The sequence below is a fragment of the Nocardia sp. NRRL WC-3656 genome, assembly GCF_000720265.1.
In the GTDB taxonomy this organism is placed as follows: domain Bacteria; phylum Actinomycetota; class Actinomycetes; order Mycobacteriales; family Mycobacteriaceae; genus Nocardia; species Nocardia nova.
The window spans coordinates 1-55039 of the sequence record NZ_JOJF01000029.1 but is presented as its reverse complement, the minus strand read 5'-3'; the positions used below and the strand labels follow the sequence as shown (position 1 = coordinate 55039).

Sequence of the window (55039 nt, the reverse complement as noted above, 5' to 3'; positions counted from 1 at the left end):
GATCTGCGCGCAATACTTCGAGGAGGATCCCGGCCGTGCGCGCATCCTGCTGCGCGAACCGCTCGCCGACGACACCTTGCGCCGGCACAGTGCCGACCGCGCTCCGACATTTCTGCGAATGCTCATTCCGGTTCTCGGCGCCGAAGCCGGTGCGATCGTCCCTGCCGACGAGGAAGCGATCGCGATCGCGGCCACGGCCCTGAGCGGCAGCCTCGTGTCGTTGTATCTCGAATGGGTCGACGGGCGGCTGCCGGTCAGTCGGGAACGGCTCGCCACCGCTGCGGTGGCAACGGTATTCGCCCAGCTCGAGGCGGTGCGGCAACACGACTGAGGCGATGGGGCTTGACAATGCGCGGCAGTAAGTTGAAACATGCGTTTCAAGATGAAGCGCGTGTTACCGCTTACTGCTTCCCGGAAGGGCTCCTCGACCATGACCGTCGTCCCCATTGCAACGCAGCACCGCGACAAGCGCACTCCGCCGGACCGGCATATCGTGATCGTCGGTGCCGGAATAGCCGGCATCGGAATGGCGATCACCCTGCGCCGCAATGGAATCGACAACTTCACCGTGCTCGAGCGGGCCGGTGATATCGGCGGTGTCTGGCGCGACAACGTCTATCCCGGAGTCGGTGCCGATGTGCCGTCCTTCAGCTACCAGTTCTCGTTCGAGAAGAACCCCGGCTGGTCGCGACTGTTTCCGAAGGGCGAGGAGATCAAGCGCTACCTCGACCGCTGCGTCGAGAAATACGACATCGCGCGGCACATCGAACTCGGCACAGAAGTGCTCGAACGTCGTTGGTCCGAAGGTGAGCGCGTCTGGTATGTGCACACCAACCACGGCGAGTTCACCAGCCGCTATGTCATCAGTGCTCTCGGTCCTTTCGTCAATCCTCGCACTCCCTCCATTCCGGGGCTCGAGGATTTCACCGGCATCGTCATGCGATCTCAGCAGTGGGATCACCGCCAGGACCTGACGGCTCGACGAGTCGCGGTCATCGGCACCGGCGCCAGCGCGGTACAACTGGTCCCGAAAGTCGCCGAAACTGCGGCACACCTCACCGTCTTCCAGCGTCGCCCCATCCACGTACTGCCCAAACTCGACATCCCCGTCCCCGGCCCGCTGCAGCGCGTGATCGCCGCCGTCCCCGGTAGCCAGGACGCACTGCGACTCGCCTTCACGGCCCAGGTCGAGGTGCTGCTCGTCGCGGTCGCGGCCTACGGAAAATCGGTCGCACCGCTGGCGCGTGGGCTCTCCGCCGCGAGCCGGGCGCTGCTGTTCGCTCAGGTCCGCGATCCCGGACTGAGGGAAAAGCTCACGCCCGACTACGATTTCGGCTGCAAACGCCCCAGTGTGTCCAACGCCTGGTACCGCACGTTCACCCGTGACAACGTCAGTCTCGTCACCGAGCCCATCGATCACGTAACCTCGACCGGCGTCCGCACCGTCGACGGCGCCGAGCACCCTGTCGACGTCCTCGTCCTGGCTACGGGCTTCCACTTCGCTCACGAACCGATCAACTACCGGATCTCCCCGGTGCAGACCAGCGATGGATTCGACCTCGCGGACTTCTTCGAAACCGAAGCCCTGCAGTCCTACGAAGGCGTCAGTCTCCCCCAACTGCCCAATGCCTTCTCGCTGTTCGGTCCCTATTCCTGGTCGGGCGGCTCGTATCACGTCATGGTCGAGACGCAGGCCAATCACATCATCCGGGTACTGCGCGAAGCCGAGCGCCGCGGCGCCGATCGGGTAGCCGTGCGGCCCGAGGCCAACGCCCGCTTCCTGGAGTTCGTTCGCGCGCGCGCCGACAATTCGCTGCTCGCGATCAGCAACTGCGCATCAGCCAACAGCTACTACTTCGACCATCACGGCGACTTCAGCTCCTTGCGTCCCACTAGTGGACTGCAAGCCTGGTGGACCAGCCGCACCTTCCCCCTCGACGATTACGCCTACAACTAGGAATCCCGCCTTGCGCAGGCTCGAAAGATACTCCCAGTGTCATGAGATCGAATTCGGCCATCCCGACGCGTGTTGATTCGGCGCCACAATTCGAGCGTTGCGGCCGCCGGCCGCACTAGCCGCCGACCGGAGTTTCCGACGGAACACCGGGCGTCACGGGTGCGCCGAACCAGAGCTGCAGTGCGGCGCGCAGGCCGGACTCCGCGGTGTCCGCGGGTTCACCGACGGTCGCGGCCCAGGCTATGTGCGCATCCGGGCGGATGAGGAGGGCGTCGGCGGTCCGATCGGCGGTCTCGGCGGTGCGAATCTCGATGCGGTGTCCCCATTCTCGTGCCGCCGCGCGCAGCTCCGGCCGTCCGGCGAGATCGAGCAGGACGGGCCGTGCGTCGTGCAGCAGCGCCGCGACGTCGGTGCTGCCCTCGCCGGTGCGCAGGGCCAGGTTGGGGGCGAAGGTGCCGGTCGCGGCGTGGCCGTTCGGGTTCGGCAGCTCATAGCGGATATCGGCGCCGGCGATGAGGGCGCCCATGCGCCGCAGGGGCTGATCGTCGGTGAGGAGCTCCTGAAAGACCGCCCGCAGCGCCTCGGCCGCCGGGTCGTGCCCACGCCGCAGCGCCACCTGCGCACGGGTGTGCAGCATGGTGCGCGCCGCCGCGAAATAGCGTTCGTCGTGGTAGCTGTCCAGCAGTCCGTCCGGCGCCCAGCCCTGGACTTCGGCGGCCAGCTTCCACGCCAGGTTGACCGCGTCCAGCATGCCGGCGTTGAGGGCCACGCCCGTGGCCGGGAACAGATGGGCCGCATCGCCGGCCAGCAGGATCCGGCCCTCGCGACAGCGTTCGGCCTGCCGGGCCTTGAAGGTGAAACGTGACAGCCGATGCGTCTGTGCCACAGGGAGTTCCGCGCCGAGCACGCGGCGGACGCTGTCCTGCAGTTCGGTGACGGTCAGCGGTACGTCGTCGTCGTATTCGATGGACTCGTCCTCGATCGTGTAGACCGACAACACCTCCGACGTGGGCGAGACGCCCATCCCGAACAGCCCGCGGTCGGTCCGCGTGAAACCCGCCCTGATGGTTCCGAAACCGTCGACGTCGAGGTCGCCGTTGTCGTGCCGGGTCACCGAATCGGGCACCGTGATCTGGGCCAGCCGGTTGACCTCCGGATAGACGGTGCCGGGGAACGGAATTGCGGCCAGGTCGCGAATCCGGCTGCGGGCGCCGTCGCAGCCCACGAGGTAGCGGGCGGTGACCCGATAGGTGCCGTCCGGGCCCCGCACGTGGGCGGTGACCGCGTCGGTGCCCTGCGTCACGTCCAGCACCTGATGTCCGCGGCGGATATCGACGCCGAGTTCATCGGCGCGTTCGCCGAGCACCCGCTCGAGCTGCTGTTGCGGCAGCGGCAAGGCGTGCATCGGCGACTCGGCGAGCCCGGTGAGGTCCACATGGACACCGCCGAACGGGAACCGCGGAGCCGGTATCGGATCGGTGCAGGCCGCTTCGAACCGGTCCAGCAGGCCCCGGTAGCGCAACAACTCGAGAATCTGCCCGCCGAGCCCACCGGCCTTCGGAGTGTCACGGGGTCGCGGTTGCCGTTCCAGCACCAGCGGCCGGACTCCGGCCGCCTGCAGTTCGGCGGCCAGCATCAGGCCGGTCGGGCCCGCGCCCACGATGATCACGTCGGTATGCATTCCACTCCTGTTCCGGCCGTTTCCGGCCGGTCGAACGATTCGGACATCCGGCACTGTCGCCCGTTACCGGGCCCCGTGCCTGCCGTGCCGGGGCCACCCGCCCTTGGAATTGGTGACTGTGCGCGGAGGCACGGGACGTGTGACAAAGCGCCGCTGGTCGGCCTGGGCAGGGAAGGTGGTGTGGTGCTTTCGCATATCGTTACCGCCTCAGGTGTAGTACTCTGAACGAAGTGTTTTGAACCGTAGTACTACGAATGGAGTGGTGTCAAGTGGTGCGCACGAATCCGGAACGCCGGCAGGCTCTGCTGGACGCGTCCATCGAGGTCCTGGCCCGGGAGGGGGCGCGCGGGCTGACCTTTCGGGCGGTGGATCAGGAGGCGGGAGTGCCGGCGGGAACGGCGTCCAACTACTTTCCCAACCGGGATGCGCTGCTGGTTCAGGTCGGCCATCGCTATTACGAGCGGCTGATCCCGAGCGAGGAAGCGATGGCGAAATCGCGTGGACCGCAGACCCGCGAGACCATGACCGAACTCATGACCGAGGTGGTCGAGCGGGTATTCCATTTCCGCACCGGATATCTCGCGATCCTAGAACTCCGGTTGGAGGCCACCCGTCGTCCCGAACTGCAGGCGCTGCTGACCGAGCGAGTGCGCGCGGATCTGGACTTCAACATCAGCAACTTCCGGGAGTCGCAGTTGCCCGGCGACGAGGACGCCGTGGTGCTGCTGTACCTCGCGCTGAACTGGCTCATCCTCGAAAGGCTCACGCTCCCGGGCATTTTCGACGAGCAGCGGGCCGCCGAACTGGTCCGCACGATCGTCGAGCGCGCCATCCCCGCCGCCGGTTGATCGGCGGTTTGTCGGGTGAACACCCGACGACAGGGACCCGCCTCGCGCCTAGCGTTCGAAGTACGAACCGATGCACGAATCGAGGTTTCGCGATGTCGAAAGCCGTGATCAGCCTGACTACGGGTCTGGAGGACCCGGAGAAGGTCACCGTTGCGTTCCTGGTGGCGGTCGGCGCCGCCGAAACCGGCCGGGAAACCCTGATGTTCCTGACCAAGGAAGCTGTCCGGCTCGCTCTCGCCGGCACCGCGGTCGGCGTCGCCTGCGATGGGTGTCCGCCGCTACCGGAGCTGTGCAAGCGCTACGAGGCGGCCGGCGGCCGCTATTTCGTCTGCCCGATCTGCTTCGACGCCAAGCAGCTCGACAGCGCGGCCCTGGTCGGCAACGCCGAGTTGCAGGGCACGATCCCGATGTGGCAGTGGATCGGCGACGACCCGGCCACCACCTTCAGCTACTGACGCGCTCCCCGCCGCGGGGGAAATCATCGGCCCGTCGGTGCTCCCGCCACCCGGCGCTCGCCGTTGTTGCGCTCCTGCCAGCGGCGGTAGACGTCGACCGCGTCGGCGCGGGATTCGTGGCGCATCGGCAGGCGGCGTTGATCCCACGGCTTGGCGAACTCGTCGTAGAAGGTGCCGAGCTCGAAGTACTTCCGGTCGTCGACGTAGTGCGGAGCGTAGGCCTCGCGGGTGGTGAGAAAGACGATTTCGTCGGGGGAGCAGTAGTACAGCGCGCCCAGGCACATCGGACAGGGCAGAGCGAGGATGTAGATCGTGGTACCGGTCAGATGTTCGGTGCCGAGGGTGGTGCAGGCCCGGCGGATCGCGAGGATTTCCGCGTGGGCGGTCGGGTCGGCGGTCTGGGCGACCAGGTTGGGGCTTTCGGCGAGAATTTCCCCGTCCTTCACGATGACCGTCGCGAACGGCCGGCCGCCCTCCTCGACGTTGCGGCGGGCCAGATCGATGGTGCGTTGTGCGAAATCCATTGCACTCCTTGCTGAGTCGATTTCGGAGCGTTGGTTGCTCAGAAGGGTTCGGTAGGCAGGTACTTGCCGTCCAGCGTGATCACGGCGCGTTCGCCGCCCTGCGGATCGGGCACCTTGCGCACGTCGAGCTTGAAGTTGATGGCGCTGATGATGCCGTCGCCGAACTGCTCGTGGACCAGCGCCTTGAGCGTGGTGCCGTACACCTGCAGCATTTCGTAGAAGCGGTAGATCGTCGGATCCGTCGGCACACCACCCGGAATCGACCCGCGGGTCGGGATGGTCTGCAGCAGCGCCGCCGCGTCGTCGCCCAGGCCGAGCAGCTCGGCCACGGCTTCCGCGGACTGTTTCGGCAGCGGATGCTGGCCGAGGATCGCCGCGGTCACGAAGGCCGTCGAATAGCCGGCGGTGTCGGCGATCTGCTGCCAGGTGAGATCTTTGGCGATCTTCGCCTCGACCGCCGTGACTGCCAGCGCCTGGCGGGCGGCCGGATCGAATTGCGCGTGCACCATAGTGATTTCCTTTCTTTCGACCGCCGGATCTGCCGGCGGCACAGGGGTTTCAGGCGGCGATGGTTCGGTCGTCACCGGCTGGATCGATCACCGTGACGGCGCCCGTGCCGATATCGAAGACCCAGCCCTCGACGGTGACGGCGCCGGTCGACAACGCTCGCGCCACCGCCGGGTGAGTGGCCAGATTCGCTTGCTGGGCAACGACATTCGCGCGAATCAGGGCCGCGGTCGTTTGCGAGCCCGGGCGGGCCGCCGCGGCATCGGCATGCCGCAGCCAGGCGGCGACGGTCGGCATCGCGCTGAGATCGTGGCGTTCGGCCAGCGCCGTCATCGCCCCGCAGCCCGAGTGCCCGCACACCACGATGCGTTCGACGCCCAGCACCGCGACGGCGTACTCGATACTGGCCGCCACGCCGTCGGCGCCCGGCCCGTAGGCGGGAACGAGATTGCCCGCGGTGCGAATCACGAACAGCTCACCGGGTTCACTGCTGGTGATCAGTTCGGGGACGACGCGTGCGTCCGAACAGCCGATGAACAGCGTGGCGGGCGTGTGAGTCGTCGTGAGCCGGGCGAACAACTGCGCCTTGGTGGGGAAGACGGCGTCGCGGAAGTGCGTGACGCCGGTGGTGAGGTCATGCATGGAGCGCTCCGTTCGGAGTGGCTGGGGGACTGAGACCAGCCTGCATGACCAGTGGCTATAGGGTCCAATACTTGTATCGGATGGTGACTATAGGTTGGGTCAATAGTCCTGCGCCGTCGTGTGGATCGCCCGGGTGAACGCGCGGGCGGCGGCGGAATGGTAGGCGGTGTGGCGGCGCAGTAATTCCACGGTGCGGATCGGCAGGGCCGGGTCCAGGGCGATGGGGTGCAGATCGGCATGTGCCCGCGTGATCGCGTCGGGCAGGACCGTGGCGAGCGAGCCGCGCCGGACGAATTCCAGCAGGGCGCTGATCGAATTCGCCTCCACCGCGATATCCGGAGCGACGCCGCACTCGTCGAAATATCGGTCGATGTGCAGCCGCGTCGCGAAGTCCGGGCTCAACAACCCGAGCGGCACGCCGGCGAGTTCCCCGGCCGAAAGCGGTTGCGCGGCAGCGGCGACCGGATGGTCCGAGCCGACGACCAGGCCGAGTTTCTCGGTGAACAGCGCGGTGTGCTCGACCCCCGCGGCGTGCGCGCCGGCGAAGGCGATCCCGAGATCGAGCCGATCGGCGAGCAGATCCGCCTCGATCGCATCCTGGGTCGTCTCGCGGAGGGTGAGGCTGATCCCCGGATGTTCGGAACGGAACCGGTGGACCAGCGGGCCGATCAGATAGGCGGTGAAGGTCGGCGTCGTCGCCACCCGCAGATGGCCGCGTGACAGGTCCTGGACGTCGTGCACCGCGCGTTCGCCGGCCTCCAGATCGCGCAGTGCGAGCCGGGCGTAGCGCGCGTACGCCTGCCCGGCATCGGTCAGCCGGACCGTGCGGCCGGAGCGGTCGAGTAGTACCACGCCGAGGACCCGTTCGAGCTGCTTGATCTGCTGCGACAGCGTCGGCTGCGAGATGTGCAGGGATTGCGCGGCGCGGGTGAAGTTGCCGTGGTCGGCGACGGCCAGCAGATACCGGATGTGGCGCAGCTCCATCAACCGACTATAGGTCGCACCAATGATGCTGATGGAGAAAGTGCCTTGGACGCTATCGCTGCTGTTCGGCGTCGGGGAGTAGGCGCTGGTCCCGTTCGGCGTTATGCCGAAACTGTCGGCCCGGCAACGTCGTTCACGTCACTGCCCACTCCACCCAGTGGCGATCCGCGGTGAACACCACCGACGTCGAGTGGTGGTAGTTCCGGGCGTTGAGCTGGGCGTCGATATCGGCGCGGATGGCGTCGAAGGATTCGACGGTGCGTTCCGGAGTCCGGGGACCGAGGACGAAGGCGAGTTCCAAATCGAGGCGGCTGCCGACGGTGGAGGCGCGAACGAAGGATTCGGCGAAGCCGTGGGTGGTGCGGACGCGGTCGCACAGTCGCTCGACGTCGGTGACCATCGAGCGCGGGGCGGCCATGGTGAGAATTTCGCGAAAAGCGGAGCGGAACAACCGGATCGGGATCCAGAGATAAGCCAGGGACACGATGATCACGAGCGTGGGGTCGACGTAGCGGGCGATGTCGTCGCGACCGGCTGACTCCAATGCCACCGCCGCGCCGAATCCGGCCAGGGTGACCAGGCTGAAGGCCGCATCGCCGCCCCATTCGGCGGCCTCGGCCCGCACCAGTCCCGGACCGGAGCGTGCGGCCCGCCACAGCACCAGCGCCACCAGCACACTGAGCAGTGACGCGGTGATCGCGTACGCCAGCGCGGAGACCGCCGACACGGCCCGGCCGCCGTGCAGGATCTCGCGCACCGCGTTCACCGATCCGTAGACACACAGCCCGCCCAGCGCGGTCGAGCGCACCACGATGACGACCGGCTCCCAGGTCTCGCGCCCCCACGGATACGACGCGTCGGCCCCCTTCGCGACGGTCCGCTGCGCCGCCACCGACACCGCCGAAAGCGCAATGCCCACAAGCGAATACAGTCCGTCGAACACGATCATCTGCGATCCCGCGGCCAGCCCCCACGCCAGCGAGACCACCACGAACACCACCGAGGCCCACATCGAGAACACGAGCGCGCGCATGCGCTCACGCTACGACCCGGCCGTCGCCGACGGACCGATTCCGCCCGTGAACCGGTGGGTGTCGCGGCCCGCGTTCGTTCGCCGAGGGCCGTGTTGACCGAGTGTTGTTAGCCGCCTAATGTTTGTCGATAGGCGGCTAACGATTAGGGGTAGGAATGATACTGGTGACCGGCGCGACCGGACATATCGGCCGAGAGCTCGTGGCGCGACTCGACAGCGCGGGTGCGGCGATGCGGCTGTTCGTGCGCGATCCGGCTCGCGCCGCCGATCTTCCGGCCTCCGCCGAACGTGTGGCCGGCGACCTGGCGGATCCGGCGGCGTTGCGAGCGGCGTGCGAGGGGATCGACTCGCTGTTCCTGCTCGTTCCGGGGCTGGCGGTGGAGCCCGCGCGGCATGCGGTGGCGGCGGCGCGGCGAGCGGGGGTGCGACATCTGGTCCTGGTCTCGTCGTACAACGTGCTGGGCGATCCGATGCCGGCCATGGGGCGCTGGCACCACGAACGCGAGGAAATCGTCGGTGCCTCGGGTATTTCCGCGACGATCCTGCGTCCCGGCGGATTCATGACCAATGCCCTCGAGTGGGCGCCGGATATCCGTGCCGGCCGGCCCGTGTTCGATCCGACCGGCCCCGGCCGCTACGCGCCGATCGACCCCGCCGATATCGCGGCGGTGGCGGCGATCGCACTCACCGAGCCGGGGCACGACACCACCTACTGTCTTACCGGCGAGCAGACCTTCACCATCGGCGAGCAGGTCGAGGTGCTGGCCCGCGCGATCGGCCGGCCGATCCCGGTCCATACCGCCACGACGGCCGAGGAGGCCGTCCGGTCCCGCTATCCCCAGGGCGCGCCTCCCGCGCTCGCGGCAGCGATTCTGGAGGGATTCACGGTGATGCGCGCCGACACCGTCGGCCTGCGGACCGATACGGTGCGGCGGCTGCTCGGCCGCGCACCACGCACCTTCGCCGAATGGTGCGAGCGTCACCGCGACCAATTCCGCTGATACGCAAATATTCTCGCCGCGACGGACTTGCGAGCGCTATGACTGCGAGTTCGTTCGCGACCCGGCGGCGATCGGGCGCAGCCGCCCCCGCATCTCATTCGTGAGGACTGCCGCGGCATCGCGCAACGCTTCGATGAACGCCCGCGTCGCCGCCGAGGTCGCGGCGTTGCGCGCCGAGTTGTGGACGACGCGGGTGGGGCGCACCGCCGCCGGGTGATCGATCCGGAGCAACGCGATATTCGCGGGTACCACCGGCACCGCGATACCGGGCACGACGGTGATGCCCGAACCCGCCGCGACCAGACCCCATTTCGCGACCCAATCCCGCGCGACGAAGGCGATATCGGGTTCGTGCCGCGAATCGCGCCACGCGCCGAGCAGGGTGCTGCCGTGCTCGGTGCTGCCCGCGATCCAGCGCTCGCCGCGAAATTCCGCCGGCGCCGCACTGGTCCGCCCGGCCAGCCGGTGGCTCGGCGCGACCGCGACCAGCAGCGGATCGTCGAGCAGCAATTCCCCCTCCACATCGTCGGGAAGCGTGCCGGTTTCGGTGACGACGGCCAGGTCCAGCCGGCCGCGCGCCACCGCGGTGAGTAGCCGAGGACTGGTGCCCTCTCGCAGCGGCACCCGCGCCGACGTCGCCGCCACCGCTCTCGGCACCAGCGCCGCCATCGCGGTCGAGAACGCGCCGACACGCACGGTCGCGGGCGGGCCCGCGGTCAGGCGATCCAGTTGCTCGCGGGTGCTGTCGAGTTCGGCCAGGACCGCTTCCGCCTGCCGGACCACGATCTGCCCGGCCGCGGTCGGCGCGGCGCCGCGCGCGTGCCGCTCGAACAGGGGATGCCCCGCCGCCTGCTCCATCAGCGAAATCTGCCGGGAGACCGCGGATTGGGTGTAGCCCAGCCGGTCCGCCGCGCCCGAGAACGAGCCGCAGCGGGCGGCTTCGCGGACGACACGCAAGCCGAGAACGGTGAACTCACCCATGCGAAATACTGATACCAGAGATGCAAGATCGTCGCTTGTCGCATAGGTTGGCCGCGTTTAGCGTCGGCTGAGTGAGTGTGAACGAGAACAGAGCGCTGCTGCGGAACATCTTCGACCGGATGGCCGCCGGCGAGACCCGGGCGCTGAGCGATGCGATGGCTCCGGAGTTTCGCTGGACCTTTCCCGGGCACTGGTCGTGGTCGGGCAGTTGGGAACCGAAAACGACTGCGGTACAGGATCTTCTGCGCCCCTTGATGGCGCAGTTCACCGATTACCGAATCAGCGCCGACGCCGTTCACGCCGACGGTGATCGGGTGATCGTGCAGGCCCACAGTGCGGCCACGACGATCCGCGGCGAGGCCTACGACCAGTACTACTGCTTCGTATTCCGGGTCGAAGCCGGGCAGTTGCTCGAGGTGACCGAATACTGTGACACCGCACTGGTGGAGCGAGTTCTCGAACCGCTGCGGTGAGTACGGGACATCCCCCGAGAAGCCGGGCGACTCGGGGCCGTGACCACCATCGGCTGTTCAGGATCCGATCAACGCGTATATCGACGCCGGTGATCCCGACCCACCCTCGGTGACGAATCCGCCCACGACGACGGTGAAGTCCCGATCCGGCAGATCCGCCAGGTGGGCGAGGATTTCGAGGCTGAGGCGGTGTTCGCGGTACAACAGCTTCGATACCTGGTAGCTGTCGTCGGTGCCGATATCGGGGCTGAAGGCGTCGGTACCGAGGGCGCCGCGACGGCCGAGTACGCCGTGCTCGAGCAGCCAGTGCACCGCCGCCACCGAAAAACCGGGGTGATGTATGCGGCCCTGCGCATCCGCCGACGCGAAAGCGTCGGTGCCCCAGTATCTTTCCCAGCCGGTGCGCAGGAGGACAGCGGCCTCGGCGGGGAAGGGGCCGTGCCGTTGCTGCCATTCGAGCAGATCGTCGACCGTCACCGCGTAATCGCGATCGCGTTCGGCCCGCGCGCTGATATCGATCCGGACGCCGGGCAGGACGAAATCCCCGGGATCGAGCCGATCGGCCGTCGCCGCACCGGCGGTGAAGTGGGCCGGTGCGCCCCAATGGGTTCCGGTGTGTTCGCCGACGGTGACCGCCTGCAGGTGGAAGCCGTGGTCGTCGAGGGTGGCGATGGTGTCGATCCGCGGCGCGGGATCGCCGGGGAACACCGATACGACCTCGGCGGACAGTGGATGCGACAGGTTCCGCACGTCCGAATACGCCATCGGTTCGCCTCCCGGTGTGGCACTGCCCTGTCCTACGCCGCCCGCACGAGATCCCACAGTAGGCGGTTCCGCGCCGACGAGCGCCGGCGCGGAACCGGCCGAACTATCGCAGGTATACCGGAACCGAGATGTGCCCGTTGGAGATGAAACTGCCCAGCGGCTTCAGCTCGGACGGATCGACCGCGAGCCGCAGATCCGGGAAGCGTTCGAAGAGCGCCGGCAGCGCGATCGCGGCCTCCATCCGTGCCAGGGGAGCACCCAGGCAGTGGTGCGCACCGTGGCCGAAGGCGAGGTGCTCCTTGTTCGCCCGATGGACGTCGAACTCGGCGGTGGTCTCGCCGTGCACCTTCGGATCGCGGCACGCCGCACCGTAGGAGGCGAGAATCGCCTCACCCTTCGGAATCCGGATCTCGCCGACCTCGATGTCCTCGACGGCATAGCGCAGCGGCAGATGCGCGACCGGCGCCTGGTAGCGCAGCGTCTCCTCCACCAGTTCCGCCCACGGCACCCGGCCCTCGACCACATCGGCGCGCTGCTCCGGGTGGGTGAGCAGTGCCACGATGGCCTGATCGATCAGGTTGAGCGTGGTCTCGTGGCCGGCGTTGATCACCAGCATCAGGGTGTCGACGAGTTCGGTCTCCGAGAGCTGGGCGCCGTCTTCGTTGCGGGTCGCGATCAGCACACTGGTGATGTCGTCGCCCGGGTTCTCCCGGCGGAACGCCACCAATTCACCGATCAGCCGGCCCATTTCGATGAAGTTCGCCTGCGCCTGCTCCGGTGTGAACGAGGTGTCGAAGAAGCCGTCGACACAGGCGTGGATGGCCGAGTCCAGATGATCGGGCACCCCCAGCAGTTCGCTGATCACCCGGATCGGCACCGGATAGGCGTAGTTCGGGCGCAGGTCCACGACCTCCCCGGGCGCGGTCGCGCTCAACCGCTCGAGCAGATCCGCCACGATCGCCTCGATCCGCGGGCGCATCGCGGTGGTGCGGCGGTGCGTGAACGCCGGCGCGACAAGTTTGCGCAGTCGCCGATGCTCGGTGCCGTAGGCGGTGAACATGTTCTGCGCCGCCACCCACGGTTGCAGCGGCCACGACTCGTTGATGTCACCGTTGATATAGGCCGACCAGTGCCGGCGGGGATCCTTGGACACGCGCGGATCCGACAGCAGATTCTTCAACACGACCGCATCGGTCACCGACCAGGCCGGCACCCCGCCCGGCAACTCCACCAGCGCCACGGGACCGCGCTCCCGGATGCGCTCGTTCTCGGCGTGGATATCGGCGCCGGTCAGATCGAGCACCAGTGGTTCCTGCTTCATCGGAAGCTCCTTACAGCAAATTCAACGGAGGAGATGCGGGGAAGGTGACCGGCAGCGCTGCCATCGCACGGTGGAACGGGCCGGGGCGCCAGGTGATTTCGCTCGGCTCGATCGCAAGGCGCATCTCCGGCAGCGCGTCGAGCAGCTGGTCGATCGCGTCCTGCACCACCAGGTAAGCCACCGAACGGGCCGGGCAGGCGTGCGGTCCGGCGCTCCAGGCCAGATGCGAGCGGTTGCCGGTGCGGTCGCCGCCGGCGATGACCGGATCGTTGTTGCACGCGGACAGGCTGATGACGACCGGCTGATGCGCGGGCAGCCAGGCGTTGTCGATCAGGATGGGCTGGCGCGGATAGCTGATCGAGAAGTTCGCCATCGGCGGATCCTTGAACAACACCTCGTCCAGCGCGTCGCGGGTGGAGAGGCTGCCGCCGAGCATGCCGCCGCCGAACCGGTCGTCGGTGATCATCAGCAGCAGGGTGTTGGCGATCAGGTTCTGCTGGGGCTCGATGCCGGCGCCGTAGAAGCTGATCAGGTTGTAGAGCATCTCCTCGTCGCTGAGGTTGGCCGGGTGGTGGGCCAGCCGCGAGGTGACGTCGTCGCCGGGTTCGGCGCGGCGCAGGTGGATCAGCTCCATCAGCGCCTGGCTCAGATGTTCCATACCCCAGGCCGCGTTCACGGTGTCGAACAGCGCCGCCATACCGGTGGCCACGCGCTGACCCAGCTCGGCCGAACATCCCACCATGCGATTCAGTGATTCGAAGACCAGCGGGAAGGCATACTGCGACACCAGATCCGCCGATCCGGCCTCACAGAAGCTGTTGATCAGCGGGATCGCGATCTTCTCCACCGTGCTGTGCAGCGCGTGCAGGTCGATGCCGTCGACGGCCGCCGTATAGGCCTGCCGGTAGCGCAGGTGGACGTTGCCCGCGTTGCGCAGCGCGTTCGGATACCACTGCATCATCGGCCGCACCGGGCAGTCCTCGGGAATCGTGTCCTGCCACGCCCGCGGGTCGGCGGGGAAGTGCTCGGGATCGTTGAGGATCCGCAACGCGGTGTGGTAGCCGATCACCAGCGTGGCCGGGACGCCGGGGGACAGCTCGATCGGGACCAGCGAACCGTAGCGCCGGCGCATCTCCCGATACTTGGCGTGCGGATCGGCGGCGAATTCCGGTGTGTCCAGCAGGATCCGGGGGCCGTCGGTGTCGACCGGGGAACCCATGTGCTGGACCGGGCAGCTGGCGGGACCGCCCGCGCCGGGCAGTGCGGACAGTGCAGAACGTGGTGTGGTCAAAAGATGTGACTCCAGAGAATGAACTGTCGAGCGCGACGAAGAATTCCGCTGTCGGTATGGTCCTACCTGTCGGTATGGTCCTACAGCGTCACCCCACATCTGTTGTAGGACAAGAGGCTTGGTTAGCCGCCCGGCCGGACATCCGTAACCGGACTGTCGACCAGGGTAGCAGGAACGTGCCGAACTCTCTGTCCGTCTTCCACTCTCGGTTCGCCGGGGCGGACCGGGCCGGTGAACCACGGTGAAACACCTTGTGAGCGGGCATATTCACACCGGTTCCATCGAACTGTCGGTGCGATGTGCTTGCATACCAGCATGACGAGCACCGATCTGCTGGTAGACGCCTTCGGGCGGATCAAGGAGAACGTGCACGGCGCGGTCGCCGGGCTCACCCAGGAGGAACTGGCCGCGCGGCTGGATCCGGGGGCCAATTCCATCGCCTGGCTGATCTGGCATCTGACCCGCGTGCAGGACGACCATGTCGCCGACGTGGCCGGCACCGAACAGGTGTGGACGGCGGCCGGCTGGGCTCGCCGCTTCGATCTGCCCTTCGACGAATCCGCGACCGGATACGGCGATGGTCCGGACGCGGTGGCGGCCCTCGACGGTGTCCCGGCCGAGTCGCTGCTGGGCTATCACGACGCCGTCCACGACCGCACCGTCGAGTACGTCCGCACCCTCACCGACGCCGACCTGCCGCGGATCGTCGACACCCGCTGGGATCCGCCGGTGACCCTCGGCGTGCGGCTGATCAGCGTGGTCGACGACGATATCCAGCATTCCGGGCAGGCGGCGTTCATCCGCGGGGTGCTGCTGCGCCGTCGCTAGCGCCGGTGCAGGGTCACCGGAATCGCGGAGGGTGAGAGGACGAAGTCGCGGTTCGAGGCCCGCACGACGTAGGCCGGATCCGGCTCGGGTCGCCACCGGGCCAGCAGCGCCGCCGAGGCGAGCGTGATCTCCAGCAGCGCGAAATGATCGCCCAGGCAGCGCCGGCGACCGACGCCGAAGGACAGGTTCGCCTGCTTGTCGATCTCGCCGGTGCGGTCCGGCGACCAGCGGTCGGGATCGAAGGCCTCGGGATTCGGGAAGTGGCGCGGGTCGTGCTGGACCAGATACGGGCTGAACATGATGGCGGTGCCGTCGGGAATGGTGAGCCCACCGACGGTCACCGGCCCCGACGCGTTGCCGGCGCTGATCCACGGCCCCCAGAATCGAAGAGTCTCCGAGACAACCTGTTTCAGGTAGGTGAGCTCGGCGATATGCTCCGCGCGCACCGGGCCGGCGCCCACCACCTCGTCGAGCTCGGCTCGTATCCGCTCGGCGATATCGGGGCGCCGCATCACCTCGTGCCACAGCCAGCCGGTGAGCGAGGCCATCGACCCCACCCCACCGGCCAGCATCAGGATGGCCTCGTCGATGATGTGCTCGTCCGACAGTCGCGCGCCGGTCTCGGGATCGGTATGGCGGATCAACGCCGACACCACGTCGTTGAAATCCTCGTCGCGGCGGCGGTACTCGGCGATCGCGGCGCCGATCGCGGCACGCAGATGGTGTGCCTTGCGTTGCCAGCGTCGATTCGCGATCACCCGGAGGCGGCGGATCTGCGGCGGCAGCGCGGTGCGCAGAATGACCTGGCTCAGCAGCCACGGCACGTTGTCGCGAATCCGGCGGCGGGCCGTCTCGCTGAATTCGGCGGTGAACAGCGTCGAGGACACCGTGTCGAGGATCAGTCCGTGCGCCTCGTCCATCAGGTCGACCCGGCCACCGGCGGGCAGTGCGGCCGACCAGGTATCGGCCAATCCGGCCGCGGTGACCGTATATTCGGCGAGCCGGCTCTGCCGCAGCGCGGGCGCGATCATGCGCCGGCGCAGTTTGTGTTCGGCGCCGCGCAGCACGTTCACCGAACCGCCCGCCACATCGGCGATCGCTTCCCGCAGGTCGTCGCGATTCAGTTCCGCGTCGCCGAGGCCGACCTCGCGTACGAGCTCCGGAGTGGTGAGCACATAGCCGGTTTTGCGGCCGAACCGGATGCGCACGATCGGGCCGAGGTCGGCGAGCGAGGTCACGAAACCCGGTGCGTCGCGCAGCGCGCGCAGGCTGTGGCCGATCAACGGCAGGGCGCCGGGCGCGGTGGGGACATCGGAGAGTCGTCGCGGCACCGGCGGCTGCGCGGCGGGCTCGGTATCGGCCCGTGCCTGCCGGTAGACCTCGACGATCGCGTCGATGCGGCCGGACTGTCGCACCGAATCCCGATGCCCGGCCATCTCGGCACGCATCGCGAGCAGTTCGGCGCGATCTGTCGCCAGCCGGGCGATCACATCCGCCAGGGCCGCGGGGGAGGCGTCGTCGGCGCGCAGGCCGCCGCCCGCCGGGATGGATTCGGCCAGGTCCGGATCGCAGTACAGCACGGGCAGCCCGGTGGCGATCGCCTCCAGCAGCACCATGCCTTGGGTGTCGAAACCCCACGACGGAAACAGCAGGGCGTCCGCGGCGGCCATGGCGTCGAGGCATTGCTTCTGAGAAACCCTGCCGTGCAAAGTGATTCGGTCCGCGAGGCCGTGTTCGGCGACAACCGCGGCGGCGCGATCGAACAGTTCGCCCTCGCCGTACACGTCGAGGGTGCAGTCCGGGAGGCGGCGCACCGCGTCGATCGATTCGAGCAGTCGCTTCTCCGCGGAGAGCCGGCCGCACCAGATCAACCGCAGCGGGCCGTCGGCGTCGCGCTCGACCGGGCGCCGGTTGTCGACCAGTGCGTCGTCGACGCCGTTGGACACGACCCGGATCGGCCGGGTGAGGCCGTGGTCGAGCAGCAGATCGGCGAAATGGCGGGTCGGTGCGATGACCCGGTCGGCGGCCTGCCCCTGACTCACGATGGTGTGCCACGCATGGCGGGCGGCCCGGCTTTGCGCGCGACGCGGCATCCGTGTGGGGTGGGTGACGAAGCGGCCGTGCAGGATTCGCAGCGCCAGCGCCGAGAGGTAGGGCGCCGGTGCGGTGTGCTCGATGAAGGCGTCGTCGCGGCTCTGCGCGGTGTGCACGAGCGGAATCCGGTGCCGCCGTGCGGCTTTCATTCCCGAGATCGCGACCCCGTAGGTGGTGTGGGTGTGGACCAGATCGACCGGGCCGCGGGCGGCGAAGGCGGCATCGATCAGTGCGGCGTTGCGTGCGGTGGGCAGCACCATCGGGAAGCCGTTCACCACCGCGCCCGCCAGCGGAGCCAGTTCGATCACCCCGTCGTCGGCTTCGGTAGCCGGGGACGGGGTGCCCGACAGCGGCGCCACGAACAGTGTCACCCGGTGCCCGGCGCGTTCGAGGCCGCGGCGCAGTGCCGCCACCGCGGTCTGCACCCCGCCCAGCGTCGCCGGGTGATAGTCCATGAACATGGCGATGTGCACGCCCGGCACGTTACCCACGCGCCCGGTGGTTCGATATCCCATAGTGTCCCCATCGGGTTTCTCGGCCGAAAGTGTTGCGCTCTCGGGAAAAGGGGAGATAACTCGACATGAGAATCGCCATTCCGCTGACCGGCACCCGCGGCGACGTGCAACCTGTGCTGGCCCTGGGGCTGGAATTGCGGCGCCGCGGCCACGACGTGGTGCTGGGCGCGCCGCCGAATCTGGTCGACTTCGCCACCGCGGCCGGGCTCGCCGCGCGCGCCTGCGGGCCCGATGTGCAGCAGCTCTACAGCTCGGAGGCAGGGCAGCGCGCCCTCGCCGCGGGCAATACGCTGCGGCTGATGCAGCTGGTCGCCCGGCAGATGGCCGACTATGCCGATCGGATGAACCGCGAGGTGGTCGAGGTGTGCGCGGGCGCCGACCTGATCGTGGCCAGCACCGTCACCGAGGACCGCGCCTGCTCGGTCGCCGAGGCGATGGATGTGCCGCTGGTGAGCCTGCACTACTACCCGGTCCGGGCGAACGGGGCCTACCCCTTTCCGGGTGCGCTGCCGGCGAGCTGGGCGCCGCCCGCTCCGGTGAATCGCGCGACGTGGGCGGTGGCGGAGAACCTGCGGCGCATCGTGTTCATGCGCTATCTGAACGATCTGCGCGGCATGCTCGGGCTGCCGAAATCGCGGGCGAGTATCGCGGCGGTGCTGGCGCGGCGGCGGGTCCCCGAGGTGCAGATCTACGATCCGGCGCTGGTGCCCGGGCTGCCCGCGCAGTGGGACGGCCGGCGCCCGTTCACCGGCTTCCTGACGCTGGATCAGCAGACCCGGCACGCGGTGGGCGAACTCGGCAACGACCACACCGACATCCTGTCCTGGGTGCGGGCAGGGGAGGCGCCGGTGTTCTTCGGATTCGGCAGTATGCCGATCAGCGATCCCGCCGCCGTCCTGGCCATGGTCGGTGAGGTGTCGCGGCGACTCGGGGTGCGAGCATTGGTGAGCGCGGGCTGGAGTGGTATGGAAACCGCTCGAACCCAGGATGATTCGAAGATGAAAGTGGTCGGCCCGTTCGCCTACGACCTCGTGTTCCCGCACTGCGCGGCCGCGGTGCATCACGGCGGGATAGGCACGTTGTTCGAAAGTCTGCGGGCCGGTCTGCCGACGCTGGTGTGTTCGGTGTCGTTCGAACAGCCGATGTGGGGCGGGCAGGTGGATCGGCTCGGGCTCGGCGCACACCTGCGTTTCACCGAACTCACCACCGAACGACTCGTTCGCGGCGTGACCACGCTGCTGGAACCCGAACGTCGTGCCCGCGCACGGCAATTCGCGGCTACTCTGCGCACCGAGGGCGCCGCCGCCCATGCCGCCGATATCGTCGAGGCGGCAGCGCGGTGAGGATGATCGCCGCGGATTCGGCGGTGATGTTCCGCCGGTGCGCCCGGCACACCCTCCGCAGTCCGGACACGCTGATCATCTCGCTGCTCATGCCGATCCTGGTGATGCTGCTGTTCACCTACGTCTTCGGCGGCGCGATCGACGTCGGTGGTTCCTACCTCGACTACGTCGTGCCCGGAATCATGTTGTTGTGCACGGGATTCGGTGCGTCGATCACCGCGACCGCGGTCTCGGCGGATATGACCCGGGGCAGTATCGACCGATTCCGGACACTGCCGATGTTCCGGCAGGCGATCCTGGCCGGACACGTCGGGGAGGGGGTGGCGCGCAATCTCGCCGCCATCGCGATCGCGGTGACCGTGGCCGTCCTACTCGGCTATCGCCCGCGGGCGGACGTACTCGGCTGGCTGGGGGCGCTGGCCATGATCGTGCTGTTCGTGGTGGCGATCTGCTGGATCGCGGTCGCGCTCGGGCTGGTGGCGAAGAATCCCGAGGCGGCCGGCGGGATGACCTACGCGATCATGTTCATCCCCTATATCAGCAGCGCGTTCGTGCAGACCTCCACCATGCCCGCCTGGCTGCGCGGCTTCGCCGCCTACCAGCCCGCCACTCCCGTGGTGGACACCGTGCGCGGTCTGCTGAATTCGAGCGGAACCGGCGCAAGCGCGGCACTGGCCCTGGTCTGGTGTGCGGGGCTCGGGGTGCTCGGTTTCGGCGCGGCGAGCGCGGTGTTCGATCGGCTCTCCCGGCGATAGCGGACCACGACGTCTCACCGCCGCGGCGGCGCGGTCAGATCGAGCTGGGCACCCGCGGTGGCGTCCAGGGTCGCCATGCACATCCGTAACACTTCGTCACGCGAAATGCGCTGATGGGCAAGCCATTCGACGGCGACCTCGCGAATGAACGCGATCCATCCGCTCAGCGCCGCGGCCGCCACCTCTCGGGTGTGCCCCGTGGCGCCGCACGCGTCGAGGACGCGCTCGCACAGGGCATTCAGGTCCTCGACCACCGGTCCGCGCACCGCCGGATCGGTGGCCAGCGCGGTGCGGTTGGCGATGAGAACCAGCGGAACGTGGGCGCGGTAGAAATCCAGATGCGCCACCAGGCTCCGGTAGACGGCGGTGCGAACCGGCTCCTCGGGGTCGATGCGCAGTTCGGCGAGCAGTCGATCGTGAGCGCGTTTCCAGATGGCCGCGAAGAACTCGCCCTTGGTGGGGAAGTAGTGGTACATCAGGGCGCGGGAGGCGCCGGCGTGGGCGGCGATGTCCTCCATCGCGACCTCGTCGAACGAGCGTTCGCCGAACAATCGCGCGCCCACATCCATCAATTCGTCGCGGCGCTGCTCCGGGGTGAGGCGGCGTCGGCTCGGCATCTGCTCATCGTAGGCGTGCGGTGGTTGACGTGAGCCGTGGCAGCGGCCTACCGTGGAGCTTATTCAACAACCGTCTAATAGGGGTCGGCATGCGACGAATGCTGCAGATCTGGCTACTGGTGTTCGGGCTGGCGTGTGCGGGAATTGCGGTGGCGCATCTGATATTCGGTACCGCCAGCGTCATCGGCGGGGGACCGGTGAACGCCACCATCGATTCCGATATGCGCTTCTACGCGGTCGTATTCGGCGCTTACGGACTGGCCGTGGCGTGGTGTGCGCGCGATGTGGAGCACCGAGGGCCGGCGATCAACGCGCTCGGCGCCGTCTTCTTCGCCGGCGGAATCGCCCGGCTGCTGGCATGGGCGGTGAGCGGGGAGCCCAATTGGTTCTACGTGCTCATGACGCCGGTGGAACTGCTGATTCCGGTCCTGAACTACTTCCTGGTGCGGGCGGTGTGCGTCGACCGTGCGCCCCGCGACGGCAGTGCATCCGGCGTCGGCATCCTCGGCAAAGCGCCCGCGCTGCGGCAGGGACGGATCGGATAGCGTGCGGCGGCTCGCGCGGCTCAGTGCGTGCTGCGATTGTCGCCCGCGAGACGGCCTCGCCTGATCAACGCCCGTTTCGCGCCCGGCGCGATCGGCGGCAGCGGTGCTTCCGAATCCGGTTCCGGCTCAGCGGGATTGGGCCGGACGAACAGGGTCACCGTGGCGGCCGGACTGAATCCACTGCGGGTCATCAGGGTGGCCGAGGCGGTATTGCTCTGCTCCACGTCGGTCACGATGCGGCGCGCTCCGCGCGCGAACAACGCCTCCGAACAGATATCCACCAGTCGCCGCGCCAGCCCGCGCCCCTGCATATCCGGCGCCACCGCGACCCACTCCAGATATCCCCAGTCGTCCCGCAATTCGAATTCCATGGACCCGAGCACGAATCCCACCACCCGATCCGAATCCAATGCCACCCAGCAGGCGTTGTCCGCCGAATCCAAGTGTTCGGCCACCGACGTCAACGACCACGAGGTGTAGGGCTTGACGCTGGTGTCGAACACCTCGTGACCCAGATCCAGCACCTGCCGCAAATGCCCCAGCCCCATGGGCACGATCACCGCATCGCCATCCATTCGCCCAGTTTGCCAGAGGTGTGCCGACCGTCGGACGTTGTGGATTCGGCCGGTGGGGCGCGTCGCGCCGCGCATGCGTGACGCGCCCCGCGTCGGCGGGCATGGACCCGCCGACGTTCCTGCGATCAGCCGTTGGGCTGATTCGGAGCGCCGTCCATCGGCGGCGCCATCCCGGGTCCGCCGCCCTGTCCGGGAGCCGCGTCTCCCGGTCCGGGACCGTTCTGCCCCGGATCGCCGCCCTGCGCCATCCCGCCGAAGCGGCCGGACCGTCCGGTGCGACCACCCATCTGCCCGGATTCGGTGCCGCTCGTGATTGCAGTCGCGGTCGCGGTCCCGTTCGCCTCCGTGCCCTGAATGCGCACGGTGTCACCGACTTTCACCGCCGAATGCTGGGTGCTGCCCGACATCGTGTAGGTCTGGGTGAAGTTGTCGGCGCTCTTGGCAGTGATCGAGGTGTCCGATACCGCGGTCACCGTGCCCGTCTGGGTGATCTCGGTGGTGTAGCCGCCGTTGCCGTCGCTGATCACGAACTGGCCGTGCAGGCTCTGGCCGGTCATGCCCATACCGCCCGGGCCCGCGGTGTTGTGCCCGCCGCCCCAGCTGGTCCCGGGCCCGCCCGGACCACCGTGCGCACTGCCACCGGAATGTGTGGCCGCGTAGACGACGCCGCCCCCGGCCGCCGCGATCACCGCGGCGATACCGACCGCGGCCAGCGACTTCTTCGTCGACCAGGTGGCGGCCGGCCGGGTCTGCGGCGCGCCCCAGGTGTGTTCCGGCTCGGCCGGAGGCTGTGGGGTGGGCTCGGTCATCGCGTACTCCTTGTCGTCGAATGCGATCGCGGGCCGTCGATGCCGCGATCGCGTTGCTCGGTCAACCCTGCGGTGCGAAGCTGGGTCTGCGCTGTGGACTCGTTCGGTACCCGCTGTGGTGAGCGCCGCAACCGCCGCACTCACAGCCGACCCCCAGACACGGCACAGCGGACACCTAGCCGCCGTTCCCAGACTGGGATCATGACCACCACGAACACCCCGGCCGAGCGCGTCGTGATGCGTCGCGCGGACGGCAGCCCCGTGACCGTCCTCGTCGTCGACGACGAACCGGTGCTCGCGGAAATGGTGTCGATGGCGTTGCGCTACGAAGGCTGGCAGGTCGTCACCGCCGCCGATGGCCGCACCGCGGTCACCGCGGCCCGCGGGAACCGCCCCGACGTGGTGGTTCTCGACGTGATGCTGCCGGATATGACCGGGCTCGAGGTGCTCGCGAAGCTGCGCCGCGATCTGCCGTATCTGCCGGTGCTGCTGCTGACCGCGAAGGATTCGGTCGAGGATCGCATCGCCGGGCTCACCGCCGGCGGCGACGACTACGTCACCAAACCGTTCAGCATCGAGGAGGTCGTCCTGCGTCTGCGCGCACTGCTGCGCCGCACCGGCATCACCACCGTCGACAACGACGCTCAGATCGTCGTGGGTGATCTGATGCTCGACGAGGACAGCCACGAGGTGACGCGCGCGGGCGAGCCCATCACGCTGACGTCCACGGAGTTCGAACTGCTGCGCTATTTCATGCGCAATCCCCGCCGAGTGCTGAGCAAGGCGCAGATTCTGGATCGGGTCTGGAGCTACGACTTCGGCGGACGCTCCAACATCGTCGAGCTCTATGTCTCCTATCTGCGCAAGAAGATCGACAGTGGTCGCGAACCGATGATCCACACCCTGCGCGGCGCCGGATATGTCCTCAAACCCGCCGGCTGAGGCCCCGGCGAGCGAGCCGCGGTCTCGCCGTTGGTGGTCGGCGCGCGGTTGGTCGCTGCGTGCGCGACTGCTGGTCGGACAGTTGCTGTTGCTGGTGGTCGTGGTCGTAGGTATCGGCGCCGCAACGGAATTCGCGCTGCAGCAGTTTCTCGTGCATCAGCTCGACGCCGAGTTGGTCGATGTGCAGAAGCGTTCCCTCGGCGAGGCCGGCGGTGGGCCGAGTCTCGGGCCGCCACCCGGCGATCCGGACCACGGCTATCGGCCGCCGCCGAACCACGGCGGTCCCGGGCCGGATTTCCTGGACCGGCGCGGCATTCAAGCCGATACCGTCGGCGCCAGTATCGACGGCACCGACATCACCGCCGCCAAGATCGATGCCGACGGGACCCAGACCAGTTTGTCCGCGGCCGCCCGGCAGCAGTTGGCCCGGGTGGCGTCGGACGGCGATCCGGTGACCGTCGACCTCGACGGGCAGGGCTCCTATCGCGTGGTCGCGAATTCGACCTGGTCGGGTGCCACGGTGGTGACCGGTATGCCGTTGACCGCGGTCCACGCCACGTTGATGCGGGTCCTGCTGATCCTGGTGGTGGTCACCGCGGTGGTGCTCGTCGTCGCGATCACCGTGGGCATCTGGGTGATCCGCCGCGCGCTGGCACCGCTGGACCGAGTGGCCGCTACGGCCTCCCGGGTGGCCGATCTGCAGCTCGATCGCGGCGAAGTGGCGTTACCGGTGCGGGTTCCGGCCGACGACGCCGATCCGCGTACCGAGGTCGGACAGCTCGGTTCCGCGGTCAACCGCATGCTCGATCACATCGACAGCGCGCTGTCGGCCCGCCATGCCAGTGAGACGCGGGTGCGGCAGTTCCTCGCCGACGCCAGTCACGAACTGCGCACCCCGCTGGCCGCGATTCGCGGCTATGCCGAACTGGCCCAACGGAAACGGGCCGAGGTGCCCGGCGACGTCGCCAACGCGATGAACCGAGTGGATTCGGAATCGCGGCGGATGACGGCGCTGGTCGAGGACATGCTGCTGCTGGCCCGGCTCGATTCCGGGCGCGGCCTCGAACACGAGCCTGTGGATCTGACCCGGTTGACCGTCGACGCCGTCAGCGACGCTCACATCGCGGGCCCGGACCATCGGTGGAATCTGGATCTGCCCGGCGAACCGGTTGTCGTCACCGGTGATGCGGCGCGACTGCACCAGGTGCTGGCCAATCTGCTCGCCAACGCGCGGGTGCATACGGGCCCCGGCACCACCGTCACGGTCTCGCTGGAACGCGACGGCGCCGGCGGCGCGATCTGGCAGGTCGCCGACAACGGTCCCGGTATTCCCGCCGCACTGCAGCCGGAAGTGTTCGAACGCTTCGCGCGCGGCGATTCCTCCCGCTCGCGGCGGGCCGGGAGCAGCGGTCTGGGACTGGCGATCGTCGCGGCGGTGGTGAAATCGCACGGCGGCGCGATCAGCCTCGACAGTGCACCCGGACATACCGTTTTCACCGTCCGGCTGCCGGAGGAGACCTCACAGCGGGCACACAGCGAAGCCCAAGGCAGCAACCACCTCGGTCGATGACGATCGACATATGACGACGACTGTGCTGGAAACGCCCCCCGCCGCGGTGACCGAACCGCCGCCGACGCGGACCGCGAGCCCGCGGTGGCGGCAGCTGTCGCTGGTGGCGCTGCTGGCGGCCACCGCGCTGCTGTACGTGTGGGACCTGGGCGCCGGCGGCTGGGCCAACGAGTTCTACGCCGCCGCCGTACAGGCCGGATCGCAGAGCTGGAAGGCGACGCTGTTCGGATCCAGCGATGCCGCCAACGCGATCACCGTGGACAAGACGCCCGGCGCGCTGTGGGTCATGGATATCTCCGCGCGGATCTTCGGCTTCAACTCGTGGAGTCTGCTGGTGCCGCAGGCGCTCGAGGGCGTCGCCGCCGTCGCCGTGTTGTACGCCGCTGTGCGCCGGGTCGCCGGGCACTGGCCGGGAGTCCTCGCCGGTGCCGTTCTGGCGCTCACACCGGCCGCGGCGCTGATGTTCCGCTTCGACAATCCGGATGCCCTGCTCGTGCTGTTGCTGACCGCCGCCGCCTACTGCGTGCTGCGATCCGTCGAAAAGGACAGCGCCGCGTGGTGGTTGCCGCTGGCCGGGGTGGCCGTCGGATTCGGATTCCTGGCGAAGATGATGCAGGCGTTCATCGTGCTGCCGGTTTTCGCGGTGGTGTATCTGCTTGCGGCCCAAGTTACTTGGAAAACGAGGATTATCCGAGCGGTGGCGGCTGTGCTCGCGATGGTGGTGTCGGCGGGCTGGTATCTGGCCGTGGTCGCGCTCTGGCCCGCCTCCGCGCGGCCCTTCATCGGCGGCTCACAGCACAACAGCGTGCTCGAATTGACGTTGGGTTACAACGGTTTCGGGCGGCTCACCGGTGACGAGGTGGGCGGTCTGGGCAATATGAACTACGACGTCGGCTGGGCGCGGCTGTTCGGCTCCGAGATGGGTGGTCAGATCTCCTGGCTGATCCCGGCGGCGCTGATCCTCGGAGTAGCCGGTCTCTGGCTCACCCGTCGCGCGCCCCGCACCGATCCGGCACGGGCAGCGCTGGTGCTGTGGCTGGGCTGGCTGATACTCACCGGCGGGATCTTCAGCTTCGCGAGCGGCATCTTGCACCCCTACTACACGGTGGCGCTGGCCCCGGCCGTTGCGGGCAGTGTGGCGATCGGCGCCTGGCAGTTGTGGTTGCGGCGCAACGACCTTCGGGCCACGGCGGTGCTGTCGGGCACGCTGATGGTGACCACCGTTCTCGCCTGCCTCCTGCTCGCGCGCACCAGCGATTGGAATCCGTGGCTGCGGCCCGTCGTCGCGGTGGTGGGTGTGGGTGCCGCGGCACTCCTGCTGGTGGTCTCCCGATTGCCGCAGGCACTGGGTGCGGCGGTGGTGGCCGTGGCGCTGGCCGCCGGACTGGCCGGGCCGGCCGCCTACGCGTTGGCGACCGCGTCGACTCCGCACACCGGAGCGATTCCGTCCGCCGGCCCGTCCAGCGGGCCCTTCCCAGGCGGGATGCCGCCCGGTGGCGGTCCCGGCGCGTATGCCAGGGGCCCGATGGGCGGCCTCCTCGGAGGTATTTCCGTCGGCTCGAATCTGTCTGCGGCACTGAGCGACAACGCCGCCGCCTACGCCTGGGTAGCGGCCGCGGTCGGCTCCAACAGCGCCGCCGCCTACCAGCTCGCCACCGGCGACCCGGTCATGGCCGTCGGCGGTTTCAACGGCACCGACCCGTCACCGACCCTGTCGCAGTTCCGGGAGTACGTGGGCCGGCACGAGATCCACTACTTCATCGGCGGTGAAGGTATGGCGGGAATGCGCGGCGCCTCGAGCGGCGGCAGCCACGAGGCCTCCGACATCGCCCAGTGGGTAGCCGCGAACTTCACCGCCCGAACCATCGACGGAGTGACGGTCTACGACCTGACCGCGTGATCTCCGCGTGGCCGGCTGCGTCCCGTGTGGGCTGCAGCCGGCCACGGTTGTGCGTGTGCGTGCACCGAACGGTGCGACTACTTCGCCGGATCGAGTCGGTCGGCCCAGCGTCCGGTCAGGCGAAGAATTCGTCGAGGGTTGTGGCGGTGAGTACTCGCTCGGCCCATGTCTCGAGCTCTGCCGAGTCGCCGGCGTGGATGCGATCGACGACCTCATCCGGTAGTGGGCCGAATTTGAGGGCCAGCTGCCGCAGGAGGGTTTTCGCTTCGCCTTCGGCGCGGAGTTGTTCGGCTGTGGTGATCGCGATCTCCTTCGCCAGCGGGCCGAGTTGGTCGACTACGCGCCCCAAGTTCCGCGCGTTGGTCTCGGATACCTTACTAATGTACGTGAACAGGCTGAACAGGTCATTCGTCGCGTTCGGCGACTTTTCCACCGCGCGCAGCACCTCGATATGCGGCTGTAGATCCCGGTCCAGGTGCTCGTTCTTGTATGCCAGGCGGTGCAGGATCAGCATCATCAGTACCGCCGGCGCGAGGTCGCGGGCGTAGAGATCGCGGAGCTCGAGCCCGGCGAGGTCGTCGATGATGATCCGGAACCGTGGCACCAGGTCGCCGAGATGTTCCCGGACGGTGGGGTCTGCGCCGATGCGGTCCCATAGTTCGGTGGGGTAGTTCCAACGCCAGGTATTCGGGCCGGAGTTGACAACGACCGGAATCACCAGCGGGTAGTGATCGGATCCAGGATGGTCGTTCAGATGCTGAGTCCAAGTGCCGATCATGTACTCGAGAACCCGCAACGGCATGTGTTCATCGGGTGTGCTCTGGTGTTCGAGTAGGAGGTGGATGTACCCATCTCTGCCGGCGACCGTCGTCTTGAACAGGATGTCGCTGTCGCGGTTGCGCAGGTTCGGCAGCACGTATCTGCTGGGGCTAATTGCATTCCGTCCCAGTCGATCAGCGCGACAAGCCACTCGGGTAGGGCGGCCTTGAACTCTCCGGCAGCCGCAGCGGGGGTCGACATGATCTTGCGAAACAGCGAGTCGTGTGGATTATCCTGCTTCGCAGTCATATTCGGCAAAGTACCGGCAACTAATCAACACGCCCAACGCGGCGACCTTGGAACACACCGCGGTGGCGCAATCGCGCCATCCGAGGCGACGGCCGCTCGGCCTGTCCACCGTGAGGCAATCACCGGCGGACAGGATCGAACTGTCCATCGGGGGGTCGATCCAGCCGGGCTACGGGAAGAGCTCGCCGCTTTGGACTCATGCGACGTGGAAGGTGCCATGCGCGCTTGTGGGCTGTTCAAACAACTTCCGTAGCTCCGGCAGATTCGGCAGGGCCCGGATACGTGAGGGCTGGGACGTTGCGGAGACCGGCGCTGATTTCGAACGCCAGATCCGTGTAGCCGACGGCGAGTTCGGCGAGACGTTGCCAGAGGAAGTGGCAGTCCGGTTCGGGCACAGCACTTTTCAAAGCCCTGTGCGCGTCGCCGCGGTATTGCGCGATGCGGTCGATGACCATGCCGACCGACTCGGTGTGGAGGTAGGACGCACTGCGGGCCTGGGGGAGATGTGTGGTTACCCAGCGGTCGATCGAGCGGACGAGTTCGGCTCGGGAGCGCTCTGCGTCGCTGGGGTCCGCGGGTAATGCGATACTGCACGCGGAGTGGAGCTCTGCCAGTGCGCGGGCGGCGTGAAGCACGGGATGGTTCAGTCGAACCGTTCCGTTGCATGCCTCCAGCAGCTCGTCTATCGGTGGCAGTTTGACCATCACCGGGAGCCTCCAGTTGTGGATCGAGTTGGTCGGATGAAGAGTCGGGTGCTGAGCCGTGAAGGGCACTGAGAGCCGAAATAGGCTGGTGACGCGGCGAATTCCTTCGTCGTCTCAGCTGTCTTCGATAAGCAATAGGTAGGCCGCTTCGAGATGGACGATGCATTCGTCCGGACAGTGGGCCCCGTGGATCGTTCGTAGTTCGCGGGCGCGCGCGGTGGTCAAGCCGAGCAGATGGACCTGGCACATGAACTCGGCGAGCTTGCCGTCGGCATGGACGAATGCCCTCTGCTCCGAAGGGTCGGGAGTATTCACGGCGTTTCGCCCGGTGGCGGTCCCGTGGTCGAGAGACGATGTAAGGCACGGCACAGGCGATCGGGCAGCATAAGGGTTCCTTCGGAGGGCGGTCGCTCAGGTTTGCCGAGCAGATCTCGAATCGGAAGTGACGTAGCCGCAGTGTCTTTCGTCTGGCTATGCCTTGATGGCTAACGTTTTCCGGGTAGCCACAACGGCTTTCGCCGATGCCTGCCGGTGGAGTCGGGCGTACTCGGAGTCTCGGGGATCTCGTAGTCCACGCCGAGAAAGCCTGCGAGGTCGCGAATGCTCAGGCCGAGTAGCCGGGCGCCTTCGCCGATCTCCGTCCACTGTTGCTCGCCGGCCGCCGGACGCTGAAGAAGCATTTCGGCGACGATCGTGCCGATCACAGCCTCGTCCGTGGAGAGCCTTCGCCCCGGCAACCATCGCGCGGTCCACCACTGTTTGTCGCCGCAACTTCCGACGTACAACGCCGAGAGCGAATCTGTTGCTGCCGTACCTGAAATGAGCTGCATCGCATCATCACCCCTCGGTCGGATGCTTGAAGTCCTGATGATCAGTTGGCGGAGGCGGGAGATCTTCCGCTCGGAACGTGCGTGCTGTGGTCGAGGTCGTCGGCTTAGTGCTGTGATCGCCAACACGGCCGAGGCTAGATTGCCAAGACCCGTGCAGTCAAGCTGTCTGGGACACGTCTGAGTTAGACAGAATGACAGCTGTCATTCTAGCTGGGTGTTAGAGTGTCGCAGGCCGACAAGAGGAGAGGAGCAGCTGCGATGGCGCCGACGTCACCGGTGGTAGCTCGTTGGGAACTGTCGTACCGAACCCGCAAGCGGAAAGATGAGCTGGGTATAACCGGCCCGCAGATTGCGAAGGCCCTCGAGTTCTCGCCTACCTACTGGCCGAAGGTCGAGCGTGACCAGCGGATCCTGAAGGAAGACAAGCTGATTGAGTTGCTGCAATTCCTCGGGTTCAGTGAAGACGAGCAGGCGGATCTGGTGGAGGCCCGCCGACTGGCGGGGCAACGTGGCTGGTGGTCGGAGTATGAGGGGCTGTTCAGTGAGCAGCAGCTGCGTCTGTTCGGGATGGAATACGGTGCCGAGGAGATCAGCACCGTCGAGAGCGTCCTGATTCCGGGACTACTGCAGACGGAGGAGTATGCCCGTTCACTGATCACCGGTGACACGGCGTTCATCCGGCAGATCGAGGTGCAGCAGCGGGTTGAGGCCCGGCTGAAGCGACAGGAACGCCTTACCGGCGAGGACCCGCTTCGGCTGAATGTGGTCGTGAGCGAGGCGGCTCTGCGTCAGCAAACCGGCGGCCCGGAAGTCTTGGGCAATCAGCTGCGGCATCTGGTCTCGATGATCGAGCAGCATCACGAGACGATCGACTTCCGTGTGCTGCCGTTCACGAGCACCGTCGGAGCCATCCGTGGCTGCTCGACCTTCCACATACTCGACTTCGCTCGGCCGCTGCTGCCTACGCTCGGTTGGAGCGAAGTACCGGCTCACGATGAACTCGTTGAAGATCAACAACGCATACGAAATATGACCATCGTGTTCGGGCACCTGCAGAAGGAATCGCTCAGTCGAGAGGACTCTCTGGAGCTCGTCAGCAAGCTCGCAAAGATCGGCACGTGAGTAGGATCGTCCGCATGAATGCCAGCACCGCCGCAAGTCTCCAGTGGTTCAAGGCGACGCGATCCAGCTCGTCATCGAGCTGTGTGGAAGTCGCCCAGGCAGGTGCGATTTGGCTTATCCGCGACAGCAAGTACCTGCGCGATCCTCGCAACGACGCGACCGCGCAGCCGATCATCGCGGTCTCCGCCGGCAAGTGGCGCGTATTCCTCGACGCGGTTCTCGACCGCAGTGCGGCCGGCGGTGACGGGCTTCCGTCGATCGGCTACCGCAAGGACGGATGGGTGTCCATCGTTGCGGGCTCGATCGCGCTCACCTACACGCCGTCCGAGTGGGATGCGTTCTGCGACGGAGTCCGGAAGCACGAGTTCGATCGGTTTCCGTCTGCGGCCTGAGCGGGCGGTTGCCGGAGGGAATGCGAGTTCGCTCCTGCCCCTCAGTGTCTCGACGCCGCTTCGGGCCGCGGATTCCTCTGGGCGCGAAAGGCATGTGATAGCCCGTTGTGCCGCAGAACAGGGTGAAACCGACCCCGCCGACATCGAAAAGTCCACCGACCAGCTCGGACCACGCGCCAAGGAGGCATACGTGACCACCGCAGAGCCCCTCAGCGCACAAGCCGAAGCGCGTGGGGAAGCGCGCGGGGAAGCGCGCGGCAGGCTTGCCGCCTATGCCGAAGTCCTTCTTCGCCAGCTCACTCTGAAGTTCGGGCATGTCCCGCAGCACATCGTTGACGCGGTCCAGGCGGGAAGTGCGGAAGAACTGCAATCCTGGAGCATGAGCGTCCTCAACGCCGAGCGGATCGACCAGGTTTTTTCCTGAGCTCCGGCTACCTGCGGAGGCAGACCGCTCACGCAGATACAGGCCGAGGTGTTCTGCGACGGCTTCAGCAACGACGACTTCCGAGGCGCGTGCGAGCATCACGAATGTCCTGTTATAGCAATCGGATTCGGAATGTGTCGGTGGTCACCGATACGGTGAGGTTCGTGCCCGCCGACCCCGCCAACTATCATGACGCCTTCTTCCGGGAAGTCATGTCCATCCCGGTCAACGCCGCCTCCGAACTCCGTGCCATCCTCCCGGAAACCCTGGCGGCGCACGTGGATTGGGACCACCTCGAACTTCAATCGACCAGCTTCGTCACCAGCGAACTGCGGCCCCGCTACGGTGATCTGCTCTTCCGCACCAGGATCGACAGCCATCCCGCTTATCTCTATCTGCTGATCGAGCATCAGAGTAGCCCGGACCCGCTGATGGCCTTCCGGATCCTCGAGTACATGGTCAGCGTCTGGAATCACCACATCCGGCACAACCCGACCACGCGGACCCTGCCGGCGGTCATCCCCCTCGTGGTCTACCAGAGCCCGAGTGGACGCCGCTGGACAGCGCCCCTGGACATTTCCGAACTCATCGATCTCGATGAAATTACACACGAGGCGGCCCGGCCTTACATCCCTCGCCTGCGGTACATCCTCGACAACATCAACCGCACCGACATTCGATCCCTGCTCGATCGGGATCTCACATCCCACACCCGGATCATGCTCACAGCACTGAAGGTCGCCCCCGGAAACACCGGCATGTTCACCATGCTGGACGTGCTGCGCGAGGACATCAGAGAGGTCCTCGCTCTCCCCACCGGTGTGCGTGACTTGCAGCTCGTGCTCACTTACATTATGAGTGTGGGTGAAACCGACCCCGCCGAGATCGAAAAGTTCACCGACCAGCTCGGACCACGCGCCAAGGAGGCATTCGTGACTACGGCAGAACGCCTGAGCGCTGAAGCTGAAGCGCGCGGGGAAGCTCGAGGGGAAGCGCGCGGCGAAGTGCGCGGCCGGATGGCAGTCCTGCTTGAACAGCTCACCACGAAGTTCGGCGCACTTCCTCAGCACATCGTCGACACGGTCCGGTCCGGGGATGCTGAACAACTGCAGTCCTGGACGGTCAGAGTGCTTACCGCCGAGCGCATCGACCAGGTCTTTTCCTGACCGATACCCTCGGAGAGAATGGGCTGAAGTGAGTCGACCACGCTGTACGTCGACCGCTCGCCCAAGCTCCACGCAGCGTCGGTACGCACCGGATCGTCCTTCGAAATCGCCGCCTGGGCGAACGACAATCCACCGACAAGGCGATCGACGGGTGACTGTCTACGACTTCCGCGGACACACCTGGGTGGACGTTCTGCCGCTGGTGAGGGCGTGCAGGTGCATATCGTGGCGGCCGTCCAGGCGTACTGCTGCTGCGGCGGCCAGGGTGCCTTCGTAGCGATAGTCGCCCTTCTGGGCGACGCGGAACGACGCCGGGTTCGCGGTGGAATGCTCCAAGGACAGCCGCGCAAATCCGCGTTCGAACGCCCACTGCGTCAACGCTATTACCGCGGCGGGGACAATCCCGCGAACGCACTATACGGGCGCCCAGTATCCGACCCGGCGACTCCATCGGCGAAGTCCAGTTGCCGCAACGTGATTCGGCTGGCCACATCGTTTCTGCAATCGACAATCGCCCAGTGCGCGTCCGTCTCCGAGGACCATGTGCCTCGCCATTCGGCGATCATCGCCTCGGCGACATCGGCCAAGGTTTTGCAGTGCCAACGCTGAATATCGGGGTCCGAATAGACGTCCAGTAGGAGCGGTGCATCGTCATCGGCGTACGGCCGCAGGGCGATACCGTCCCCGACCTCCGCAACGGGTTGTTCTACATCCGAGAACGATCCGGGCGGCACGGTCGGCGGCGTGAGACTCGGCATCCCCCTCCCTTCGGTCTGGATCAGCGACACCATCGCTTCGGTTAGTTATGCAATTGCATTGCAACGGCTTTGGGACGAACAGAGCCGGGTGGGCCCTGCATGGTGACGTTGGCAAGCAGATAATCGAGAGCTAACTCGCTTGTGCCGCCGATGGATTCGGCTCGGTCGGTGACGAAGGCGGTGAGGTCGTCGTGCTGAGGGCCGCAGTCGTCTAGAGGGTTTCCGCGCTGTAGGACAAACCCTGACCCACCCCCCAGTTTTCGGCGATGCGACCGTCGGCTATGCGGAAGATCTCGATCATCGTCGGCTTCGGATCGTCGTCGGGGACCGGGACACCTTCGACTGTGGAGCGGACGGCTACCTTGTCGCCGTCGACCAGGACGTCTTCGGCGACGACCCGGATGTCGGGGAATAGGGCAACGAGGCTGCGCCAGGCGCTCTTCCCTGCCTCGAATCCGGTGGTGCCCAGCGGATGACTGAAGCAGTCCGGAGTATGCAAGTCGTCGGCTTCGTCGAATTGCCGGGTGTTGAAGCAGTTCAGCATCCGCAGCACCACGGCGCCGGCGTCGTTTGTGGTCATGAAGTGTCCTTCTCGGGAGGTGGTCAGCTGGGCGACGCGTCGTCGTTAAGCGGTGCGACGCCCCGGTTACGAGATAAGCATACGGGGCGACGACCCGGTTATGCTAGTGGCGATGTCTCGTCAACCATCCGAACGCATTCCGGCCGAATCGGCGGCAGCTCGCGGCACCAGGCGACTGCGGGCCGACGCGCGCCGCAATCGCGAGCGCGTGCTGCAGACCGCGCAGCAGCTGTTCGCCCGGGAAGGACTCGACGTCTCCCTCGACGAGATCGCGCGTCGGGCCGGTGTGGGTCCGGGTACGGTCCATCGGCACTTTCCCACCAAAGAATCGTTGTATCTGGCGGTGGCGATCGATCAGCTGGAGCAACTGATTGCCGAGGCGGAGGAACTGGCTGCGACCGACGACCCCGAAGCGGTATTCACGTTGCTGTCCCGGATGATGGCCAACGGTGCCGAGAACGCCACGGTCAAGAGTGCACTCACCGCGGCTGAGTTCGACTTGCGCACCGCCGCACCGCAAGTGGCTGCAGATCTGACCGGTCATGTCACCGAGCTCCTCGATCGTGCGCGCACCGCAGGCGTCGTGCGTGACGACGTCACCGCCGGTGAGGTGATGGCGCTCGTCGCCGGTGCAATCGCCGCGATCCACCATGCTGGTGCGCAGTCGAGTCCGGCCCGTTCGGCCCATCTCGGCGGCATCATCCTCGACGGGCTGCGACCTTCGCAACGGTGAGTCTCGCCAACCCCGCCGGCTCGAGAATCGCCCGCCGGCTCGCCGTCGACGCTAAGGTTCGGCAGAGAGTGGACCCACCTCCGGGCATTGGTTGCATGTGACGGCTCTATCGAATCGTCGAGCGGAGGATGGCATGTTCGGCACGTCGGTCACTCGAGTATGTACTGAGGTGTCGAACTACGCACGCGCCGAGATCAATTGAGCTGCAGCGCGGCCCGTGACGCTTCATACTCCGTGCCGTGGCGAATATTGCGACTACCTTCGTGCGGATAAATCTGCTGGATCCGGCCGATGATCTCGCCGAGCGTGATGTGCTCGAGGAGATTATCGGTTCCCGAGGTGCCTATAACGTTCCGCTCTGGTCGCGTCGGGTCGACGCCACCCTCGACCTGCATTCGGTCTCAGGTGGGGCGCCGAAGGTCTCGCCGACCGCATCTGGGCCGGCTGGCCCGGACGTCTGACATCGGTGTGGGTGCGCTGGTACGACGACGGGGGCGATTTCGACGACATCGAGCACCGGCCGATCGTCTCGTCGCCGTGGCGGCACGACACGTACTACTAACGCGGTGGGACCTGGATTCGGCGGTGCCAATACGCCTACGACGGGATTCGGGTCATTTGGAAGAACGTACCTTCCGGCGCTGCCACTCTCGGAGGATGGCTCTGGCGTCGAGACGGATCGGTATATGTCGCCGCGGCGGCCGGTGACTACATGGCGGGAAACAATCGTTGCGATCTACTGGACGAACCGACACTGGAGACTCCGACGACACCGACGCGCGGTACCGGACCGTATGAGACTGATTTCGAATACGAGCCCTTCCGTTGGTGGCGAGCGGCTGAGCTACCCGCCGCGCTGAGCGTCGGCGATTTGTCCCTCATCCTGTGCGGCGCCACCCGGCCGGAACTGACGTGGCACGGCAGGCCGGTGATGGTGATGGCCCGGGACGAAGCGCTCGCCTGGCGGTTCTTCAGTCTCGACGACTGGGACAACTGCGCCGACCCCGACTATCTATCCGTGCGTAAACCCGGATGAGCCCGACGCCACGGTGACCGTCGACGCGGACCTGCCTCTCAACTGACCGAGTGGGCGCGCGGACACCGGCTGTTACGTCGTCCGACAACACCTCGATCCACGTCAGCTTCGACCAGGTCGGTTCGAATCTCATTCTGAATCGGCGTTGGGCGGAGCGTACGTGCTGGTACGCCTGTTCGAGGCAGCGGTGGATCATGAAATCCGGGGTGACGAAGTCCGAGTTGCCGGACTTACCGAATAACACGTTGGTTTCGGTGCGAACACTCCAGCAATGTTCGGGATCGTCGGACATCTGTTTCCGAGCGCAGCGTCGAAGGCCGCTCCACAACAGGTTGGTGAACTCCTGGTGTTCGCCGGGGCCGCGACGAAGCCACACCACCCGGCCCTCCCACAGCTCGATGCGAGCTGCGATGTCTTCGGGCAACTGCTCCAGCTCTTCCCAGGTCATGTACTCGGGAAGATCCGGTCGCGCGACATCCGGGCAGGACATGATGCCCATCGTAGCGGGCCGAACCGTGCTGTTCAGTGGCTCGACGTGCGGGGTTCGGAGGGCGGTCGTCCGGCGGGCAGGGGCGCGGGCGGTGGTCCGCTCACGCCCGAGCTCCGTCCTCAGTTGCTCTCGATGTCGTGGGTGTGCTGTTCGTAGGGCTGGTTCATGGTGTGCTGGAACTTGATTGCGGAGGCGATGCCGACGGGGATGCCGAGGAGCGCGGCGCCGAGGATGGCGCCCATGCCGCCCAGGACGCCCGCTCCGGCCAGGCAGCCGGCGATGAGTGTGAGTCCGGCGGCGTCGAGGACGGGCGCGCCGAACACCGCGCCCGCTACGGCGCCGACTCCGCAGCCGACGGCGAGGCCGATGAGACCACCGGTCATCGTTCCGACGCTGGTAGCCAGGCCGAATTCGTTGATGGCGGCCTGGATCGCCGCATCGAATCGCTCGGTCTGCGGATCGCCGTCGATGTTCTCCAGGTGCAGTTCCGGCGTCGCCGCGCGTGCCGCCGCCCGCACCTCGGGTGCGGCGTGGACGGCGGTCAGGGCCTTCGGCTCGGTCGGGAAGGCCGGGACACCGGCGACCGTGGCGCCGGAGGCGTCGCGCACCTGGAATTGCCCGCCCGCCGCGACCAGCGTGGCCGTCGCGGTCTCGATCACCACGGACTGATCCGCGGTGGAGCTCGTGTACTGCACGCCCGGCATGATCTCGGTGCTCAGGACGTGATCTGCCGCCGTCGTGGGCGCGGCGGATGCGACAGCCGAACCGGCGCCCAACGCGCTCACCACCGTGATCGCCGTGACGGTCATGCGGGTGATCTTGTTCATCTGATCTCTGTTCCGTTCTGTGTTCTGCGCAGCGCTCGATGGAGCGGCATCGACATTAACGGAAATGATTTCCATTTTCCATTCGGCGGGCGAGCCGAGTGGCGTGAAGTGGGCGCGGCGAGGCTCGTGATCAGCTGGAACGGCGGCTCCGTTCGGAAGCGCCGGCGGGTGCGTGCGTCAGTGCGGGCAGGAGGTAGGTGCGCAGGTGGTGGGACACCGCGGCGGGATCGTCGGGGTCGAAGGTGTCGCCGGGGACGGTGCCGAGGCTGATGAGGACCCGGGCCACCCACTCGGCGACCTCGGCCAGATCGTGGCCTGGGTGCACTTCTCCGCGTGCGGCGGCGCGGTCGATATAGGGCCGCCAGAATGCCGCGAGCGCGGGGACAAGGGCGGTGACGCCGGCGCCGGCGCAGGCCGCGAACTCCTCGGGTTCGGACGAGCGCAGGCGCATGAGCAGCGCGCCCGGATCGTCGTAGGCGCCGCGACCGATACGCACGCCGATGGTGAGCTGTTCGGCGAAGGTGTCGATGCGGTCGAGTTCGGCGCGGGCGTCGTTCCACCAGGTGTCGGTGAGCCGCACGATCGCGGCGCCGATCAACGCGGGCTTGTCCGGGAAGTGCCGGTACAGCCAGGCGCGCGAAACCCCCGCCTCCTCGGCCACCTCCATCATCGTGGTGGCGCGAATTCCCTTGGCGGCCAGCAATTTCTGTGTCGCTTCCAACAGCCGGTCGACCACCGTCGTGGTCGTCGTGTCGCTCATCCGCCGCCCCTTTCGCCGCACACCCGCACCGGTTCGCTGTCGACCGGTTTCGGGAAAACCCTAGCAATGTGTGGACAGATCTGAGAATGTGTCTACTAGTAGACACTATCGAGAATCTGTCTACACGCCCATGGCGTGAAAGGAGTGGTGATGTATCAACCGCGTACCGCGGTCATCGGCGCCGGAATCAGCGGTCTGACCGCCGGCAAGATGCTCGGCGACTACGGGGTGCCGTATGTGTGCTTCGAATCCTCGGACCGTGTCGGCGGCAACTGGGCCTTCGGCAATCCGAACGGGCACAGCAGCGCGTATCGCTCCCTGCACATCGACACCTCCAAACATCAGCTGTCGTTCCGCGACTTCCCGATGCCGGAGGAATTCCCGGACTTCCCGCACCACACCCAGATCAAGCAGTATCTCGACGATTACTGCGCCGCCTTCGACCTCTACCGTTCCATCGAATTCGGCAACGGTGTCGAACACGCGCGGCGTCTGCCGGGCGGCGGCTGGGAACTGCGCACGCAGCGAAACGAGGTGCGCCACTTCGATTTCCTGGTCGTCGCCAACGGGCACCACTGGGACCCGCGCTATCCGGAATTCCCGGGCGAATTCACCGGCCGCACCATGCACGCCCACCACTACATCGACCCGCGCACCCCGATGGATTTCTCCGATCAGCGCATTCTGGTGGTCGGACTGGGCAACAGCGCCGCCGATATCGCGGTAGAGCTGTCGTCGAAGGCGCTGGGCAACAAGCTGACGCTGTCCACTCGCTCCGGCGCCTGGATCGTGCCGAAGTACATCGCCGGAAAACCGGCCGACAAGTACTACCGCACCAGCCCCTACCTCCCGTTCTCCTGGCAGCGCAAGATCGCGCAGTGGGGACAACCACTGACCGCGGGACGTCCGGAGAACTACGGCCTGCCCACGCCGAATCACAAGTTCTTCGAAGCGCACCCGACCCAATCGGTGGAACTGCCGCTGCGGCTGGGTTCCGGCGATGTGATCCCGAAACCGAATATCGACCGATTCGACGGCGCCACCGTGCATTTCGCCGACGGCACCGCCGACGATTTCGACATCATCATCTACGCCACCGGCTACAACATCACCTTCCCGTTCTTCGATCCGGAGTTCATCAGCGCTCCGGACAACAAGATCGATCTGTACAAGCGGATGTTCCTGCCCGGTTTCGAGGATCTGGCCTTCGCCGGATTCGCCCAGTCCACCCCGACCTTGTTCCCGTTCGTCGAATGCCAGGCGCGACTGATCGGGGCCTATGCGGTGGGCCGCTACCGGCTGCCGTCGGCGGACGAGATGCGGCGGGTGATCGTTGCCGAACAGCAGCACTACACCGGCCATATGGTGCCCAGCGCCCGGCACACCCAGCAGGTGGACTACTTCCTCTACGAACACGATATGCGGGTGCGTGAGATTCCGGCCGGCGCCGAGCGGGCGCGGCTGTCGGGGCCGCCCCCGTGGGCGCGCGTGGCGGAGACGGATCGACCGGTGGGAGTGGCACAGTGACGACGTATCGGCAGGTCGAGTTCACCTCGGCCGGAACCACCTGTGACGCATGGTTTTTCGAGGGCGCGCCGGACGGGCCGTTCGACGGCCCCGGCGGCCGTCCGGTCGTGGTGATGGCGCACGGATTCGGCGGGACGAAGGATTCCGGGCTGGTACCGTTCGCGCAGCGCCTCGCCGCGGCCGGACTGGCCGTATTCGCCTTCGACTACCGGGGTTTCGGCGCCTCCGCCGGTGAACCCCGGCAGCGGGTCTCGATGGCCGCGCAGGCCGAGGACTACCGTGCCGCGCTGGCCGCGGCCGCACGGCAGCCCGGCGTGGATCCGAATCGACTGGTGGCATGGGGCATCTCGCTGTCCGGCGGCCACGCCCTCACCGTCGCCGCGGACCGGACCGACATCTGCGCGGTCGTCGCGCTCGTGCCGCTGGTGAACGGATTGGCGGCGGGCCGAGTCGCTTTCGCGCAGGTCGGCGCCGCGGCGATCGCGAAATCCACGGTGTCGAGTGTGCGCAGTGCCCTGGCCGGGCGGTTCGGCGGCAATCGGGTGATGATGCCGCTGGTCGGCAGGCCCGGCGAACATGCCGCCCTGACCGCCGACGGCTACTACGAGAGCTATACCGCTCTCGCGGGCCCCACCTGGCGCAACGAGGTGGACGCGGCGATCGGTCTGGAATTGGGCAGCTATCGCGCCGACCGGCGGGCCGCGCGCATCACCGCGCCGGTGCTGATGCAGATCGCCGACTTCGACCGCGCCGCGCCGGCCCACGCCGCGGCCAAGGCCGCGTTCGCCGCACGTGCCGAGGTTCGCCACTACCCGTGCGACCACTTCGACATCTTCGCCGGCAACGACTGGTTCGAGCCCGCCGTCGACCATCAGGTGCACTTCCTGACCCGCCATCTCGCCGCCGAGCGCGCGATCGCCGAGGGGGCGCAGCGATGAGCGCGACCGGCGAAGCGGCGAACGCCCCCGAGGCAACGCGGGGCGCGATGGTGATCGGCGGTGGCTCGGGCATCGGCCGCGCCACCGGTCATGCGCTGGCGCGCGACGGTTTTCGCGTCGTGGTCGCCGATGTGAATCTCGAGGCGGCGCGGACGGTGGCGGCGGAGATCGGCGATCCGGCGAGCGCGGTGGCGCTCGACGTCACCGACGAGGCGTCGGTGGCAGCCGGCTTCGAAGCGAGCGGCGACCTCCACGCGGTGGTGAACTGCGCGGGGCTGTCGCTACCCGGTCCGATCACCGAACTCGAACTGGCACACTGGAAAACGACGGTCGACGTCTGCCTCACCGGATCGTTCCTGGCGATCAAATACGCGGGCCGCCACCTGGCCGACGGCGGATCCATCACCTGCATCGCCTCCCTCAACGGCCGCCAGCCCGGCACCGGCATGGCCGGTTACTGTTCGGCCAAGGCGGGTGTGCTGATGCTGGTGGAGGTCGCGGCGCTGGAGTTGGCCGAGCGCGGCATCCGGGTGAACGCGATCAGTCCGGGCCTGGTCGACACTCCGCTGGTCGCCGGTATCGCCTTCGTGCCGGGGCTGACCGAGGAGTACCTCGAGAACACCCCGCTCGGACGCAGCGGCCGTCCCGAGGAAATCGCCGAGATGGCGGCCTTCCTGGCCTCCGACCGGGCGGCATGGATGACGGGTGCGGCCATCGATCTCAACGGCGGCGCACATCTGAAGCGCTATCCCGACGTCCTCGCCCGAGTGCGGGCGCTGGCCGAGGGTTAACGCGCCGCGTGCGGGTAGGTGTGCTGATGCAGGCGGTGCAGGAGCGCCTGCATCAGCCCCGACTCGAAGGCCGACGCCAGTGTCCCCTCGGTGAAGCGGTCCGCGCGGACCAGCAGGGTCAGGTATTGCAGGCACTGCTGTGCGGTGCAGGTCGCCAGCGGCGCGCGGTCCCGGCGCTGGATCGCCTGCTGTCCCTCTTCCCAAGCGCCCCAATTGAAGTGGGTCAGCAGCAGATGCCGATCGACCAGGAAGCGCACCACCTCGTCGACCAGCGGCGCCTTCCGCGACCAGGCCGCGCCGGAGGCCGCTTTGTCGACCCGCCACACCAGATCGGTGAGCACGCCGCGATCGTGGGCGGTCAGCCGCGCCAAAGCGGCCTCGGCCGATTCGACCGTCATGGGGTTGGCCTGCGTCACGATCCGACACCTCCGTCATGTGAAAACTAGGAATTTCATACCATGAGGTGTGTAATTCTTCTCGGCGCAGTCTCCGATGCCGGCTAGCGGCGGGGCTCCGCATCACCGTCGGCAACCAGGAACACCGGCAGTGTCGAAGGATCGCCGATGAACTCGAATTCCGCACCGCGCGTGTCGACTTCGCCGTCGGTGGCCAGTGAGATCGGCGGCCCGTCCACGCGTACCCGCAACTTGTCCGCATGCCGGTGGACGTAGGTGGGCGAATCGCCGAGGGTGCCGGTGAGCGACGCCCAGATCAGCCGCAACCGGGAGAACCGCCGGTCCGCGCGCAGATACCGGATGTCCAGACCGGCTCCGTGCAGATCGGTTCGGGCAGTGGGCACCTGATCGCGGGGGCGGTAGGTTCCGTTGCCCACGAACAACATCCACACCGAGGCCGGCACGCCGTCGATGGTGGTGCGCAGCGGCTGGGCGCGCACGAGCACGCACACCATCGCCACCGCCGCGGCCGGCCATTTGCCGATGCGATGTTCCCAGCGTTCACGCAACCGGACGAAGTCCGGATAACCGCCGAGACTCGCGGTGTTCACCAGGGTGCGTTCGCTGCCGTCGTCCAGGCGCACCCGCGCGGTGTCGGCCAACGCCAGCTGACCGGAGGAGAGTGCGGTAAGTGTGGCCGCGATATCCTCGACACCTATATCCCGGGCGAAGTGGTTCAGGGTGCCGCCCGGGAAGACGGCCAGCGGAAGTCCGTGCCGCACCGCCGCTTCCGCGACCGCCGAAACCGTGCCGTCCCCGCCCAGGACGCCGAGCGCGCGGATCGATCCGGATCTCACCTGAGCGTCGATCTCGGCATCCAGGTCGATGTCGTCGCCGAGTTCGAGCAGCGTCGCGGCCGGAAGCTTACGGATCAGATCGGCCAGCAGTCCGCCGCCGTCGCCGCTACCGGAGTTCGGATTGGCGACCAACAGCAGGCCGTCGCCGCCGATCAGGGGTTCGATCCGCTGTGCCGGGCCGACCGTCGCGGGTTCGTCGCGACGCACCGCCCACCACCGCCTGGTGCCGACCGCGATGGCGCCGCCGAGTGCCGCGCCGGCGAGCACGTCGGTGGGCCAGTGCGCGCCCACGTGAACCCGCGAGTACGCGACCGCGGCTGCCACGGGCGCCACCGCAACCGCCAGTGCCGGTGATTCCAGCGCCACGCCGGCGACGAAGGCCGCCGCCGAGGCGGCGTGGCCGGAGGGAAACGACGACGAGATCGGCGGCGAGATCAGGCGCCGCATCTGCGGCACCGCCTCGGCGGGTGGCCGGCGCCGCGGGAACAGCGGTTTGCCGACACCGTTGGCCAGCCCGCTCGCGATGCCGACGGCGACGAGTCCGCGCGCCGCGGCACGGCGCTGAGCCGTGGTCCCGACGGCGATCGCACCGACACCGGCCGCGATCCACAGCCGATTGGCGTTGGCGGCGTGGCTCAGCGAACGCAGCACGGTGTCGGCGGTACTCGGCCGCAACCGTGCGCTCCGGTCGACCAGTCGCCGATCCAGAGTATTGATTCCGCGAACCCGCCGCGGGACGAGAGGCCTGCGCATTCACCCGAGCGTACCGGCACGGCGCGCCGGGCACATCGAACAACCGGACTTATCGGGCAGCCTCGTTGGGGGCGGGAAGTTCGGCATGCCGGGCGAAGGCCTGGTCGATGAGCTCGGAGGCGGCCCGGGTGACGATCAGGCGGGCGATGGCCACCTCGGTTTCCAGCCGTGCGCGGTCCTTGCTGTCGCGCTGCGAGCGCTCGTAGGCCTGCCCGGCCAGGCAGTAGAACAATTCGGTGGCGTAGCGATCGGCGATCTGATTGCAGTCCGCGCGCAGCCGCTCCACGAGCTGGAAGGCGGTGGCGTCCGGCACCCCGCTGTCGATGAGGCGCGCGGCGAGATCGCCGCAGCGCGGATTGGCGACCCGGTAGGCCTCCAGCGGGTCGGAACTGCCGGCCAGCGCTTGTTTGACGTAGTCGGGCAGATCGGCGAGCGGATCGTCGCCGACCGGTTTCTCCTGTGCCGCAACGGGTTCGCGCTCGCCCGGACTGTCACTGACCCCGAGGACGTCGGCGAGCCCGTCGCCACGATCCCATGCCTCGAGCAGTTCGCGGATCCCGTTGAGCTTCATACCTCGGCTGAGCAGCCGGCTGATCGTGTGCAGCCGCTCCAGATGATCGGATCCGTAGTAGCCGATGCGCCCCCGGACTTCCGGTGACGGCAACAGCCCTCGTTCGTGGTACACGCGGACACTGCGCACGGTGGTGTCTGCTGCCCGCGCCAGCTCGTCGATCGTGTACTCCGAGTGCACAGCCATACCTCTTAGGAAATCACAACTTACCCCGTAGAAAAACGGACCGTACAAAAACGTCCCGTTAAGTGACGATACATCCGTGCAACGACTTGGTCAATGTGCCGTTAAATAGCGGCGAAAGTGGTTGCTGACAGCCAAATCGTGGGTTAACGTGCCGAGTACAGCAGTTCGCTGCTGGTTGCCGGGGACTGTGGAGCAGCCCCGATGCCCGCCCGACCCATGGGCCACGTCTGCGAACCACACGGTGATTGCACACGTGTGTCCTCGGCATCCCCGGAGACGGAAATGAGCACAATTCACTCGCGTCGGCTACCCCTCGGATCCCCTGTGGCGCCGCGTCTTTCGACTGTTCCCACGCCCGCCGTCGCGACTGTCGCCGTCGCGGCCGCGCACCGCCCGCCGTGCGCCGACGGGCCCGACGACTGGGACCTCGACGTCGGCACCCCCGACTCCTGGCGCGCCGCGGTCCGGATCTGCGCGAGTTGTCCGCTGCTGACCGAATGTTCCCAGCTCGCAGAGGCTTTGATCGCCCGTGGCGACGGTCCACGGGCCATGATCTGGGCCGGAGTCGCCTATGACAGCGCCGGCAAGATCGTGGAGAACCTCGATCGGCATCGGACGGCCCCGCTGGATCACAAACGGCCGCTGCGGATCATCCGGACCGGCGCCCGGCCGGTCTGTGTGGAACCCGCGCCCGCGACGCCGCGTCGTCGTATCGTGCTGGGGCGCCGGTTGCGACCGGCAGCGACCGGTGGCTGCTGAGAGCGTCACCATCGACAGGCGAAAACTACTGTGACGGTGGGTAATTCATGACTGTACTGGCGTTGGAAATCGGCCCGGCGGGCTTCGCGGCGACTCGCGTGGCAGACGATGTCGGTGCGGACGATATTCGCCGGGCTCCGATCCCCCCCGCCGGCGCCTGGGAAGCCTGCCGGACACTGCTGCACGAGACCGCCGGCGGCGAAGATGTGGCGGCGATCGGGATCGGATCGTCAGGGCCGATCGACATGACCGCCGGCGTCGTCGCGCCGACCGCGGTCAAGGAGTGGCAGACCGGTTTCGAGCTGGTCGATTCCGTGAAGAAGGCGTTCCCGGGCGCCAGTGTGCAACTGGGGCTGGACGGTGTGTGCCTCGCGCTGGCCGAACAGAATTTCGGCGCCACCGGCCAGGTGATGGACGCGGTGTCGATCGCCGTATCGGATCGGATCAGTGCCGGGGTGATGGTCGGCGGCCTGGTGGTCGTGGGTCGTACCGGCAATGCCGGTCATCTGGGCCATCTGCTCGTTCCCGGTTACGACGAACCGTGTGAATGCGGTGGTCGAGGCTGTCTCGAAGCCGTCGCGGGTGGCCTCTCCGCGGTGCGGTGGGCTCGCGGCCGGGGGTGGCCGGGAGCCACGGTGGCGGAACTGGTTTCGGCGGCGCAGTCCGGCGACGAGGTCGCGGTCGCGGCGTTCGAACGGGTGGGTACCGCGTTGGGGCGGGCCATCGCTTCGATCGCGCCGCTGCTCGATGTCGGTCTCGTCGTCGTGGGCGGTTCGATGGCCACGGCCGGCCCAGCGCTGTGGAAGCCGCTGAACACGGCCGTGGCCACCCATGCCCGGGCCGGCTTCCTGGCCGCACTGCGAGTGGTCCCTTCGGAATTGGAGGATCTCGGCGTCCTGGCCGGGGCGGGGGTTCTCGCCCTGATCGCAGCCCAGGACTAGCGGCACCGTCGTCGATCACGGCCGAAATCGCGCAGGATGCGGGCGTCGGCCGTGATTTCGCATGTTCAACGTCTGTTTACGAAATGGGCGTTCGTTCAGCATGGTTCACTTGCAGTGGTCGGTCTGCTGACCAGTGCAGTTGTTCTTCTCCTATTGATCGCACCGCTGGATAACGGTACATTGTCTAGGTCACGATGATCGTCTGAACCCGTCGGTCATGAGTGCGCGGAGGAACGGCTGGTGCAGGGCAAGTGCGATGAGTGACGCGGTGATCGGATGGACGACGATCGAAACATTGACGCCGGAGACGATGTCGGTCGCCTCGGTCGGGGAAACGCCCCGCGAGTTCGCGGCGTGGCAGCGTGTGCTGCAGCGGCAGCTGGCGAAGATGCCCGCGATCTACGACGGCCTGACGACCGCGCGGATCGCCGAGGCCATGATCTCGGCCCGCGATCACGCGCAGGAGGTCGATCTGCGGATCGCGACCCGCTCGGGTCCGCATCGGCTGCTGATCAAACCTGTCTTCGGCCCCGCCGGTGACGTCCATGCCATCCGGCTGTGGCTGGGTCCGGCGACCGCGGAGGTGCCGGCGCTGCGTCCGGCGGTCGGAGCGATCTGGGATCTGTCGACACAGACCATCCAGCTGCCGGGCGGTATCGCGCGATTGTCTGGAATGTCCGCCGAGGAGTACGTGCCGCGGATATCGATCGCCGAACTGTTCCACCGGATGTCGGGATTCGACCGGCACACCGAGGTGCTCGATCTGCTGTACGAGCCGACGGCCGGCGCCAAGATGCAGTTCGACGTGACCGTCCGCGCCGACGGTGAACGTCCCGGCCGCTGGCGCATCACGATGCGTGCCCGGGACGACGAACGATCCAGGGGCGCATGGCTGTTGATCGAGGAGATCGGCGCCGAGCGGGCGTCGATGTCGTGGTCGACGCTGGAGCAGGTCGGTCTGCGGGAAGCGCATCGCCGCGCCGGCACCCATCTGGCTGTGGTGCAACTCGAATACACGAGCATTTCGCACTGGCTGACCGATCCGGCGCCCTGGATCAGGTGGGACTATCTGTTCCGGCCGATCGACGTCTTCCATCCCGACGATCGCCATCGCCTGCTCGCCCTCGACGAGCGGTTGCGCGCGGGTGACACCGCCGGGGTGACCGTCCGGGCTTTGAATTACGGTGGCGGCTACACCCCGACCTCCCTGCTGCTGTATCCCTACCCGGGATATTCGGCGCGGCAATTGGCGATCGCGCAGATGGTCCGCGTCGCCGACGATCTCCCGGTGATGGAGCCGCAACGGCAGTCCTCGGGGCTTCCGCATCTGCACACCCCCATCGGCTACGACGACCAGCTGCGGCATCGTCTGGCCGGCCGGATGAAGCGCAGCCCCGTGTACTGAGCGCCTTCCCACGGCAGGGAACAGTCCGAAGGGTGAATGCCCTTGCCCTCTCTACCATTCCGAGAGTGCGGGCAATTGCTGGTAGATCGGCGGATTCGGGCGAAGCACTGCTTCGCCGGATGGCCGCGCGACGCCGCCGCGACAACATCCTCGTCGCGGTACTGGCCGTACTAGCCGTCCTCGGCGGTGGACATGCCGTCCTGTCCTGGTTCTCGGAGCCGCCGCAGGGTCCGTCCGACGCGAACACGACGACCCTGATCGGCCATGCGCAACTGGCGGCATCGTTCGCCGAGGACTTCGTGGTGAGCTACCTCGGTTCGAGCGCGGGGCAGCAGGATCGGATCGCCGACTATGTCGATCCGGGCCAGCAGATGCGCTTGCCGGCCACCGCGCATCCGGTGAGCGACCCGATGGTCGTCCACGTCAGCCGCACCGAATCGACTGCGAGCGTGGAGATCTGGGCGGTCACGATATCGGTGCACCCCGGGCGGACCGGCAGCGTGACCGACGCCCGCCAGTACTACCAGGTCGCGGTATCGGTGACACCGGACGGCCGCAGGCGCGCGCTGTCGCTACCGGCCGCGGTGGAGCCGCCGGGGCGTGGCCCGGATATCACCCTCGCCTACGGCACGCCCTGCCCCTCGGATACGCCGCTGGCCGATGTCGCCACGGGCTTCCTGACTGCCTATCTGACCGGATCGGGGGATGTCGCCCGCTATACGGCCGTCGGCGCCGGGATCACGGCATTGCGCCCGGCTCCGTTCACCGGCCTCGAGAGCGTCTCGGTCACGGCGGACGAATCCAGTTGCGGCAGTAGCGGAAACAGCGCGAAAGTGCTCGCCACGGTGGCGCCGAAGGGAAGTGGTGGCGCCTCGGTCTCGCTGTCCTATCCGCTCACCATGGTGCGCCCCTCCGGACAGTGGCAGATACAAGCCATCGATCGTGTTCCGGCGCTGACGAATCCGCTCACGGTCGTGAACGGCGCCGGTCCCGGCGGCGCCGGCGCACCGGCGCCGAGCAGTAGCCAACCCGCCGCACCGACGACGACCGTGCAGATCCCGCCGGCGACGCAGAACTGATCCGAGAAGGGACGCTCATGCACAATCTCAACGCGCTGCTGTATTACATCCTGCTGGTGGTCCGCGCGCTCGGCATCATCGTCATCACGATCCTCGCCATGGGCATCCTCATCTCCGAGGCGGCCAAGTCGAAGTTGTCGCCGACGAAGGTGCTCGGCGTGGTCGGCTCGGCGATCCTCGCGGCGGTGCTGTTCTGGATGCTGCCGACACTGGTCAACTACGCACGATCCGATGCCACCAGCGTCGTGCCCGATCAACCGGTTGGGCGATACCGATGACTCAGCTGATCAAGGTGTACACGCCGATCAAACGGGTGCCCACCATGATCGGCAAAGCGCAGAACGGGCAGAAACTGCCATTCGGGCCGTACACACTTCCACAGGTGGCCGGCGGTATCGCGGTCATTCTGGTGACCTCGGTCCTCGCCATGATCCTGCCGGTGAATCCGGCGATCACCTTCGTGGTGGGGCTGATCCTGACGATTGTGGCGGTGTTCGGCCTGGGGTTGCTGCCCTATACCGGGGTACGGATGATCTCGCGGGCCATGTGGTTCGGCCGTTTGGTCTTCGTCCGTAAACCAGTGTCGGCGTCGGGTTTTCCGGTCACCGCGGAATCCGCCCGGCACACCCTGTTCATCGAGGAATCCGTGGTCATCATCTTTCCGGACGGGCCGGCGCCCGAGGCCACGCCGGTCGGCCGGCCGGGATCGGGAAATGTCGCCGAGTTGCTTGCTACCCAGTCCACTTCGCTTCGTGCCGAGGGTAGCCGCGCAGTGGCAGGAGGAGTGCACTGAATGGCGTTCGAGCGAGATATCCAGCCCACCGCGGCCATTCGGGGCAACCTGCAATTCACGCACGCCGGATTGGTCACCGCGACCTATTTCATCAATCCGCTCGGTTACGGATTGCGCAAGGCCGGTGACAAGTTCGACGTGAAGGCGGCCCACCACGCGCTGATCAACAACCTGCCCAACGGCTCGCTCCTGCTGGGAATTCAGGCGCGGCTCAACACCATCGACGTGCTGGGCAAGATGGTCGAGGGCGTCGATCTCGACGAATGCGAGGATTACGCGCTCGAGGTGGTCGCCGCCTACGAACGGGTGCGTGCCATCGTGCCGCAGACCCGGATCTTCCTGCTGTCCATACCCGTCGGATCCAGCGGCCCGGCACTGTCGGGACTGTCGCGGATCTGGCGCGGCAGCACCACCACGATCGATGCCACAGCGCTGTTACGCGCCGATCTGGAGGCCTACGACGACACCGCGAACGAGATCCTCTCGCGAATCGGTGGCGATTTCGAACCGGTGCCGGTGCCGGCGGCGTTGTTCCAGTGGCTGTGGGAGCACTATCTGTCCCGGGGCGCGGTCGGCGATCCGGTCGCCCCGACCCGCGCGGGCGTTCTCGACGATGCCACCGCCGCCGTCTTCCGGTCCGCGGCCCTGGACGAAGGCGCCCAGGCCGACAGCAACCGGCGCCTGCGTCCTTCGTTCGTGCCGGTGATCAAGGTGGTTCAGCCCGACTTCGAGTTCCGGCCGTCCTATCAGGCGATCCTGACGCCCCATTCGTTCCCGTACTCCGGGATGAATTTTCCCGGCGGCAGCGAATTCCTCAGCGTCCTCGACGGTATGGAGAACGTCACCATCGACTGGGCGATGCGAATTTCGACGCGCCCCGCGGACGCGGTGCTGAAGAACAACGAGCAGAATCTGCGCCGTCTCGGTGAGCAGATGGATCAGCGCGATCAGGAGGTGTCGTTCGCGCAGAACACCCTGATGTCGAAGGTGCAGATGCTCGGTGAATACAACAATCACTTCGAGGTCAACGGTGGCGAATCGGAGGTGTCGTTCACGACCGTGATCGCGGTCGGCAGCTCCTCGCACGACACCACCATGGATGCGGTCAATACCCTCAAACGCCGATACAAACGCTTTCAAGTGGAGATGACGGCACCCGTCGGCGCTCAGGTCGACCTGTGGTCCATGATGATTCCGGGCAGTCCGCCCCGGCGCGCCTACGACGACTTCGCCCATATCGTGCCGTCGGATATGTGGTCGGGTTTCGTTCCCTTCACGACCAGCCAGATCGGTGACGACAGCGGTCCGGTGATCGGCGTCAATTTGCTCTCCGGCCAATTCGAACCGATTCACTTCGGCATCATGGAAGCGGCGCTGCACGACCTGTCGGCCTCGTTCGCGGTGACCGGCGAACTGGGTTCGGGTAAATCGTATTTCCTGAAACTGATGGCGGTGCTGGTCCACGATATGGGCGGGCAGTTCCTCGCCATCGACCGCAGTCAGGTCGGGGAGTGGGAACATTTCGCCTCCTCGATCGACAACGCGGTCGTCATCGACCTCAGCAATCCGACCGTGTCGCTGGATCCGCTGCGATTGTTCGATCCGCGTGTCGCCGGTGAGCGCGCGCTGGACTCGATCCTGCCGCTGCTGGACCTGTCGCCCACCAGCGGTGCCGGTGCGCTCATCGGCAGCATGCTCACTCCGAAAGGTATTGCCGAGCACGGTATTCGGAGCCTGCTCGATCTCTATCGCGTGGTGTGCCGGTTGCGCGACGAGCACGGCAGTGCCGAGGAGTACGCCGATCTCGCCGCCCGGCTGGGAGCCATCGTGGAGCGGGTGCCGGTCCTGTTCGACCCCGGCCTGCGACCGCTGCGACTCGACGCCGCGGCCACGGTCATCCGCAGCCACAACCTGGCGCTGCCGACGGCGGAAGAACTGGTCACCCCCCACCTGTACAACCGGTTGCCGCTGACCAAACGCCTGGGCACCGCGCTGTACGAACTGGTGGGCGTCACCGCGCGAGAAGCGTTCCTCTCCGACAACGGCCGATTCGGGCTGCTCGTCGGCGACGAGGCGCACCACTTCACCCAGACTCAGGTGGGATCCGCGGTGACCAGCGACTTCAGTCGCGACGGCCGAAAGCATCTGGCCGCGATCGGTTTGGCCTCACACGATCCGGCCACCGACTTCCAGGGCGCGGCGCACAATCTGATCCCGAACCGGTTCGTCTTCCGGCAGCGCGACGAGACGCTGGCCCGCAACAGCCTGGAATGGCTGGGTGTGGACCTCGACGAGGCGCCCTTCCTGCTCCAGATTCTGCGCGAGGAGACGTCTCCGCCGATCGGCCCCGGACGGCAGGTGCCCGAGGAGCGGCGCGGCGAGATGTTCATGCGAGATGCGTTGAACCGCATCGGTCGCGGCAAGGTGCTCGGGCCCGCCCGCCCCGATCGCGCCGAGGCCATCAGCAGTACGCCGAATGCCGCACCCAAGCGCGCGATACTGGAAAGACAGGCGGTGCCATGACCAGCGATACGGGCACCGTGCGCGGCCGGTTCGGTCCGGACTGGGAATTCGAATTCTTCGACCCGGCTCGGTGGCAGCCGCGCGCGGTGGCCCGCCGATGCTGGAATTGGATGTCGGCCACTCGGCGGCGGCGTTGGAGTGTCTCGGCGCTGGCGGCGTTCGTCGTGATGGTCGTGCTGCCGGTGGTGCTCGGTGCGGTGGCCACGGCACAAACGGGGGAGGGGGATGCGGAGGGGTCCTCGGTCAACAGTGGACTGGGGTGGATGCATGTCCGCGATTCCTCCGGCGCGGATCTGGCGAGCTATATTTTCGCGACCAATCACGGCGGCCTGCTGCACCCCGGCAACACCGCGTTGTCGTTGGTGATCAGCCTGGAGTTCGCCGGTTGGATTGTCATCGTGACCACCGCCATCTGGTTGATCGGATACGCCCTCAGCTTCGAATGGCTCAACCTGTTCAGTCGCGCTCTCGAAGGTGTCGCGCACAGCCTCAGCGGGCAGATCGCGACCCCGATGATGCTGGCGGCCGCGGTGACGATCGGGGCCTTCTTCGTCGCATGGTTCGTCGTCCGCGGGTTCCATTCCAAAGCCACCATGCAGGTAGTTTCCATGTTGCTGATCGCCGTAGCGGGACCGATATTCCTGGCGGAACCGCTGGCGGATGTACTTTCTTCGGACGGTTTGCTCGCGCAAGGGCGCAACATCGGGATATCGATCGCTGCCGGTTTGAACGGCAACAGCAGTCCGAATGCGTCGGCGCTGGTACCGCAGATGCAGGCCGAACTCGCCGACAATTTCGCTCGGCGCCCGTTGCAGGTATGGAATTTCGGTCGGGTTGTCGATACGAATTCCACGTGCAAGGCTGCGTGGACGTCGGGAGTGATGAACGGCAGTGAGAAGGCCGTCAAGGAGGGAATGAAGAACTGCGACAAGGTTGCATACAACGCGACCGAGAATCCGACTGTCCCGCAGATCGGTGCGGGCTTGATTCTTCTGGTCGCGGGCACGATCTTGCTGCTGTTCGCCGTCTATCTCTCTCTCAAGATCATCAAGGCCGCACTCGACACCATCTACCACGGCTTCATGTCGATATTCGGCTTTGCCGCAGGCGGTTTCATATACGGGCCGACCCAAACTTTTCTTGTGCGCAACGTCGTGGACGGCTTCATAGCAGGAGCCCGAATGGCTTGCTACACCATCTTTCTCGGTGTCTACGTGCTGTTCTTGGGGAATCTGTTCAAGGAAGCGGAGAACGACGTGATGGCGATCTTCGTGATCGGTGCGATCGTCGAGATCATCGCGATCTTCCAGCTGCAGCGGTTGAGTAACGGACTGAGCAACGGCAACGAATGGGTCGCCAATCGCTTCGCGCTGGCCATGCAAGGGGCCTCACGTGGCGGATCCGGTGGCGGAGGGGGGTCCGGTACGGCATTGGGCATGGGCCAGGCCGGAGCCAAGCACAAGATGGGCGGTGCGGCCATGCTGGCTACTCTCGCCGGTTTCAGCACGGTGAGTAATTCACCACTCACCGAATGGATGTGGGGGCGCACCCGGAGCCCGTTGCGGCCGTTCTCGCGAACCGAACGTGAAGCGCAACTCGCGCAGTGGGGCGTATGGGGTCGCGAGAACTTCGGTGGTGCCGACGGCTTGTACACCCAGTCCTATATGAACCGGCACCAGTTCGCCTTCGCGGCGCGGCAAGCTGCGGAAGCTGCCGGCGGAGTCGATACCGTCATGGGAGCGTCCGCAGCCATCCAAGGAGTGTTCGATTACGGCGGTTCGCTCGACAGCGCCTGGGGCGCGATGCTCGGCGCCGGATTCACCGACGAACATATTATGTCGAACGCCATCAGATCATGGGGCATCGTGGCACAGAACGCCGAGGACGAGACACTCACCGACAAACATCTCGGACACGTTGTCTCGGCAATTTCACGTGCGCAGCACTCGGCCAACCGGCTGCTACGGGGCGAAGGCTCGGAACGGGAAGCCGCGGCGGATCTCGCGACATTGCAAGCGGCGACCTTCCGATTCCGGCGCGCCAACCCGGGGGGCGTCACCTTGGACGGCGGAGCGGCGTTCGGCCGGGAGCGGGCATTCGTGGAACAGTACATGGCGGCTCCGTCGCAGGAACAGATCGAACAACTGCAGGTCGTAGCCGGCGGGGGGCGGTCGACGTTGCCGGCCCTCGCCGGGATCAACGAGAACAGTGCCGACCGGATGCTCATGTGGATCGGTAACGAGCACGCTCACGTCGTGTCCTCGGCTGTCGACCGATTGGTCGAGGACCCTGGAAATCCGCACAATATTCGAGAGGTTCGCCGGCTCATTTCCCACGCGGCCGATACGGATCTCTGGGCTTCGCGGGTTCATCGGACGCCGTGGAACGCTCCGCAACCGCCCGGCACGAATGCTCCCAATCCGAATTGGCAAGCCCGAATGGGGCGCGTCGGCGGCCGCCTGCGTTAGGCGGCGTATTTACCGAAAGGCTTGGGAGGAGGCTGTCGATGAGCAATCAACCGGACGGACTGCGGACAGCATTGGCATTCGTACCGTGGTGGGCTTGGGGTCTCGTGGTCGTCGTCGCGCTGTGCGGTGTAGTACTCATGGGAGCGGTGTTTCCCACTGCGGCACAGTCGGGTTCGTCGGCGTCGGACCTGCAGTGCCAATGCGCGAGCGCGATCGGGGACGACCCCAGCGAGACACCCACGGCCACCACCGTCTCGAAGTGCGGAGGCGGCGGCACGGTCGCGGCATCGGATATCCCGTCGACCAATCCGTACGTGAGCGTAACCGTCGACCCGAGCGACAACGACGTCTCCGATTGGATCCGGTCGTGTCTGAGTGGACCGATGCGGTCGGCACCCTATCAAATGCCGGAGTTGGCCTACGGCAATACCGGCTTCGCCGGCAGTTGCGCGGCTGCGCTCGCCGCCGGCTACCGCTCCCAGGCGGCCGATATGGCCGAACTGGTGCGAGGAGTGATCTACCAGGCGTCCGTGGCCGCGACCACACAGCGATGTGAGAAGACGTCGCTCGACGGAATACCCGCGCCCACCGGGAACGGTTGCCAGACTTCGACGGACGCCATTCGCGGCAGCAATTCGGGCGCGGTGATCCTTCCGACGACCCTCGCGGGCCAGGCGATCTGCGGTCAGCGCGTGCAGCTTTCCGCCGCATCGGCGGGCGATGTGGTGTTCTGGGACTACGGCTCGCGCGGGCCGGCTCGCGCCGGTGTGGCACTCGGCGACGGGACCATGATCACCGCCGACGCGGCGACGGGAAGCCTTGTGCAGCAGACGATTCCGACTAGCCGGGGCGTACAGGTCAAACGGGTGTTGGGGGCCGGGGCATGACATCACCCGCCGAGGTGCAGCCGGGGGTTACCGGCGAGCCGAACGAGGAGCAGTCGCCCGACGGGACGACGCCGTGGACACTGCGCCCCATGGAACAACGGTCGAAGCCCGACAAGGCCGTGACGCCGTCGCTCCCGGGAGTGCCGCCGGGGGCGAATACTCCAGCTACTCCGTCGTCGCCTGCTCCGGGGGCTTCTCCGCCTGCACCACCGGGTCCGGCTCCTGCTGGGTCGGGTGCGGGTGTGGTGTCGGGGCCGGGTTCGCCCGCGGTATCGGTGGCGCCCGGATCCGCTGAGGCGCCCCCGGCCGCGGGCGCCGCC

General features: G+C 67.0%; 58 protein-coding genes and 1 pseudogene (1 of these 59 cut by a window edge). 32 read left to right on the top strand and 27 right to left on the bottom strand.

The genetic code is table 11. From position 1 onward, the window contains the following. A protein-coding gene (locus tag IG65_RS0128225) for a TetR/AcrR family transcriptional regulator (RefSeq protein WP_030517988.1) crosses the window boundary here: on the top strand, positions 1–331 show its 3' portion. 296 nt of this gene lie to the left of the window's left edge; the window shows 331 of its 627 coding nt (coding positions 297–627); its start codon lies off the left edge, out of view; its stop codon occupies positions 329–331. A 99-nt stretch (positions 332–430) separates the two neighbouring features. Further along, positions 431–1957, top strand: coding sequence for an NAD(P)/FAD-dependent oxidoreductase (locus tag IG65_RS0128220; RefSeq protein ID WP_051757036.1), 1527 nt, complete (start codon positions 431–433; stop codon positions 1955–1957). 115 nt (positions 1958–2072) lie between these two features. Here IG65_RS0128220 and IG65_RS0128215 read toward each other — a convergent pair whose 3' ends face one another. After that, a complete protein-coding gene (locus IG65_RS0128215; RefSeq protein ID WP_036525929.1) occupies positions 2073–3638 on the bottom strand; it encodes an FAD-dependent monooxygenase in 1566 nt (521 codons plus the stop codon). Between the two features lie 269 nt (positions 3639–3907). Between IG65_RS0128215 and IG65_RS0128210 the strand changes: the two genes are divergently transcribed. Next, the gene (locus IG65_RS0128210) at positions 3908–4486 is read left to right on the top strand and encodes a TetR/AcrR family transcriptional regulator (protein ID WP_036525928.1); all 579 of its coding nucleotides are present in this window, start codon (positions 3908–3910) and stop codon (positions 4484–4486) included. Between the two features lie 92 nt (positions 4487–4578). Continuing rightward, positions 4579–4941 (top strand): DsrE family protein, encoded by a 363-nt coding sequence (locus tag IG65_RS0128205; protein ID WP_030517984.1) that lies wholly within the window; start codon positions 4579–4581, stop codon positions 4939–4941. A 23-nt stretch (positions 4942–4964) separates the two neighbouring features. Here IG65_RS0128205 and IG65_RS0128200 read toward each other — a convergent pair whose 3' ends face one another. From IG65_RS0128200 to IG65_RS0128180, 5 genes are all read right to left on the bottom strand, one after another. Beyond that, complete coding sequence (locus IG65_RS0128200) at positions 4965–5465, bottom strand: nucleoside deaminase (protein ID WP_030517983.1); 501 nt, start codon at positions 5463–5465, stop codon at positions 4965–4967. A 38-nt stretch (positions 5466–5503) separates the two neighbouring features. After that, entirely contained in the window at positions 5504–5974 is a 471-nt protein-coding gene (gene cynS, locus IG65_RS0128195; protein WP_030517982.1) for a cyanase, read from the bottom strand. A gap of 49 nt (positions 5975–6023) precedes the next feature. Then, a complete protein-coding gene (locus tag IG65_RS0128190; RefSeq protein ID WP_030517981.1) occupies positions 6024–6614 on the bottom strand; it encodes a carbonic anhydrase in 591 nt (196 codons plus the stop codon). A gap of 99 nt (positions 6615–6713) precedes the next feature. Then, positions 6714–7598 carry a transcriptional regulator CynR gene (gene cynR / locus IG65_RS0128185; protein ID WP_030517980.1) on the bottom strand — a complete coding sequence of 295 codons (885 nt, stop codon included), beginning with the start codon at positions 7596–7598 and terminating at the stop codon, positions 6714–6716. A gap of 133 nt (positions 7599–7731) precedes the next feature. Then, complete coding sequence (locus tag IG65_RS0128180; protein ID WP_030517979.1) at positions 7732–8631, bottom strand: cation diffusion facilitator family transporter; 900 nt, start codon at positions 8629–8631, stop codon at positions 7732–7734. Positions 8632–8786: 155 nt separating this feature from the next. Between IG65_RS0128180 and IG65_RS0128175 the strand changes: the two genes are divergently transcribed. After that, on the top strand, positions 8787–9632 hold the full coding sequence (locus IG65_RS0128175) for an NAD(P)H-binding protein (RefSeq protein WP_030517978.1): 846 nt from the start codon (positions 8787–8789) through the stop codon (positions 9630–9632). Positions 9633–9668: 36 nt separating this feature from the next. On the opposite strand, the gene IG65_RS0128170 is transcribed toward IG65_RS0128175, so the two are convergent. Then, on the bottom strand, positions 9669–10613 hold the full coding sequence (locus IG65_RS0128170) for a LysR family transcriptional regulator (protein WP_051757034.1): 945 nt from the start codon (positions 10611–10613) through the stop codon (positions 9669–9671). A gap of 71 nt (positions 10614–10684) precedes the next feature. On the opposite strand from IG65_RS0128170, the gene IG65_RS0128165 reads away from it, so the two are divergent. Then, the gene (locus IG65_RS0128165; RefSeq protein WP_030517976.1) at positions 10685–11086 is read left to right on the top strand and encodes a nuclear transport factor 2 family protein; all 402 of its coding nucleotides are present in this window, start codon (positions 10685–10687) and stop codon (positions 11084–11086) included. A 57-nt stretch (positions 11087–11143) separates the two neighbouring features. Here the strand turns inward: IG65_RS0128165 and IG65_RS0128160 are convergent, their stop codons facing one another. The 3 genes from IG65_RS0128160 to IG65_RS0128150 form a co-directional block, all read right to left on the bottom strand. Next, positions 11144–11851: a cyclase family protein gene (locus IG65_RS0128160; protein WP_156055818.1), complete on the bottom strand. Its 708-nt coding sequence runs from the start codon at positions 11849–11851 to the stop codon at positions 11144–11146. Between the two features lie 103 nt (positions 11852–11954). After that, entirely contained in the window at positions 11955–13172 is a 1218-nt protein-coding gene (locus tag IG65_RS0128155) for a cytochrome P450 (RefSeq protein ID WP_030517974.1), read from the bottom strand. 10 nt (positions 13173–13182) lie between these two features. Continuing rightward, positions 13183–14391: a cytochrome P450 gene (locus IG65_RS0128150; RefSeq protein ID WP_051757032.1), complete on the bottom strand. Its 1209-nt coding sequence runs from the start codon at positions 14389–14391 to the stop codon at positions 13183–13185. Positions 14392–14778: 387 nt separating this feature from the next. On the opposite strand from IG65_RS0128150, the gene IG65_RS0128145 reads away from it, so the two are divergent. Beyond that, the gene (locus tag IG65_RS0128145; RefSeq protein WP_030517972.1) at positions 14779–15291 is read left to right on the top strand and encodes a DUF664 domain-containing protein; all 513 of its coding nucleotides are present in this window, start codon (positions 14779–14781) and stop codon (positions 15289–15291) included. Here IG65_RS0128145 and IG65_RS36545 read toward each other — a convergent pair. Beyond that, positions 15288–17900: a cytochrome P450 gene (locus IG65_RS36545; protein WP_231509479.1), complete on the bottom strand. Its 2613-nt coding sequence runs from the start codon at positions 17898–17900 to the stop codon at positions 15288–15290. The genes IG65_RS0128145 and IG65_RS36545 overlap by 4 nt on opposite strands. Positions 17901–17965: 65 nt before the next feature. On the opposite strand from IG65_RS36545, the gene IG65_RS0128135 reads away from it, so the two are divergent. Beyond that, positions 17966–19243 carry a glycosyltransferase gene (locus IG65_RS0128135; RefSeq protein WP_030517970.1) on the top strand — a complete coding sequence of 426 codons (1278 nt, stop codon included), beginning with the start codon at positions 17966–17968 and terminating at the stop codon, positions 19241–19243. Positions 19244–19245: 2 nt separating this feature from the next. Continuing rightward, positions 19246–19998 (top strand): ABC transporter permease, encoded by a 753-nt coding sequence (locus tag IG65_RS0128130; protein WP_030517969.1) that lies wholly within the window; start codon positions 19246–19248, stop codon positions 19996–19998. Between the two features lie 14 nt (positions 19999–20012). Here IG65_RS0128130 and IG65_RS0128125 read toward each other — a convergent pair whose 3' ends face one another. Then, positions 20013–20615: a TetR/AcrR family transcriptional regulator gene (locus IG65_RS0128125; protein WP_030517968.1), complete on the bottom strand. Its 603-nt coding sequence runs from the start codon at positions 20613–20615 to the stop codon at positions 20013–20015. A gap of 89 nt (positions 20616–20704) precedes the next feature. Here IG65_RS0128125 and IG65_RS0128120 point away from each other — a divergent pair, with 89 nt between their 5' ends. Continuing rightward, positions 20705–21160, top strand: coding sequence for a DUF4345 domain-containing protein (locus tag IG65_RS0128120; RefSeq protein WP_051757030.1), 456 nt, complete (start codon positions 20705–20707; stop codon positions 21158–21160). Between the two features lie 20 nt (positions 21161–21180). On the opposite strand, the gene IG65_RS0128115 is transcribed toward IG65_RS0128120, so the two are convergent. Beyond that, positions 21181–21735: a GNAT family N-acetyltransferase gene (locus IG65_RS0128115; RefSeq protein ID WP_036525923.1), complete on the bottom strand. Its 555-nt coding sequence runs from the start codon at positions 21733–21735 to the stop codon at positions 21181–21183. A gap of 125 nt (positions 21736–21860) precedes the next feature. Further along, positions 21861–22544, bottom strand: a complete 684-nt coding sequence (locus tag IG65_RS0128110) for a hypothetical protein (protein WP_051757028.1) — start codon at positions 22542–22544, stop codon at positions 21861–21863. A 237-nt stretch (positions 22545–22781) separates the two neighbouring features. Here IG65_RS0128110 and IG65_RS0128100 point away from each other — a divergent pair, with 237 nt between their 5' ends. The 3 genes from IG65_RS0128100 to IG65_RS0128090 are packed head-to-tail and all read left to right on the top strand — an operon-like array spanning position 22782 to position 26956. Then, positions 22782–23486 carry a response regulator transcription factor gene (locus IG65_RS0128100; RefSeq protein WP_156055820.1) on the top strand — a complete coding sequence of 235 codons (705 nt, stop codon included), beginning with the start codon at positions 22782–22784 and terminating at the stop codon, positions 23484–23486. After that, positions 23464–25056, top strand: a complete 1593-nt coding sequence (locus IG65_RS0128095; RefSeq protein WP_030517963.1) for a HAMP domain-containing sensor histidine kinase — start codon at positions 23464–23466, stop codon at positions 25054–25056. Before IG65_RS0128100 ends, IG65_RS0128095 begins: the two co-directional genes overlap by 23 nt. A gap of 10 nt (positions 25057–25066) precedes the next feature. Beyond that, a complete protein-coding gene (locus IG65_RS0128090; RefSeq protein ID WP_030517962.1) occupies positions 25067–26956 on the top strand; it encodes a glycosyltransferase family 39 protein in 1890 nt (629 codons plus the stop codon). Between the two features lie 115 nt (positions 26957–27071). On the opposite strand, the gene IG65_RS39375 is transcribed toward IG65_RS0128090, so the two are convergent. From IG65_RS39375 to IG65_RS0128070, 5 genes and pseudogenes are all read right to left on the bottom strand, one after another. Further along, positions 27072–27389, bottom strand: a complete 318-nt coding sequence (locus IG65_RS39375; protein ID WP_231509481.1) for a DUF4351 domain-containing protein — start codon at positions 27387–27389, stop codon at positions 27072–27074. A gap of 48 nt (positions 27390–27437) precedes the next feature. Then, a pseudogene (locus IG65_RS39370) lies at positions 27438–27976 on the bottom strand (Rpn family recombination-promoting nuclease/putative transposase); the annotation flags it as partial. Between the two features lie 284 nt (positions 27977–28260). Next, positions 28261–28728 carry a DUF4254 domain-containing protein gene (locus tag IG65_RS0128080; protein WP_051757026.1) on the bottom strand — a complete coding sequence of 156 codons (468 nt, stop codon included), beginning with the start codon at positions 28726–28728 and terminating at the stop codon, positions 28261–28263. Positions 28729–28842: 114 nt separating this feature from the next. Continuing rightward, a complete protein-coding gene (locus IG65_RS0128075; RefSeq protein WP_030517959.1) occupies positions 28843–29043 on the bottom strand; it encodes a hypothetical protein in 201 nt (66 codons plus the stop codon). A 170-nt stretch (positions 29044–29213) separates the two neighbouring features. Continuing rightward, a complete protein-coding gene (locus tag IG65_RS0128070) occupies positions 29214–29558 on the bottom strand; it encodes a hypothetical protein (RefSeq protein ID WP_030517958.1) in 345 nt (114 codons plus the stop codon). Between the two features lie 258 nt (positions 29559–29816). Between IG65_RS0128070 and IG65_RS0128065 the strand changes: the two genes are divergently transcribed. The 4 genes from IG65_RS0128065 to IG65_RS36200 all read left to right on the top strand — a co-directional run bounded on the left by IG65_RS0128065 (position 29817) and on the right by IG65_RS36200 (position 32662). After that, positions 29817–30680 carry a Scr1 family TA system antitoxin-like transcriptional regulator gene (locus IG65_RS0128065; RefSeq protein ID WP_030517957.1) on the top strand — a complete coding sequence of 288 codons (864 nt, stop codon included), beginning with the start codon at positions 29817–29819 and terminating at the stop codon, positions 30678–30680. A 14-nt stretch (positions 30681–30694) separates the two neighbouring features. Continuing rightward, positions 30695–31072, top strand: coding sequence for a DUF397 domain-containing protein (locus IG65_RS0128060; RefSeq protein WP_030517956.1), 378 nt, complete (start codon positions 30695–30697; stop codon positions 31070–31072). 190 nt (positions 31073–31262) lie between these two features. Then, entirely contained in the window at positions 31263–31496 is a 234-nt protein-coding gene (locus tag IG65_RS0128055; RefSeq protein ID WP_156055815.1) for a hypothetical protein, read from the top strand. 134 nt (positions 31497–31630) lie between these two features. After that, positions 31631–32662, top strand: a complete 1032-nt coding sequence (locus IG65_RS36200) for an Rpn family recombination-promoting nuclease/putative transposase (protein WP_030517954.1) — start codon at positions 31631–31633, stop codon at positions 32660–32662. 159 nt (positions 32663–32821) lie between these two features. Here IG65_RS36200 and IG65_RS38045 read toward each other — a convergent pair whose 3' ends face one another. The 3 genes from IG65_RS38045 to IG65_RS0128040 form a co-directional block, all read right to left on the bottom strand. Continuing rightward, positions 32822–33040: a hypothetical protein gene (locus IG65_RS38045; protein WP_156055814.1), complete on the bottom strand. Its 219-nt coding sequence runs from the start codon at positions 33038–33040 to the stop codon at positions 32822–32824. A gap of 5 nt (positions 33041–33045) precedes the next feature. Beyond that, positions 33046–33453 (bottom strand): GNAT family N-acetyltransferase, encoded by a 408-nt coding sequence (locus tag IG65_RS37255; RefSeq protein WP_051757022.1) that lies wholly within the window; start codon positions 33451–33453, stop codon positions 33046–33048. Between the two features lie 178 nt (positions 33454–33631). Next, the gene (locus tag IG65_RS0128040) at positions 33632–34000 is read right to left on the bottom strand and encodes an ester cyclase (RefSeq protein ID WP_030517953.1); all 369 of its coding nucleotides are present in this window, start codon (positions 33998–34000) and stop codon (positions 33632–33634) included. A gap of 52 nt (positions 34001–34052) precedes the next feature. Between IG65_RS0128040 and IG65_RS0128035 the strand changes: the two genes are divergently transcribed. From IG65_RS0128035 to IG65_RS38035, 3 genes are all read left to right on the top strand, one after another. Continuing rightward, positions 34053–34733 carry a TetR/AcrR family transcriptional regulator gene (locus IG65_RS0128035; RefSeq protein WP_197039951.1) on the top strand — a complete coding sequence of 227 codons (681 nt, stop codon included), beginning with the start codon at positions 34053–34055 and terminating at the stop codon, positions 34731–34733. Between the two features lie 239 nt (positions 34734–34972). Further along, on the top strand, positions 34973–35194 hold the full coding sequence (locus IG65_RS38040) for a hypothetical protein (protein WP_156055813.1): 222 nt from the start codon (positions 34973–34975) through the stop codon (positions 35192–35194). 410 nt (positions 35195–35604) lie between these two features. Further along, on the top strand, positions 35605–35769 hold the full coding sequence (locus IG65_RS38035) for a hypothetical protein (RefSeq protein WP_156055812.1): 165 nt from the start codon (positions 35605–35607) through the stop codon (positions 35767–35769). A 609-nt stretch (positions 35770–36378) separates the two neighbouring features. On the opposite strand, the gene IG65_RS0128015 is transcribed toward IG65_RS38035, so the two are convergent. Together IG65_RS0128015 and IG65_RS0128010 are read right to left on the bottom strand one after the other, a co-directional pair. Next, positions 36379–37161 carry a hypothetical protein gene (locus tag IG65_RS0128015; RefSeq protein WP_156055811.1) on the bottom strand — a complete coding sequence of 261 codons (783 nt, stop codon included), beginning with the start codon at positions 37159–37161 and terminating at the stop codon, positions 36379–36381. 55 nt (positions 37162–37216) lie between these two features. Continuing rightward, the gene (locus IG65_RS0128010; protein WP_036525920.1) at positions 37217–37846 is read right to left on the bottom strand and encodes a TetR/AcrR family transcriptional regulator; all 630 of its coding nucleotides are present in this window, start codon (positions 37844–37846) and stop codon (positions 37217–37219) included. 150 nt (positions 37847–37996) lie between these two features. Here IG65_RS0128010 and IG65_RS0128005 point away from each other — a divergent pair, with 150 nt between their 5' ends. From IG65_RS0128005 to IG65_RS0127995, 3 genes are read left to right on the top strand one after another with little or no spacing between them, the layout of a single operon-like run. Continuing rightward, a complete protein-coding gene (locus tag IG65_RS0128005) occupies positions 37997–39373 on the top strand; it encodes an NAD(P)/FAD-dependent oxidoreductase (RefSeq protein WP_030517947.1) in 1377 nt (458 codons plus the stop codon). Beyond that, a complete protein-coding gene (locus IG65_RS0128000; RefSeq protein ID WP_030517946.1) occupies positions 39370–40311 on the top strand; it encodes an alpha/beta hydrolase in 942 nt (313 codons plus the stop codon). Before IG65_RS0128005 ends, IG65_RS0128000 begins: the two co-directional genes overlap by 4 nt. Positions 40312–40358: 47 nt before the next feature. Further along, the gene (locus IG65_RS0127995) at positions 40359–41102 is read left to right on the top strand and encodes an SDR family NAD(P)-dependent oxidoreductase (RefSeq protein WP_030517945.1); all 744 of its coding nucleotides are present in this window, start codon (positions 40359–40361) and stop codon (positions 41100–41102) included. Here the strand turns inward: IG65_RS0127995 and IG65_RS36190 are convergent. From IG65_RS36190 to IG65_RS0127980, 3 genes are all read right to left on the bottom strand, one after another. After that, entirely contained in the window at positions 41099–41518 is a 420-nt protein-coding gene (locus tag IG65_RS36190; RefSeq protein WP_156055810.1) for a DUF6508 domain-containing protein, read from the bottom strand. The genes IG65_RS0127995 and IG65_RS36190 overlap by 4 nt on opposite strands. 83 nt (positions 41519–41601) lie before the next feature. Further along, on the bottom strand, positions 41602–43107 hold the full coding sequence (locus IG65_RS0127985) for a diacylglycerol kinase family protein (RefSeq protein WP_030517943.1): 1506 nt from the start codon (positions 43105–43107) through the stop codon (positions 41602–41604). A gap of 49 nt (positions 43108–43156) precedes the next feature. Then, complete coding sequence (locus IG65_RS0127980) at positions 43157–43864, bottom strand: MerR family transcriptional regulator (protein WP_030517942.1); 708 nt, start codon at positions 43862–43864, stop codon at positions 43157–43159. A 324-nt stretch (positions 43865–44188) separates the two neighbouring features. On the opposite strand from IG65_RS0127980, the gene IG65_RS36185 reads away from it, so the two are divergent. From IG65_RS36185 to IG65_RS0127930, 9 genes are all read left to right on the top strand, one after another. Continuing rightward, the gene (locus IG65_RS36185) at positions 44189–44623 is read left to right on the top strand and encodes a hypothetical protein (protein ID WP_051757019.1); all 435 of its coding nucleotides are present in this window, start codon (positions 44189–44191) and stop codon (positions 44621–44623) included. 47 nt (positions 44624–44670) lie between these two features. Beyond that, the gene (locus tag IG65_RS0127965) at positions 44671–45564 is read left to right on the top strand and encodes an ROK family protein (protein WP_030517940.1); all 894 of its coding nucleotides are present in this window, start codon (positions 44671–44673) and stop codon (positions 45562–45564) included. A gap of 256 nt (positions 45565–45820) precedes the next feature. Then, positions 45821–46969, top strand: coding sequence for a GAF domain-containing protein (locus IG65_RS0127960; RefSeq protein ID WP_030517939.1), 1149 nt, complete (start codon positions 45821–45823; stop codon positions 46967–46969). A 119-nt stretch (positions 46970–47088) separates the two neighbouring features. Then, the gene (locus IG65_RS0127955) at positions 47089–48048 is read left to right on the top strand and encodes a conjugal transfer protein (protein WP_030517938.1); all 960 of its coding nucleotides are present in this window, start codon (positions 47089–47091) and stop codon (positions 48046–48048) included. Between the two features lie 17 nt (positions 48049–48065). After that, positions 48066–48326: a hypothetical protein gene (locus IG65_RS0127950; RefSeq protein WP_030517937.1), complete on the top strand. Its 261-nt coding sequence runs from the start codon at positions 48066–48068 to the stop codon at positions 48324–48326. Beyond that, complete coding sequence (locus tag IG65_RS0127945) at positions 48323–48841, top strand: hypothetical protein (protein WP_156055809.1); 519 nt, start codon at positions 48323–48325, stop codon at positions 48839–48841. The genes IG65_RS0127950 and IG65_RS0127945 overlap by 4 nt, the downstream gene beginning before the upstream one ends. Next, positions 48842–51364, top strand: a complete 2523-nt coding sequence (locus tag IG65_RS0127940; RefSeq protein ID WP_030517935.1) for an ATP-binding protein — start codon at positions 48842–48844, stop codon at positions 51362–51364. A gap of 164 nt (positions 51365–51528) precedes the next feature. Further along, a complete protein-coding gene (locus tag IG65_RS0127935; protein ID WP_156055808.1) occupies positions 51529–53832 on the top strand; it encodes a hypothetical protein in 2304 nt (767 codons plus the stop codon). A 38-nt stretch (positions 53833–53870) separates the two neighbouring features. Then, on the top strand, positions 53871–54719 hold the full coding sequence (locus tag IG65_RS0127930; protein ID WP_156055807.1) for a hypothetical protein: 849 nt from the start codon (positions 53871–53873) through the stop codon (positions 54717–54719). Positions 54720–55039 lie beyond the last annotated feature (320 nt).

Excerpts from the sequence above, each read along its gene's own strand:
- IG65_RS0128120 (WP_051757030.1), top strand. The coding sequence starts at position 20,705 with ATGCGACGAATGCTGCAGATCTGGCTACTGGTGTTCGGGCTGGCGTGT.
- IG65_RS0128215 (WP_036525929.1), bottom strand. The coding sequence starts at position 3,638 with ATGCATACCGACGTGATCATCGTGGGCGCGGGCCCGACCGGCCTGATG.
- IG65_RS37255 (WP_051757022.1), bottom strand. The coding sequence starts at position 33,453 with ATGGTGTCGCTGATCCAGACCGAAGGGAGGGGGATGCCGAGTCTCACG.
- IG65_RS0128070 (WP_030517958.1), bottom strand. The coding sequence starts at position 29,558 with ATGCAGCTCATTTCAGGTACGGCAGCAACAGATTCGCTCTCGGCGTTG.
- IG65_RS0127930 (WP_156055807.1), top strand. The coding sequence starts at position 53,871 with ATGAGCAATCAACCGGACGGACTGCGGACAGCATTGGCATTCGTACCG.
- IG65_RS0128100 (WP_156055820.1), top strand. The coding sequence starts at position 22,782 with ATGCGTCGCGCGGACGGCAGCCCCGTGACCGTCCTCGTCGTCGACGAC.
- IG65_RS0127965 (WP_030517940.1), top strand. The coding sequence starts at position 44,671 with ATGACTGTACTGGCGTTGGAAATCGGCCCGGCGGGCTTCGCGGCGACT.
- IG65_RS0127995 (WP_030517945.1), top strand. The coding sequence starts at position 40,359 with ATGGTGATCGGCGGTGGCTCGGGCATCGGCCGCGCCACCGGTCATGCG.
- IG65_RS36545 (WP_231509479.1), bottom strand. The coding sequence starts at position 17,900 with ATGGGATATCGAACCACCGGGCGCGTGGGTAACGTGCCGGGCGTGCAC.
- IG65_RS0128080 (WP_051757026.1), bottom strand. The coding sequence starts at position 28,728 with ATGGTCAAACTGCCACCGATAGACGAGCTGCTGGAGGCATGCAACGGA.
- IG65_RS0128015 (WP_156055811.1), bottom strand. The coding sequence starts at position 37,161 with ATGGAAATCATTTCCGTTAATGTCGATGCCGCTCCATCGAGCGCTGCG.
- IG65_RS0128220 (WP_051757036.1), top strand. The coding sequence starts at position 431 with ATGACCGTCGTCCCCATTGCAACGCAGCACCGCGACAAGCGCACTCCG.
- IG65_RS0128180 (WP_030517979.1), bottom strand. The coding sequence starts at position 8,631 with ATGCGCGCGCTCGTGTTCTCGATGTGGGCCTCGGTGGTGTTCGTGGTG.
- IG65_RS0128160 (WP_156055818.1), bottom strand. The coding sequence starts at position 11,851 with ATGGCGTATTCGGACGTGCGGAACCTGTCGCATCCACTGTCCGCCGAG.
- IG65_RS0127950 (WP_030517937.1), top strand. The coding sequence starts at position 48,066 with ATGCACAATCTCAACGCGCTGCTGTATTACATCCTGCTGGTGGTCCGC.
- IG65_RS0128110 (WP_051757028.1), bottom strand. The coding sequence starts at position 22,544 with ATGACCGAGCCCACCCCACAGCCTCCGGCCGAGCCGGAACACACCTGG.
- IG65_RS0127945 (WP_156055809.1), top strand. The coding sequence starts at position 48,323 with ATGACTCAGCTGATCAAGGTGTACACGCCGATCAAACGGGTGCCCACC.
- cynS (WP_030517982.1), bottom strand. The coding sequence starts at position 5,974 with ATGGTGCACGCGCAATTCGATCCGGCCGCCCGCCAGGCGCTGGCAGTC.
- IG65_RS0128040 (WP_030517953.1), bottom strand. The coding sequence starts at position 34,000 with ATGACCACAAACGACGCCGGCGCCGTGGTGCTGCGGATGCTGAACTGC.
- cynR (WP_030517980.1), bottom strand. The coding sequence starts at position 7,598 with ATGGAGCTGCGCCACATCCGGTATCTGCTGGCCGTCGCCGACCACGGC.
- IG65_RS0127960 (WP_030517939.1), top strand. The coding sequence starts at position 45,821 with ATGAGTGACGCGGTGATCGGATGGACGACGATCGAAACATTGACGCCG.
- IG65_RS0128095 (WP_030517963.1), top strand. The coding sequence starts at position 23,464 with ATGTCCTCAAACCCGCCGGCTGAGGCCCCGGCGAGCGAGCCGCGGTCT.
- IG65_RS0128145 (WP_030517972.1), top strand. The coding sequence starts at position 14,779 with ATGACGAGCACCGATCTGCTGGTAGACGCCTTCGGGCGGATCAAGGAG.
- IG65_RS0128010 (WP_036525920.1), bottom strand. The coding sequence starts at position 37,846 with ATGAGCGACACGACGACCACGACGGTGGTCGACCGGCTGTTGGAAGCG.
- IG65_RS0128005 (WP_030517947.1), top strand. The coding sequence starts at position 37,997 with ATGTATCAACCGCGTACCGCGGTCATCGGCGCCGGAATCAGCGGTCTG.
- IG65_RS0128090 (WP_030517962.1), top strand. The coding sequence starts at position 25,067 with ATGACGACGACTGTGCTGGAAACGCCCCCCGCCGCGGTGACCGAACCG.
- IG65_RS0128200 (WP_030517983.1), bottom strand. The coding sequence starts at position 5,465 with ATGGATTTCGCACAACGCACCATCGATCTGGCCCGCCGCAACGTCGAG.
- IG65_RS0128175 (WP_030517978.1), top strand. The coding sequence starts at position 8,787 with ATGATACTGGTGACCGGCGCGACCGGACATATCGGCCGAGAGCTCGTG.
- IG65_RS0128205 (WP_030517984.1), top strand. The coding sequence starts at position 4,579 with ATGTCGAAAGCCGTGATCAGCCTGACTACGGGTCTGGAGGACCCGGAG.
- IG65_RS0128135 (WP_030517970.1), top strand. The coding sequence starts at position 17,966 with ATGAGAATCGCCATTCCGCTGACCGGCACCCGCGGCGACGTGCAACCT.
- IG65_RS0128060 (WP_030517956.1), top strand. The coding sequence starts at position 30,695 with ATGAATGCCAGCACCGCCGCAAGTCTCCAGTGGTTCAAGGCGACGCGA.
- IG65_RS0127955 (WP_030517938.1), top strand. The coding sequence starts at position 47,089 with ATGGCCGCGCGACGCCGCCGCGACAACATCCTCGTCGCGGTACTGGCC.
- IG65_RS0128065 (WP_030517957.1), top strand. The coding sequence starts at position 29,817 with ATGGCGCCGACGTCACCGGTGGTAGCTCGTTGGGAACTGTCGTACCGA.
- IG65_RS0127980 (WP_030517942.1), bottom strand. The coding sequence starts at position 43,864 with ATGGCTGTGCACTCGGAGTACACGATCGACGAGCTGGCGCGGGCAGCA.
- IG65_RS0128155 (WP_030517974.1), bottom strand. The coding sequence starts at position 13,172 with ATGAAGCAGGAACCACTGGTGCTCGATCTGACCGGCGCCGATATCCAC.
- IG65_RS0128170 (WP_051757034.1), bottom strand. The coding sequence starts at position 10,613 with ATGGGTGAGTTCACCGTTCTCGGCTTGCGTGTCGTCCGCGAAGCCGCC.
- IG65_RS0128150 (WP_051757032.1), bottom strand. The coding sequence starts at position 14,391 with ATGGGTTCCCCGGTCGACACCGACGGCCCCCGGATCCTGCTGGACACA.
- IG65_RS0128115 (WP_036525923.1), bottom strand. The coding sequence starts at position 21,735 with ATGGATGGCGATGCGGTGATCGTGCCCATGGGGCTGGGGCATTTGCGG.
- IG65_RS0127940 (WP_030517935.1), top strand. The coding sequence starts at position 48,842 with ATGGCGTTCGAGCGAGATATCCAGCCCACCGCGGCCATTCGGGGCAAC.
- IG65_RS0127985 (WP_030517943.1), bottom strand. The coding sequence starts at position 43,107 with ATGCGCAGGCCTCTCGTCCCGCGGCGGGTTCGCGGAATCAATACTCTG.
- IG65_RS0128190 (WP_030517981.1), bottom strand. The coding sequence starts at position 6,614 with ATGCATGACCTCACCACCGGCGTCACGCACTTCCGCGACGCCGTCTTC.
- IG65_RS0128130 (WP_030517969.1), top strand. The coding sequence starts at position 19,246 with ATGATCGCCGCGGATTCGGCGGTGATGTTCCGCCGGTGCGCCCGGCAC.
- IG65_RS0128125 (WP_030517968.1), bottom strand. The coding sequence starts at position 20,615 with ATGCCGAGCCGACGCCGCCTCACCCCGGAGCAGCGCCGCGACGAATTG.